Source organism: Micromonospora sp. NPDC005197, assembly GCF_040608295.1.
Classification (GTDB): domain Bacteria; phylum Actinomycetota; class Actinomycetes; order Mycobacteriales; family Micromonosporaceae; genus Micromonospora.
The window spans coordinates 56665-113292 of record NZ_JBEXHY010000006.1; the positions used below are offsets into that span (position 1 = coordinate 56665).

At 72.8% G+C, this 56628-nt stretch carries 51 protein-coding genes, 2 pseudogenes and 1 riboswitch (2 of these 54 cut by a window edge); of the genes and pseudogenes, 23 read left to right on the plus strand and 30 right to left on the minus strand.

Annotated features, from left to right (window positions below; translation table 11 throughout):
* Positions 1–616 carry the 3' portion of a hypothetical protein gene (locus ABZU46_RS04455; protein ID WP_354855059.1) on the plus strand. The gene continues 17 nt to the left of window position 1, outside the view, so the window shows 616 of its 633 coding nt (coding positions 18–633); its start codon lies off the left edge, out of view; it ends in the stop codon at positions 614–616.
* Between the two features lie 40 nt (positions 617–656).
* Here the strand turns inward: ABZU46_RS04455 and ABZU46_RS04460 are convergent, their stop codons facing one another.
* The gene (locus tag ABZU46_RS04460; RefSeq protein ID WP_354855060.1) at positions 657–2693 is read right to left on the minus strand and encodes a glycosyl hydrolase family 28-related protein; all 2037 of its coding nucleotides are present in this window, start codon (positions 2691–2693) and stop codon (positions 657–659) included.
* A gap of 221 nt (positions 2694–2914) precedes the next feature.
* On the opposite strand from ABZU46_RS04460, the gene ABZU46_RS04465 reads away from it, so the two are divergent.
* The 3 genes from ABZU46_RS04465 to ABZU46_RS04475 all read left to right on the plus strand — a co-directional run bounded on the left by ABZU46_RS04465 (position 2915) and on the right by ABZU46_RS04475 (position 5216).
* Complete coding sequence (locus ABZU46_RS04465) at positions 2915–4018, plus strand: NYN domain-containing protein (protein WP_354855061.1); 1104 nt, start codon at positions 2915–2917, stop codon at positions 4016–4018.
* Between the two features lie 347 nt (positions 4019–4365).
* A complete protein-coding gene (locus ABZU46_RS04470) occupies positions 4366–4587 on the plus strand; it encodes a hypothetical protein (RefSeq protein ID WP_030335934.1) in 222 nt (73 codons plus the stop codon).
* A 470-nt stretch (positions 4588–5057) separates the two neighbouring features.
* Complete coding sequence (locus tag ABZU46_RS04475; protein WP_354855062.1) at positions 5058–5216, plus strand: hypothetical protein; 159 nt, start codon at positions 5058–5060, stop codon at positions 5214–5216.
* Between the two features lie 48 nt (positions 5217–5264).
* Here the strand turns inward: ABZU46_RS04475 and ABZU46_RS04480 are convergent, their stop codons facing one another.
* The 4 genes from ABZU46_RS04480 to ABZU46_RS04495 all read right to left on the minus strand — a co-directional run bounded on the left by ABZU46_RS04480 (position 5265) and on the right by ABZU46_RS04495 (position 9121).
* Positions 5265–5813, minus strand: coding sequence for a DUF1062 domain-containing protein (locus tag ABZU46_RS04480; protein ID WP_354855063.1), 549 nt, complete (start codon positions 5811–5813; stop codon positions 5265–5267).
* A gap of 200 nt (positions 5814–6013) precedes the next feature.
* Positions 6014–7075, minus strand: a complete 1062-nt coding sequence (locus ABZU46_RS04485) for a Gfo/Idh/MocA family oxidoreductase (RefSeq protein ID WP_354855064.1) — start codon at positions 7073–7075, stop codon at positions 6014–6016.
* A 100-nt stretch (positions 7076–7175) separates the two neighbouring features.
* Positions 7176–7841, minus strand: a complete 666-nt coding sequence (locus ABZU46_RS04490) for a response regulator transcription factor (protein ID WP_354855065.1) — start codon at positions 7839–7841, stop codon at positions 7176–7178.
* Positions 7829–9121 carry a sensor domain-containing protein gene (locus tag ABZU46_RS04495; protein ID WP_354855066.1) on the minus strand — a complete coding sequence of 431 codons (1293 nt, stop codon included), beginning with the start codon at positions 9119–9121 and terminating at the stop codon, positions 7829–7831. The genes ABZU46_RS04490 and ABZU46_RS04495 overlap by 13 nt, the downstream gene beginning before the upstream one ends.
* A 163-nt stretch (positions 9122–9284) precedes the next feature.
* On the opposite strand from ABZU46_RS04495, the gene ABZU46_RS04500 reads away from it, so the two are divergent.
* The 3 genes from ABZU46_RS04500 to ABZU46_RS04510 all read left to right on the plus strand — a co-directional run bounded on the left by ABZU46_RS04500 (position 9285) and on the right by ABZU46_RS04510 (position 12585).
* Positions 9285–9980 (plus strand): SDR family oxidoreductase, encoded by a 696-nt coding sequence (locus ABZU46_RS04500; RefSeq protein ID WP_354855067.1) that lies wholly within the window; start codon positions 9285–9287, stop codon positions 9978–9980.
* Positions 9974–11608 carry an MFS transporter gene (locus ABZU46_RS04505; protein WP_354855068.1) on the plus strand — a complete coding sequence of 545 codons (1635 nt, stop codon included), beginning with the start codon at positions 9974–9976 and terminating at the stop codon, positions 11606–11608. The genes ABZU46_RS04500 and ABZU46_RS04505 overlap by 7 nt, the downstream gene beginning before the upstream one ends.
* A 209-nt stretch (positions 11609–11817) precedes the next feature.
* Positions 11818–12585, plus strand: a complete 768-nt coding sequence (locus tag ABZU46_RS04510) for a TetR/AcrR family transcriptional regulator (protein ID WP_354855069.1) — start codon at positions 11818–11820, stop codon at positions 12583–12585.
* 15 nt (positions 12586–12600) lie between these two features.
* Here the strand turns inward: ABZU46_RS04510 and ABZU46_RS04515 are convergent, their stop codons facing one another.
* Entirely contained in the window at positions 12601–13119 is a 519-nt protein-coding gene (locus ABZU46_RS04515) for a hypothetical protein (protein ID WP_354855070.1), read from the minus strand.
* Between the two features lie 113 nt (positions 13120–13232).
* Here ABZU46_RS04515 and ABZU46_RS04520 point away from each other — a divergent pair, with 113 nt between their 5' ends.
* Positions 13233–14168, plus strand: coding sequence for an SDR family NAD(P)-dependent oxidoreductase (locus ABZU46_RS04520; protein WP_354855071.1), 936 nt, complete (start codon positions 13233–13235; stop codon positions 14166–14168).
* A 177-nt stretch (positions 14169–14345) separates the two neighbouring features.
* Here ABZU46_RS04520 and ABZU46_RS04525 read toward each other — a convergent pair whose 3' ends face one another.
* The 3 genes from ABZU46_RS04525 to ABZU46_RS04535 all read right to left on the minus strand — a co-directional run bounded on the left by ABZU46_RS04525 (position 14346) and on the right by ABZU46_RS04535 (position 16412).
* A complete protein-coding gene (locus ABZU46_RS04525; protein WP_354855072.1) occupies positions 14346–14741 on the minus strand; it encodes a hypothetical protein in 396 nt (131 codons plus the stop codon).
* On the minus strand, positions 14738–15187 hold the full coding sequence (locus tag ABZU46_RS04530; RefSeq protein WP_354855073.1) for a hypothetical protein: 450 nt from the start codon (positions 15185–15187) through the stop codon (positions 14738–14740). The genes ABZU46_RS04525 and ABZU46_RS04530 overlap by 4 nt, the downstream gene beginning before the upstream one ends.
* A 346-nt stretch (positions 15188–15533) precedes the next feature.
* Positions 15534–16412 (minus strand): alpha/beta hydrolase, encoded by an 879-nt coding sequence (locus tag ABZU46_RS04535; RefSeq protein ID WP_354855074.1) that lies wholly within the window; start codon positions 16410–16412, stop codon positions 15534–15536.
* Positions 16413–16549: 137 nt separating this feature from the next.
* Here ABZU46_RS04535 and ABZU46_RS04540 point away from each other — a divergent pair, with 137 nt between their 5' ends.
* The 3 genes from ABZU46_RS04540 (at position 16550) to ABZU46_RS04550 (ending at position 23146) form a co-directional block, all read left to right on the plus strand.
* Positions 16550–20002, plus strand: a complete 3453-nt coding sequence (locus ABZU46_RS04540; RefSeq protein ID WP_354855075.1) for a BTAD domain-containing putative transcriptional regulator — start codon at positions 16550–16552, stop codon at positions 20000–20002.
* Between the two features lie 131 nt (positions 20003–20133).
* Positions 20134–21705: a Na+/H+ antiporter gene (locus tag ABZU46_RS04545; RefSeq protein WP_354855076.1), complete on the plus strand. Its 1572-nt coding sequence runs from the start codon at positions 20134–20136 to the stop codon at positions 21703–21705.
* Positions 21706–21850: 145 nt separating this feature from the next.
* The gene (locus ABZU46_RS04550) at positions 21851–23146 is read left to right on the plus strand and encodes a hypothetical protein (RefSeq protein WP_354855077.1); all 1296 of its coding nucleotides are present in this window, start codon (positions 21851–21853) and stop codon (positions 23144–23146) included.
* A gap of 9 nt (positions 23147–23155) precedes the next feature.
* Here the strand turns inward: ABZU46_RS04550 and ABZU46_RS04555 are convergent, their stop codons facing one another.
* From ABZU46_RS04555 to ABZU46_RS04570, 4 genes are all read right to left on the minus strand, one after another.
* Entirely contained in the window at positions 23156–23902 is a 747-nt protein-coding gene (locus tag ABZU46_RS04555; protein ID WP_354855078.1) for an amino acid ABC transporter ATP-binding protein, read from the minus strand.
* A complete protein-coding gene (locus tag ABZU46_RS04560; RefSeq protein ID WP_354855079.1) occupies positions 23899–24678 on the minus strand; it encodes an amino acid ABC transporter permease in 780 nt (259 codons plus the stop codon). Before ABZU46_RS04560 ends, ABZU46_RS04555 begins: the two co-directional genes overlap by 4 nt.
* Before the next feature lie 39 nt (positions 24679–24717).
* Positions 24718–25548 carry an ABC transporter substrate-binding protein gene (locus tag ABZU46_RS04565; RefSeq protein ID WP_354855080.1) on the minus strand — a complete coding sequence of 277 codons (831 nt, stop codon included), beginning with the start codon at positions 25546–25548 and terminating at the stop codon, positions 24718–24720.
* A 346-nt stretch (positions 25549–25894) separates the two neighbouring features.
* Positions 25895–26006: riboswitch (SAM riboswitch) on the minus strand.
* Positions 26007–26089: 83 nt separating this feature from the next.
* On the minus strand, positions 26090–28030 hold the full coding sequence (locus ABZU46_RS04570; protein WP_354855081.1) for an amino acid transporter: 1941 nt from the start codon (positions 28028–28030) through the stop codon (positions 26090–26092).
* 229 nt (positions 28031–28259) lie between these two features.
* On the opposite strand from ABZU46_RS04570, the gene corA reads away from it, so the two are divergent.
* Entirely contained in the window at positions 28260–29384 is a 1125-nt protein-coding gene (gene corA / locus ABZU46_RS04575) for a magnesium/cobalt transporter CorA (protein ID WP_354855082.1), read from the plus strand.
* A 16-nt stretch (positions 29385–29400) separates the two neighbouring features.
* On the opposite strand, the gene ABZU46_RS04580 is transcribed toward corA, so the two are convergent.
* A complete protein-coding gene (locus tag ABZU46_RS04580; protein WP_007457747.1) occupies positions 29401–29586 on the minus strand; it encodes a hypothetical protein in 186 nt (61 codons plus the stop codon).
* A gap of 384 nt (positions 29587–29970) precedes the next feature.
* Here ABZU46_RS04580 and ABZU46_RS04585 point away from each other — a divergent pair, with 384 nt between their 5' ends.
* Complete coding sequence (locus tag ABZU46_RS04585) at positions 29971–30177, plus strand: hypothetical protein (protein WP_354855083.1); 207 nt, start codon at positions 29971–29973, stop codon at positions 30175–30177.
* Here ABZU46_RS04585 and ABZU46_RS04590 read toward each other — a convergent pair.
* Positions 30174–30689 (minus strand): 2'-5' RNA ligase family protein, encoded by a 516-nt coding sequence (locus ABZU46_RS04590; protein ID WP_354855084.1) that lies wholly within the window; start codon positions 30687–30689, stop codon positions 30174–30176. The two genes, ABZU46_RS04585 and ABZU46_RS04590, sit on opposite strands and share 4 nt — an antisense overlap.
* A gap of 79 nt (positions 30690–30768) precedes the next feature.
* Here ABZU46_RS04590 and ABZU46_RS04595 point away from each other — a divergent pair, with 79 nt between their 5' ends.
* The 3 genes from ABZU46_RS04595 (at position 30769) to ABZU46_RS04605 (ending at position 33830) form a co-directional block, all read left to right on the plus strand.
* Positions 30769–31278 (plus strand): DUF664 domain-containing protein, encoded by a 510-nt coding sequence (locus ABZU46_RS04595; protein ID WP_354855085.1) that lies wholly within the window; start codon positions 30769–30771, stop codon positions 31276–31278.
* Positions 31279–31362: 84 nt separating this feature from the next.
* A complete protein-coding gene (locus ABZU46_RS04600; RefSeq protein WP_354855086.1) occupies positions 31363–31752 on the plus strand; it encodes an SCP2 sterol-binding domain-containing protein in 390 nt (129 codons plus the stop codon).
* Positions 31749–33830, plus strand: a complete 2082-nt coding sequence (locus tag ABZU46_RS04605) for a glycogen debranching N-terminal domain-containing protein (protein WP_354855087.1) — start codon at positions 31749–31751, stop codon at positions 33828–33830. The genes ABZU46_RS04600 and ABZU46_RS04605 overlap by 4 nt, the downstream gene beginning before the upstream one ends.
* Position 33831: 1 nt before the next feature.
* Here the strand turns inward: ABZU46_RS04605 and ABZU46_RS04610 are convergent, their stop codons facing one another.
* A complete protein-coding gene (locus ABZU46_RS04610; RefSeq protein ID WP_354855088.1) occupies positions 33832–34098 on the minus strand; it encodes a hypothetical protein in 267 nt (88 codons plus the stop codon).
* A 104-nt stretch (positions 34099–34202) separates the two neighbouring features.
* The gene (locus ABZU46_RS04615) at positions 34203–34706 is read right to left on the minus strand and encodes a DinB family protein (protein ID WP_354855089.1); all 504 of its coding nucleotides are present in this window, start codon (positions 34704–34706) and stop codon (positions 34203–34205) included.
* 132 nt (positions 34707–34838) lie between these two features.
* Between ABZU46_RS04615 and ABZU46_RS04620 the strand changes: the two genes are divergently transcribed.
* Positions 34839–35795, plus strand: a complete 957-nt coding sequence (locus tag ABZU46_RS04620) for a DUF72 domain-containing protein (RefSeq protein WP_354855090.1) — start codon at positions 34839–34841, stop codon at positions 35793–35795.
* 56 nt (positions 35796–35851) lie between these two features.
* Here the strand turns inward: ABZU46_RS04620 and ABZU46_RS04625 are convergent, their stop codons facing one another.
* Positions 35852–36226 (minus strand): hypothetical protein, encoded by a 375-nt coding sequence (locus ABZU46_RS04625; RefSeq protein ID WP_354855091.1) that lies wholly within the window; start codon positions 36224–36226, stop codon positions 35852–35854.
* Between the two features lie 156 nt (positions 36227–36382).
* Positions 36383–37039 carry a hypothetical protein gene (locus ABZU46_RS04630; RefSeq protein ID WP_354855092.1) on the minus strand — a complete coding sequence of 219 codons (657 nt, stop codon included), beginning with the start codon at positions 37037–37039 and terminating at the stop codon, positions 36383–36385.
* A gap of 196 nt (positions 37040–37235) precedes the next feature.
* Between ABZU46_RS04630 and ABZU46_RS04635 the strand changes: the two genes are divergently transcribed.
* Entirely contained in the window at positions 37236–37406 is a 171-nt protein-coding gene (locus tag ABZU46_RS04635) for a hypothetical protein (RefSeq protein ID WP_354855093.1), read from the plus strand.
* 33 nt (positions 37407–37439) lie between these two features.
* Here the strand turns inward: ABZU46_RS04635 and ABZU46_RS04640 are convergent, their stop codons facing one another.
* The 3 genes from ABZU46_RS04640 to ABZU46_RS04650 all read right to left on the minus strand — a co-directional run bounded on the left by ABZU46_RS04640 (position 37440) and on the right by ABZU46_RS04650 (position 40491).
* Positions 37440–38303, minus strand: a complete 864-nt coding sequence (locus tag ABZU46_RS04640; RefSeq protein ID WP_354855094.1) for an alpha/beta fold hydrolase — start codon at positions 38301–38303, stop codon at positions 37440–37442.
* A gap of 101 nt (positions 38304–38404) precedes the next feature.
* On the minus strand, positions 38405–39661 hold the full coding sequence (locus ABZU46_RS04645; protein ID WP_354855095.1) for a hypothetical protein: 1257 nt from the start codon (positions 39659–39661) through the stop codon (positions 38405–38407).
* A 149-nt stretch (positions 39662–39810) separates the two neighbouring features.
* Positions 39811–40491 (minus strand): hypothetical protein, encoded by a 681-nt coding sequence (locus tag ABZU46_RS04650; protein WP_354855096.1) that lies wholly within the window; start codon positions 40489–40491, stop codon positions 39811–39813.
* 215 nt (positions 40492–40706) lie between these two features.
* Here ABZU46_RS04650 and ABZU46_RS04655 point away from each other — a divergent pair, with 215 nt between their 5' ends.
* From ABZU46_RS04655 to ABZU46_RS04675, 5 genes and pseudogenes are all read left to right on the plus strand, one after another.
* Positions 40707–42806, plus strand: coding sequence for a hypothetical protein (locus ABZU46_RS04655; RefSeq protein WP_354855097.1), 2100 nt, complete (start codon positions 40707–40709; stop codon positions 42804–42806).
* 216 nt (positions 42807–43022) lie between these two features.
* The gene (locus ABZU46_RS04660) at positions 43023–45080 is read left to right on the plus strand and encodes a DNA topoisomerase IV subunit B (protein WP_354855098.1); all 2058 of its coding nucleotides are present in this window, start codon (positions 43023–43025) and stop codon (positions 45078–45080) included.
* Positions 45081–45192: 112 nt separating this feature from the next.
* Positions 45193–45447, plus strand: a pseudogene (locus tag ABZU46_RS04665) (DNA gyrase subunit A); the annotation flags it as partial.
* Positions 45421–46254, plus strand: a pseudogene (locus ABZU46_RS04670) (LAGLIDADG family homing endonuclease); the annotation flags it as partial. The pseudogenes ABZU46_RS04665 and ABZU46_RS04670, both read left to right, overlap by 27 nt.
* A gap of 144 nt (positions 46255–46398) precedes the next feature.
* A complete protein-coding gene (locus tag ABZU46_RS04675; RefSeq protein ID WP_354855120.1) occupies positions 46399–48981 on the plus strand; it encodes a DNA topoisomerase (ATP-hydrolyzing) in 2583 nt (860 codons plus the stop codon).
* A gap of 113 nt (positions 48982–49094) precedes the next feature.
* Here ABZU46_RS04675 and ABZU46_RS04680 read toward each other — a convergent pair whose 3' ends face one another.
* From ABZU46_RS04680 to pseB, 8 genes are all read right to left on the minus strand, one after another.
* Positions 49095–49730: an alpha-ketoglutarate-dependent dioxygenase AlkB gene (locus ABZU46_RS04680; protein ID WP_354855099.1), complete on the minus strand. Its 636-nt coding sequence runs from the start codon at positions 49728–49730 to the stop codon at positions 49095–49097.
* 34 nt (positions 49731–49764) lie between these two features.
* Complete coding sequence (locus tag ABZU46_RS04685; RefSeq protein ID WP_354855100.1) at positions 49765–50424, minus strand: HAD family hydrolase; 660 nt, start codon at positions 50422–50424, stop codon at positions 49765–49767.
* 53 nt (positions 50425–50477) lie between these two features.
* On the minus strand, positions 50478–51536 hold the full coding sequence (locus tag ABZU46_RS04690) for a spore coat protein (RefSeq protein WP_354855121.1): 1059 nt from the start codon (positions 51534–51536) through the stop codon (positions 50478–50480).
* Complete coding sequence (locus ABZU46_RS04695) at positions 51533–52255, minus strand: glycosyltransferase family protein (RefSeq protein WP_266251487.1); 723 nt, start codon at positions 52253–52255, stop codon at positions 51533–51535. Before ABZU46_RS04695 ends, ABZU46_RS04690 begins: the two co-directional genes overlap by 4 nt.
* 77 nt (positions 52256–52332) lie before the next feature.
* Positions 52333–54162 carry a class I SAM-dependent methyltransferase gene (locus tag ABZU46_RS04700; RefSeq protein WP_354855101.1) on the minus strand — a complete coding sequence of 610 codons (1830 nt, stop codon included), beginning with the start codon at positions 54160–54162 and terminating at the stop codon, positions 52333–52335.
* A complete protein-coding gene (locus ABZU46_RS04705; protein WP_354855102.1) occupies positions 54152–55003 on the minus strand; it encodes a hypothetical protein in 852 nt (283 codons plus the stop codon). The genes ABZU46_RS04700 and ABZU46_RS04705 overlap by 11 nt, the downstream gene beginning before the upstream one ends.
* Positions 55004–55013: 10 nt before the next feature.
* Complete coding sequence (locus tag ABZU46_RS04710; protein ID WP_354855103.1) at positions 55014–56171, minus strand: aminotransferase class I/II-fold pyridoxal phosphate-dependent enzyme; 1158 nt, start codon at positions 56169–56171, stop codon at positions 55014–55016.
* Positions 56168–56628, minus strand: the 3' end of a protein-coding gene (gene pseB / locus ABZU46_RS04715; RefSeq protein ID WP_354855104.1) for a UDP-N-acetylglucosamine 4,6-dehydratase (inverting). The gene runs 523 nt beyond the window's last position; only the last 461 of its 984 coding nucleotides appear in the window; its start codon lies beyond the right edge, outside the window — the gene reads right to left on this strand; the stop codon is at positions 56168–56170. Before pseB ends, ABZU46_RS04710 begins: the two co-directional genes overlap by 4 nt.

Below are 56628 nucleotides of genomic sequence, written 5' to 3' on the forward strand. Positions count from 1 at the left end.
GGCGACGCTGCGCCCCACCAAGCTCGAACTGCTGACGACCTGGCTGCCCGGCCGACCCTGGTGGCAGGGACCGGCCGGCGTCGACGTGGTGAGTCGGGGGGCGTACCGCTTCGACGACCCGGCCGGCGAGGTCGGCATCGAGACCATGCTGGTCGCCGCCGCCGACGGGCCGGTCCACCAGGTCCCGCTCACCTACCGCGCCGCGCCTCTCGACGACGCCGACGAGTGGCTGGTCGGCACGACCGACCACTCGGCGCTCGGCCGCCGGTGGGTGTACGACGGCTGCGCCGACCCGGTCTACGCGGCGGCGCTGACCCACGCCATCCTGGCCGGCGCCGGTCAGGCGGAGCAGTACTTCGAGGTCGACGGCCGGCGCGAGGTGCGACCGCCGACGATGGCGATCGACGTCAGCGGCGACGGCGGGGCCGTGCCGGCGATCGGCGCCGTCCGGCAGGTCGTCGACGAGGACGACACGGTCATCGTCACCGACGCGGTGGAGCTGGTCGTGGTCCGCCGGCCGGCCGCCGGGGCGGTCGGGGCCCGGGGCGCCACCCTGAGCGGCGCCTGGGACGGGCAGCCGACGACGGTGCCGCTGGCGTACGCCCGGAGGCGGTGACGGCGGTGGGCGGCCCGATCGGTCGGGCCGCCCACCGCGTTCACCACTGGGCCGGAGGCGGTGGCGGTGCCACCGGCGGTCGGTCGTCGCAGGTGATGGTGTTGGGCAGCAGCCACGGGGCGAGCCAGCCGCCGTCGTTGCCGCCCAGGTCGGTCAGGGTGAACTCTGAGCCGGCCGGGGTGAAGTGGAACGACCCGCAGTTGTTCACGCCGACCGCTCCCACGTTGCGGGCGTCCACGTTGGCGAACGAGGCCGACCCGGCCGAGCGGGCGCTGAGCACTGAGGTGCCGGTGCCGTCGACCCGGATGTCGCGGAAGCGCACGTTCGTGATCGAGTAGAGGTCCTTCACCGGCCAGTCGCTGACCAGCATGATCGCGTTGTAGGTGCTGTCCAGGTACGCGTCGCCGGTCACCTCGACGTTCGCGTCGATGCTGCGGTCCAGCGCGAACATCCAGATGGCGCCGAGCCCGATGTTCCAGTTCAGCTCGTAGGTGCCGGCGCGGGCGGTGGTGTTGGCGGTGAACCGCAGGTACCCGGCGAACGGCTCCGCGCCGAAGCGGGCGCCGGCGTGCAGCCCGCTGCCCTCGCGGACCGGGTCGGCGACGAGGTTGTGGGAGACGGTGGTGTCGGTGCCGCCGTAGATGGCGATGCCGTTGGCGAGCGTCGGTGACTGCACGGTGTTGTGGTCGAACGTGTTGCGGGCGTTGGCCGTCTTCTCCGACCACATCGCCAGGCCGTCGTCACCCGTGTTGCGGACGAAGGTGTGCGCGACGAGGGAGTCGGTCACGCCGGTGTGGAAGTTGAGCGCGTCGGCGATCTGGTCGACGACGATGGTGTTGGTGACGCGGACGTTGCGCATCGGGCCGTCGAACCACAGGCCCGCCTTCGTGTGCCGCAGGTGCAGCCCGTCGACTGTGGAGTCGCTCATCGCGCCACCGATGGCGTTGACCTGGTCGGTGTCGATGCGCTCGCGTACGTCGCCCTCGATGGCGAAGCCGGACAGGTGGACGTTGCGGCTGCCACCGTCGGCGGCGTCGCGACCGTAGAAGCCGACGCCGGTGTGCACCGAGCCGTCCGGCGCGGGCGTCGACAGCGCGACCTCGCGCCCCTTGAAGACCGTGTACCAGTTGCCGGCGCCCTCGATGGTCACGTCGTCGACGATGATGTGCCGGTTGACCTGGTACGTCCCCGGCGGAACGTAGACCTTCAGGTGGGTGCGCCGGGCGAAGGCGATGGCCTTGTCCAGAGCGTCGGCGGAGTCCCGCCGGCCGGTGGGGTCGGCGCCGAACGCCAGCACGTTCGCGGCGAGCAGCCGTACGCGCGGCGGTGCGACCAATTCGGAGTCGAGCAGGTCGATGACCGTCCACGCGGCGGCGCTGCCGGCCGGCGCGGTGAGCCGGACCGTGTCACCGGCCCGGTAGGTGCGCCCGAGCAGTAGCCGCTGCTCGTCGTAGAAGTGGGTGGGCCGAAACGGCGTGCTGATGCTCGGGTACGGCGTGGTGGCCGACGGCACGCACTGGCACTCGGTGATCCACCAGTCCGGGTGCAGCAGCCCGGCCTGCGGGTCGTTGGTGAACGGGTACTGGTTGTAGAGCCACGAGTACTGCGAGGTCAGCGTCATGGTGCGGACGTGCTTGCCGTTGACGGCCACCCGCAGCGGCGCGGTGATCCCGCCGCCGGAGGGCGCGTCCGGAATGCTGTACCGCACGGTGATCCCGTTGGTCGTGCTGGGCAGGACGAACTCGACGTACTCGCCGGGGGTGAGCCGGACGGCCCGGCGGCCGGACGCCTCGGCGGGCAGCGTGTAGGCGGACCGGTCGGGGCCGATGACCTCGCCGTTGGTCCGAGCGTTCTCGGCCTCCTGTTCGACGAAGTCGACGTCGGCGCCGCGCCCGGCGACCAGCGTCGGATCGAGCGCCGCCCGGGTGACCACCGGCTGTGCGCCGGGTGAACCGGGTGGGCCGGCGGCGGCCACGGTGGGCCCGGCGACCAGCACGGCGAGGCCGGTCGCGAGCGCGACGGCGGTGGCGACCGGGCGGCCCGGGCGTCCCCGTGCCGGCAGGATGCTGCGAAACATCGGTGACCCTCCTGGTGGGGTGGTGGTGGAGGTCCGCCCGGCGTTCCCCCGGACGCCCGACATTGATCGTCATGATGCAGCACCGAACATCGCACTGCAAGACGACAATCGAAGATTGAAAAGAGGCGACTATTAGGCCGCAAGAAATGGACGGTCGGTGAGTTGAGGTGTCGCGCGTCGCGTGCGCCCCCGGCCACCCCGCCGGGCGTAGGCTGAGGCGCGTGGATCAAGAAGACCGGATCGCCCTTTTCCTCGACTACGAGAACCTGGCGTTGGGGGCCCGCGACCACCGTGGCGGCGCGGACTTCGACTTCCGGCCGATCGCCGACGCGCTGGCCGAGCGAGGGCGGGTCGTGGTGCGCCGGGCGTACGCCGACTGGTCGTACTTCGACGAGGACCGCCGCATGCTCACCCGAAGCCACGTCGAGCTCATCGAGATCCCGCAGCGCATGGGCGCGTCCCGCAAGAACGCCGCCGACATCAAGATGGCCGTCGACGCGATCGAGCTGGCGTTCGAACGCGACTACATCTCCACCTTCGTCATCTGCAGCGGCGACAGCGACTTCACCCCCCTGGTCCACAAGCTCCGCGAGCTGAACAAGCGGGTCATCGGTGTCGGGGTCGAGGGGTCCACGTCGGCGCTGCTGCCCCCGGCATGCGACGAGTTCCTCTACTACGACCGGCTGGAGGGTGTGGACATCCCGCCCACCCGCAGCCGGCGCGGTCGCCCGGCCCGGCAGCCCGGCCCCGACCAGCGCCCGCCCGAGCCGGAGCAGCAGCGCGAGCAGGAACACGAGCAGGAGGCCGAGGGTCGGCCGGTGGGTGAGGAGCCCGGCCGGGACGTGGACGCCCTCGCCGTGCAGGTGGCCCAGACGGTGGCCGGGTTGCAGGGCAGCGCGAGCGGCGAGGTGACCGCCTCCCGGCTCAAGCGCACCCTGCTGCGCAAGGACCCGACGTTCAGCGAGTCCGACTACGGCTTCCGCACCTTCGGTGAGCTGCTGCGCCACCTCGCCGAGCACAACGTGATCGACCTGGGCGAGGGGCCCGCGAAGGGCGACCCGGAGGTGTCCCTGCCCGAGCACGGCGACCGGGAGGTCGCCTTCGGCCTGCTCCGGGGCGTGGTGGGCGACCTCGGCAGCGCCGGCAACCCGGTGGCGCTCTCCGGCCTGAAGAACCAACTGCGCCGGGCCCGCCCCGACTTCAGCGAGAAGAAGCTCGGCTACCGCAGCTTCCTGCAGTTCTGCAAGGCCGCCGCCACCAGCGGCGCCGTCGACCTACGGTGGAGCCCGGAGGCGGACGACTACCTGCTCACCGCTCAGGGGTGAGCGACCGCCTCCGGTAGGCCCCGCCGGCCGCCCCGTCATGACTCGGAGTCCCGTTCGACCCGGCCGTGCGGGTGGCGTTCCCGCCACCGTTCACTCCGGGTGACATCCAGGTCACCGCAGCGGGTGGATCGCCCCTCTGGGCAGGACACGTTGGCAGACACCCTCGCCGGCGTATTCAGCGGTATGTGACGCCGGCCTGATTGATCGCTCAGGACGGGGAGAAATCGCCGATGCGGTCCCTCCCCGTCGCCCGCACAGGTGGAACTGTGTCTGAGTTGCGGCTATTACGGCGGTATATGCTCACCTGCGCCGTACCCCCAGCACGAAAATTGCTATACGGTCGGCGAATGAAGGTGGAGGAACACTGGTGGAACGGTGACACGACCCCGCGCGGGCGCCGGGACGTGTATATCCGTACTGACGGGCAAGGTTGGGAGGTCCGCGCCCAGATCGGTGGGGCGTCGGGTCGTGAGCGGGTGCAGCAGTGCCCCAGCCGGGCCTCGGCGGCCATCCTCGCCGACGCCTGGCGCGGCACTCACCCATCCTGGCGCGAGCTGAAGCAGCGCTGATCCGGCACCGGGCCGGGCCGGCAACGCTCCTGGGCTCCCGCCCGGTGCGCTCCCCGGCCCGCCCGGTGCTCGACTCACCCCCGACCGTCAGCGCGTTCCCCGGCAGCTGTCGACGATGTGGTTCGGCTCGTGGGTCACTGCTTCTGGAACATGACCGAGGCGACGTCTGCCACGAATGCCGAGGCCCAATCGAGCTGGGGGCAGTTGTCGCGGCCCCTGCACTCCAGGCACCCACCTGCTCGCGCCGCGCGTCATCCGGAGTCCTCGATCACCTGCTGGTGAGCAGTTCGGGGAGGCTTTCCTGGAACTGGTGAGCATCACGTGATCAAGGCGCCACCGCGCAGCGGAACCTCGGATACCGCACCATCGCCGAACTGGAGTGCCCGGTGGCCGGGTCCGGCGGGTGCTTTCCGTGTTCCCCGGGGCAGGCCGGGTACACGGGGGCGGTCCGCGTCCGATGGAGGTCGCCCATGTCGCAGGGTCCCGACGAGGAGAACCCCAGGCTCGACGAGGAGGTCCGGGAGGCCGAGCGCCGGCTCGCCGACCTCGTCGACTCGACGGAGGACGCGCTGACCGACGACGACGCCCGCGTGCCGGACGACGCCCTCTCTGAGCAGGAGCCGGAGTAGGGCCTGTCCGGCAGACAAAACCGGACAGGCCCGTGGTCCGGGACGGGCTCAGCGCTTGAGTGTGAAGGTGAAGTCGCCGGAGAGCTTGCCGCTCAGGCGAACCGTCGAAACGATCTTCCCCTCCTCGCTCAGCCTGTCGACCTCGGCCCGGGAAAGACCGAAGCCCTCGGCGATCAGTCGCGCGGGCCGGACCGGGATGCGCGCCGCGAAGCGGACCGAGACGTCGACCATCTCGCGGTCCAGGTGCGCCGATCCGTTGGTGTCGAGACGCCAGGCGCCGTCCCAGTCCAGGACGAATCGATTGCGGCCCTGCACGGCCGGATCCTGAAGCAGTTCGGCGATCAGGCGACGGTCGTTGTCGTGCAGCCGGTCGAGCAGCTCAGGTCGGATGGTGCGGACTGTCGTCCGCTCCAGGACCGTGAGCTTCACCGTGTCCCCGCACCCGGTGCAGAGCGCGAGGAGCCAGATGTCGATCAGCTTCTGGTTGGCGTTGACGCGGAATTTGCCGCTCGGCCGGAGGTGCGCGGACGCGCACGCGTGGCAACGGCGGCGAACGATGGGCAGGCAGGTGGGCACGACGGCCCATTGAGAGAGCACAGAAGTACACCGTTTCCAGTGAGAAGTCCGCAGCAAGAAGGAGCGCGGCGCACAGGCGCGACGCGCGAATCAGCGCTCGGGAGGTCTCACAGGGTGTACAACGGGACGTCCTCGCCTCGACGACAGGTTGAGGCAGGACGCTAGCGGCGCAAGCGCCGCCACTCCACTCGTTTTCGCGTACCTCTGAGGGCTCGGCCGTCTCAGGCGGCCGGGACCGGCAGCACCACGCCCTCGGCCGCCGACCGGTGCGCCAGCTCGATCAGCTCGACCGTGGCGACCGAGTCGCGCGGGTCCACCGGCATCGGCGTGCCGTCGCGCAACGCCGCCGCAATCTGGGCGTAGAAGCTCTGGTACGCCCCGGGCCTGGTCGGCGTCGGACGCAGGTCACCGTCGACGCCGAGCAGGCCGTACCGCTCCGGCGGGACCTCGCCCCAGCCGGGCTGGTCCGGTCGGCCGCCGTCGTGCAGCGCGGCTTCCTGCACGTCCAGCCCGTAGGTGGTGTAGCCGGCCCGGTCGCCCAGCACCCGCAGCCGCGGCCCGAGCTGAGCGGTGATCGCCCCCATCCACAGGTGCGAGTGCACGCCGTTGGCGTGGGTCAGCGCCACGAACGCGTCGTCGTCGACCTCGGCGCCCGCGCGGCGGCGGTCGACCTCGGCGTAGACCCGCTCGACCGTGCCGAAGAGCTGCACGGCCTGGTCGATGAGGTGCGCGCCCAGGTCGAACAGCGCGCCACCGGCCTCCTCCGGGCCGGCGAGCTCCCGCCAGCCCGGCTTGATCGCCGGACGGAACCGCTCGAACCGGGACTCGAAGCGCAGCACCCGCCCCAGCTCGCCCCGCTCCACGAGCCCGCGGACGGTCAGGAAGTCCCCGTCCCAGCGGCGGTTCTGGAACACCGTCAGCGGCACTCGGAGACGGTCGGCCTCCTCGACCAGCGCCCGGGCGTCGGCGGCGGTGGGGGCCAGGGGCTTGTCGACGACGACCGGCAGGCCGGCCGCGAGGGCCGCCCGCGCCATCGGCACGTGCTGCCGGTTCGGCGTCGCGACCACGACCAGGTCCAGAGCTTCCGGCGTACGCCACAGCTCGTCGGCGTCGTCGACCAGGCGGGCGTCCGGGAAGTGCTGGTGCGCCTGCTCGCGCCGTTGCGGATCGCGCGTCACGATGGCGTCCAGCCGCAGCCCGGGTGTCGCGGCGATCAGCGGTGCGTGGAACACCCGGCCCGCCAACCCGTATCCCAGCAGACCGACCCGCAGCGCCTCCGCCATGCCGTACTCCCATCTCCTGGCCCGCGCCCTGGACCGGCGGCGGTGCCGGTGCTCGAATCTACGCCGCGCCCGGTCGGGCCCGATCGGGGCCCGGCGCTGGTCAGCCCACCGGGTCGGCGCGCAGATAGGTGAGCACGGCGAGCACCCGGCGGTTGGTGTCGTCGCTGGGTGGCAGGTCCAGCTTCAGCAGGATGTTGCCGACGTGCTTGCCGACGGCGGCCTCGGTGACGTGCAGCCGGGCGGCGATCGAGGCGTTGGAGCGCCCCTCGGCGAGCAGCGCCAGCACCTCCCGTTCCCGGGCGGACAGCGCGGCGAGCGGGTCGCGGGGGCGGTGCAGCAGCTGCCGGACCACGTCCGGGTCGATGGCGGTGCCGCCGCCGGCGACCCGGCGCAGCGTGTCGACGAACTCGGTGACCTCGGCGACCCGGTCCTTGAGCAGGTAGCCCACCCGTTGGCCGTCGCCGCTGTCCAGCAGCGCCGCCGCGTACCCGGTCTGCACGTACTGGCTGAGCACCACGACCGGGAGGTGGGGTCGCTCGCCGCGCAGCGCGACGGCCGCGCGCAGCCCGTCGTCGCGGCGGCCCGGCGGCATCCGGATGTCGGTCAACACCAGGTCCGGTTGGTGTTCACGGACCGCCGTCAGCAGCTCGGGCGCGGAGCCGACAGCCGCGCAGACCGCGAAGTCGAAGCGGGTCAGCAGCGCGACCAGGCCCTCGCGCAGCAGCACCTCGTCCTCGGCGAGCACCACCCGGGTCACCGACGACATGGCAGCTCCACCCGGACCACTGTAGGGCCGCCGGACGGGCTGGACAGCAGCAGCCGGCCGCCCACGGCGGCCACCCGGTCGGCGAGCCCGGTCAGGCCGGTGCCCCGGGCCGGGTCGGCGCCGCCGTGGCCGTCGTCGGTCACCTCGACGACGAGGTCCGCGCCGGCCCGGGTGAGGCGTACGTCGGCGCGGGTCGCGCGGGCGTGCCGGGCCACGTTGCCCAGCGCCTCGGAGACCACGAAGTAGGCGGTGGTCTCCACGATCTCCGGCAGCTCACCGGGCAGGTCGGCGTGCACGGTGACCGGGATGGTGGCGGCATCGGCCAGCTCGCGTACCGCGCCGGCCAGGCCGAGGTCGGTGAGGCTCTGCGGGCGGATGCCGTGCACCAACTGCCGCAGCATCACCATCAGACCTCGGGCCTGGTCGTGCGCCACGGCGAGAGGCCGGGCGGCGGGGGATTCCTCGGGTACGTCCAGCCGGGCCAGGCCCAGCTGCAGGGTGAGGCTGGTCAGCCGGGGCTGCGCGCCGTCGTGCAGGTCGCGCTCGATCCGGCGCCGTTCGGCCTCGTACGCGCCGACCAGCCGGGTGCGGGAGCGGGTGACCTCGCGCAGCGCCGCTGCGTCCACCGGGTGGGCCAGCAGCCAGCGGGCCACCGCCGCCTGAACGGCGGCGAGCAGACCGACGGCGTAGCAGAGCACCGGGATCAGCAGCACCCCCACGATCGCGTACGGGACGGCCTCGCCGGTGCTGTCGATCGGCTGCCAGATCACCACCGGCTGGTTGGCGTCGCCGGCCAGCCAGGGGCTGGAGATCATCCCGAGGTCGAGCAGCACCAGCACCAGGAACACCCAGTACGCGACCGGCACGAACCCGCCCAGCCAGAACAGGTATGCCACCTCCCGCCAGGTCGCGGGGCTGCGGTAGCGGGCGGCCAGGCCCGGCCACGGCGACGAGGGCAGCGGACGGTTGTCGACGAGCCGGACCCGCCACCGCTCGACGGCGGCGACCGCGAAGCTCAGGATCGGGGCCAACGCCACCAGGATGACGCTGCCGGAAATCAGGAACAGCATCAGCGCGATGCTCGGCGGTCGGCCCTGCCGCCGGAGCGCGTTGACGGCGGGCAGCATGGGTCCGCCGATGACGAGCAGGCCGACGCCGAGCACCCCGGCGATCGGCACGGTGGTCACCAGGTAGGCCAGCGCGCGCCAGGGCCAGGCGGAGAGCAGCCAGCGGCGCTGGCGCAGCGCCCCGGCCAGGTGCGAAGGGTGTTCCGGAGTCATGCAGCAGACGCTAATCGGGAGCGACCGGGTGCCCCAGCCGTCCAGATCCACTCTTCGGGTATGGCCAGCACTACCGCCGTAGCGGGTGTGCGGGGTCCGGAAACGGGAAGAACGCGCCATCACGCGATCCGTGTGACCTGTGGCGGCGGCGGCTGGAGAGACATTGGGTGCCAGAACCTTCGTGGTGGTCGGCGGTACCAGCGGGCTGGGCCTCGCGGTGGCCCGGCTGCTGGTCGACGAGCACCGCGTCGTGGTGTTCGGCAACGTACCGGCCGAGGTAGCCGCGACAACCGACGAGCTGGGGTGCGACGGCGCGGTCTGCGACGTCTCCTCCTACGAGCAGGTCCGGGACGCGTTCGCCGAGGTGGTGGGGCGCTACGGCACCGTCGACGGGGTCGCGGCCTGCGCGTCGATGTGGGCGGGCGGCGACCTCGGTGACCTGCCCGTGGAGCACATCCGGCGGGCCGTGGAGATCAACGTCCTGGGTACGACGTACCTGCTGCGGGAGGCGCTGGAGCATCTGCACCGGCAGGGCTACGGGAACGTGGTGTACATCGGCGCGATGGCGCTGGCGGCGCCCCGGCCCGGCATCCCGGTCTACCGGGCGACCAAGAGCTACGGCAGCAGCCTCGTCGAGTCACTGGCCCAGGCCCAACACAGCAACCGAATCAAGGTGATGGAGCTGGATCCCGGGCCGATGCCGACCCGCTTGCAGGAACGCGTCGGCGCGGAGTTCCTCGACGAGGTGTACGCCCTGCCCGAGCAGGTCGCCGCCGAGGTCGTCCGGCTGTTGCTGCTGCAACCCGACGACCTCTACGTCTCCGGCGAGCGCGTGCTGCGCGCGGACGGGCGGTGGTGACGGCGGCAGCCGGACCGGGGGACCGTCCGGCCTCCGCGTGGGCGCCCCTGCGCGGCGCCGTCTACCGCAATCTCTGGCTGGCCCTGCTCGCCGCCAACATCGGCACCTGGATGCAGACCGTCGGCGCGCAGTGGCTGCTGATCCACCACTCCAACGCCTCCACGCTTGTCGCGCTGGTGCAGACCGCCAGCCTGCTGCCGGTGCTGCTGCTGGCGCTGCCCGCCGGGGTGCTGGCCGACAGCTTCGACCGTCGGCGCCTGCTGATCGCCGTCCAGCTGTTCCTGGTGGCGGTGGCGGTGGCGTTGACCCTGCTCACCCTGACCGACCGGATGCCGCCGGCCCTGCTGCTCACCCTCACCTTCGCGTTCGGGGTCGGGCAGGCGCTCACCCTGCCGGCCTGGGCGGCGGTGATTCCGGAGCTGGTGCCGCAGGAGCAACTGCGGTCGGCGTCCGCGCTCGGCTCGATAAGCGTGAACGTGGCGCGGGCGGTCGGGCCCGCGGTGGCCGGCGTGCTGATCGCCCGGGCCGGCGTCGCCCCGGTCTTCGGGCTCAACGCGGTGGCGTTCGCCATCTTCGCGGCCGCGCTGTGGCGCTGGCGGCCGGGAAGCGCCCGCGCCGTCGAGGTGCCCGAGCGGTTCACCGCCGCGCTACGGGCGGGCAGCCGCTACGTACGCCACTCGCCGATCGTGCGCCGGCTGCTGCGCCGCGCGTTGGTCTTCGTGATCCCGGCCAGCGCGCTGTGGGCGCTGCTGCCGCTGGTGGCGGCCCGGCGGCTCGGGCTGGGCTCCGGCGGGTACGGGCTGCTGCTGGCCGCCCTCGGGGTGGGCGCCATCGCGGGCGGGGTGCTGCTGGCCGTGATCCGCGCCCGGCTGTCGGCCAACCAGCTCCTGCTGATCGCCGGCGCGCTGTTCACCATCGCGCTGGCGGTCCTCGGCACCGTACGGGTGGTGCCGCTGGTGCTCCTCGCCCTGTTGCCGGCCGGGATGGCCTGGGTGACGGTGCTGGCCAACGTCAACGCCGAGATACAGCTCTTTTTGCCGAGCTGGGTACGGGCCCGGGGGCTGGCCGTCTACCAGGTGTGTTTCGCCGGCGGGCAGGCCGTCGGCGCCCTCGTGTGGGGTCTGGTGGCCGACGTGGGCGGGCTGGTCCTCGCCTACCTCGCGGCGGCGGCGTTGATGTTCGTCGGGACCGTGACGAGCCGGATCTGGCCGCTTCCGGACCTGCGCTCGGTGAACCGCGAACCGTCGGCCTACTGGCCGCAACTGCACCTCGCGCACGAGCCGGACCCGGGCGTGGGACCGGTGCTGGTGACGGTGCAGTACACCGTCCGGCCGGAGCGGACGGGACCGTTCCTCGCGGCCATGGACGTGGTGCGCGGCGCCCGGCAGCGCACCGGCGCGATGCGTTGGGGGCTGTTCCGGCCGGCCGAGACGACGGACCGGTTCATCGAGGTGTACCTGGTGCCGTCCTGGGGCGAGCACCTGCGCCAGCACGGTGGCCGGTTGACGGGTGAGGACCGCGAGGCCGAGGCGCGGGCCCGGGAGCTGACCGACGGCGAGCCGGAGGTGCGCCACCTCGTGCCGGCCGCCGCCGGGCCGGCGCTGACCGACGACCGCGAAGGACTCTGATCTCCGTACGCCCCATCCCGTGGGCGAATTCTGCCCGCGTCATGTGCAGGACGTGACCCCCGTGCTGCGCCACATCGAGGACGGCGAGCTGGATCCCACCCGGGTGAAGCCGTGACGGGTCGGTGCCGGCGCGGTGGCAGAACGGCCTCGCCGGCACCGCCTCGCGGTCGACGTACGTCGTACGACCGCGTTGTTAGGATGGCCGCACCATGGCGAGTGAGCGCAAGGCGACCGCGGATCCGGCCCGCAGCCTGGCCATTCTCTGGCGCACCCGGGAACCGACCAGCCGCAGCGCCGGGCCGGGCCTCAGCGTCGACCGGATCGTCCGGGCCGCGATCGACATCGCCGACGCCGAGGGCCTGGACGCGTTGACCATGCGCCGGGTCGGTGAGGCGTTGGGTGTCGGCACCATGTCCGTCTACACCTACGTGCCGGGCAAGGCCGAACTCGTCGACGTCATGATCGACACCGTGTACGGCGAGATGCCGCGTTCCGCCGTCGAGGGCGACTGGCGGGCCCGGTTGGAGCGGATCGCCCACGACAACCTGGCGCTCTACCAGCGCCACCCGTGGATGCTGCGGGCCGAGACGACCCGTCCGGTGCTCGGCCCGCACCTGGTGGCCAAGTACGACCACGAACTCGGCGCGGTCGCCGACATCGGGCTCACCGACGTCGAGATGGACGCGGTGCTCACCCTCGTCCTCGGGCACGTGAAGAGTTCCGCGCGCGCCGCGTCCGAGGTGGTCGACCTGGAGCGGGAGACCGGCATGACCGACGGCCAGTGGTGGCAGTCGCACGCGCCCTGGCTGGAGACGTTCCTGACGGCCGACAGCTATCCCACCGCGTCCCGGGTCGGCACCGCGGCCGGCCAGCAGCACGGCGGGGCGTACGGCCCGGAGTACGCCTTCGAGTTCGGCCTGCAACGCGTCCTCGACGGCATCTCCGTGGTGGTCGCCGAGCGGGCGGCCAGCCGGTAGCCCCGCCTTCTGGTGCTATCCGTGCGCCTCCGGCGCTGAGACGGCGGCCCCGAGCCGAGCGAGGGAGCGGGCGGACGGGCTGCCCGGCTCGGCGTGGTAGACGACCAGCGACTGTGTGGTGCCGCTGATCGTGAGCTTCTCGTAGCGCAGCTCCAACTCGCCGACCTGGGGATGGTGAAACACCCGGCGCCCGCCCCCGGCGCGGACGGTGACGTCGTGCCGCGCCCACAACCGCCGGAACAGCTCGCTGCCGGTCGTCAACTCCGCAACCAGCTCGGTGAGCCGTGGATCGTCCACCTCGACCCCCACCTGCGCGCGCAGGCCGGCCACCGCGCTGGCGGCGACCGCCTCCGGCGCCGGATAGAGCGCCGGCACGCTCGGGCCCAGGAAGACCGCACGCAGCAGGTTCACCCCGACCCGGTAGATCGGTGCCAGCGCGGTCGCCATCGGGTTGGCTAAGAGCACGTCCAGGTGCCGGCCGTGCACGAAGGCGGGCGTCCCCGCCCACGAACCCACCAACTGTCGGATGCCCACCGACACCCGCTCCGGGCGCCGTGCCGGGCGGCCAGGAAAACCGGTAACCCGGATATCGCCCGCCGGCCGAGTGACAGTGGGTCACGTAAGCGTGATCGAGAGATGGGACAGAGATGACCGAGCGAATCACGACGCCATTCGGTTTCGCCTCGACCGCCGACGAGGTGCTCGCCGGAGTCGACCTGACCGGCAAGCGGGCCGTCATCACCGGCGGCGCCGCCGGGATCGGCGTCGAGACCGCCCGCTCGCTGGCCGCCGCCGGCGCCGAGGTGGTGCTCGCGGTGCGTCGGGTCGGTGCGGGCGAGCAGGCCGCGGCCGACATCGCGACCAGTATCGGCGCGGACCGGGTCACGGCCCGCGAGCTGGACGTGGCCAACCAGGATTCGGTACGCCGATTCGTCGCCGGCTGGGACGAGCCACTGCACATCCTGGTCAACAACGCGGGGATCATGGCGCTGCCGGAGCTGGAGCGCACCGCCGAGGGCTGGGAGATGCAGTTCGCCACCAACTTCATGGGGCACTACGCGCTGACCGTCGGCCTGCACGACGCCCTCGCCGCGGCCGGTGGCGCCCGGGTCGTGTCGGTGAGCTCCAGCGGCAACCTCTTCTCCCCGGTGGTCTTCGACGACCTGCACTTCGCGTTCCGGCCGTACGACCCCCTGCTGGCGTACGGGCAGTCCAAGAGCGCCGAGGCCCTGCTCGCCGTCGAGGCCGACCGCCGCTGGTCCGGCGAGAACATCCACGCCAACGCGTTGAACCCCGGCGCCATCGCGACCGGGCTGCAAAAGCACACCGGCGGGCTGCGTACCCCGAAGGAGCGGCAGAAGACCCCGCAGCAGGGCGCCGCCACCTCGGTGCTGCTCGCCGCGTCCCCGCTGCTCGACGGCGTGGGTGGCCGCTACTTCGAGGACTGCGCCGAGGCCCCGGTCCGGACCGAGCGGCCCGCCGACTACAGCGGCGTGGCGGCGTACGCGGTCGACGCGGGCAACGCCGAGCGGCTCTGGGAGGTGGCGGCGGACCTCGTCGCCGCCGGTGGCGCCGCCCGCTGACCTCGACGGCCCGGCCCCGGCGGAACCCACCCGGCCGGCCGTCACCGGGGGGAGCGCCGGCCGCCACCGGTGCGCGGACACCACCCGGGCGAGTCCGACCCCGAGTTCCGGGCGGCGGTACGCGACCTCATCGCCCGGCTGCGCTCACCGGACGGCGGATGAGCCGGCGGTGGCCGGTCACTGGTCCTCGGGCAGCTGCTCGGACTCCGCGACCACCGCGCGGATCTTGCGTAGGGTGGCGTCCGGGGCGTGCACCGCGGCACGCCACCGGTCGAGCGTGCGGGTTAGCACCCGGACGTGAAACTGCAACTGGTTGACCTGCTCGCGCAGCAGCCCCAGCTCCGATCGCGCGCTCACCGCCTGGCCCTCCAACTCGGTGATCCGTAGCTGCAGCGGCTGCACGAGCGTCAGGGCGGCCTCCGTCAGCGTGTCGGCGGCGTCGGCCTTGAACTTGCCCCGCTGCGACACGACCGTGGCGATGGCGGCCAGACCTGTCGTCCCGCCGAGGATGCCGAGCAGGCTGAGCAGCACCTGAACCCAGTGCGGCGCTTCGGGTTGCGGTGCCGAGATCACGTGACACCTCCCACGACTCGGTGGTGAGTCGAGCACTGGTGGCCGTAGGCCAGACAGCGTAGGTCGACGGCGATCAGGGCGGCCCGCCAGAAGGCACCCAGTGGCACGGCGCTGATCAACGACGCCGCGACGAGGCCCTGCGGACCGGTCACCGCCACCAGCGCCACCGCGTACATGCCGATGATGGTGCCGAGCACCAGCACGGACGCGAGCTCGATGCCGAGGCCGGTGGAGAGCCGACCAGGCCACAGGATGCCGAGCAGACCGCCCACGCCGACCACGATCAGCGCGACCTCCCAGCCGAGCTGGACGGGTTCCGGCATGGACAGCTGGACCGACGGTGATCGGACGTCCAGCACGAGCAGAAGGAATCCACAGATGGGTGTCGTCACCAGGGCGGCGACCTCGAACGGCTGGCTCTTGGCCCGGGAGCGGGGATGTCCCACGGTGACTCCTTGGTCGAGACCGGAACCGTTGGCCCGCCACCGGCCGCTGTCGTGTCAGGTCGCACGCGCGATCCGGTTCGCGGGTGGCGATGCTTGTGGACGGTCGATGGTCGAGGCGGTCAGCGACTCGCCGTCGTTGGCTGCCGGTAACTGTCTGTGTAGCATCGGTGACCGGCTCTCGTCCACCTGGTGTAAGGTAGCCCTTTCGCAGGTCAGAGCTGGTTTGCGGGGCGTGTGCGCGGCCTACGCGCGAGGGATCGCCGGCACGGCGGCGACCCCTCGCGATCAGTGACGAATAGTGTCGGATATCTTACTTTTCAGCGGGTGTCTTCGTCCGACCCGCGTATCAGCGCAGGAGCAGGTCCCGCAGCGCCCGGACCACCACGGTTGGCGCCTCCTCCGCCATGAAGTGGCCGCAGGTGACCGTCTGGTGCTCCAGGTCCGGGGCCCAGGCCCGCCACACCCCCGCCGCGTCGTAGCCGAGCGCCGCGCCCCAGTCCTGCGCAAGCACGGTCACCGGCATCCGCAGCAGGTTGCCGGCCGCCCGGTCGGCCGCGTCGTGGACGACGTCGATGCCGGCCGACGCCCGGTAGTCGGCGACGATCGAGGTGACCGCGTTGCGGGACGCCCGCAGGTACGTGGCACGTACCTCGGCCGGCAGCGCGTCCGGGTCGCGGGTCCAGACGTCGAGGAAATGGTTGAAGAACGCGTCCGGGCTGGCGCTGATCAGTTCCTCGGGCAGGCCCGGCGGCTGCGCCATGAGGTACAGGTGGAAGGCGACCGCGGCGCTGGCGCCGTGCAGCACGTCCCACATGTCCAGGGTGGGCAGCACGTCGAGCAGGGCGAGCCGGCTGATCGCCGCCGGGTGGTCGAGGCCGGCGCGGAACGCGACCAGGGCACCCCGGTCGTGCCCGGCCAGGGCGAAGCGCCCATGGCCGAGCGCGCCGGCCAGCGCCACGACGTCGGCGGCCATGGTCCGCTTGGCGTACGCCGTGCCGTCGCTGTCCAGGGGCTTGTCGCTGTCGCCGTAGCCACGCAGGTCGGGGCAGATGACCGTGTGGTCGGCGGCCAGGTCGGCCGCCACGTGCCGCCACATGAGGTGGGTCTGCGGGAAACCGTGCAACAGCACGACCGGTGGTCCGGAGCCACCCACGGCGGCGGTGAGCGTCACGCCGTCGGCGACGGTGACGCGCTGGTAGTCGAATCCGTTGATCCTCGGCTGCACGGAAAACCTTCCTGGGAAGCGGGGTCGGCGGGCGGGGCGCCCGTCGCCGTCGTACGTCATCGAGGCTGCCCGGTGGTGATCAGCAGACGGTCAGCGCCGGATCAGTGCGGGCCGGCACGGCCGCCTAGATTGGTGCCATGACCAGGCAACCGACGCCGCCGGTGGGGGTGACGTTCGGCGTACTCGGGCCGGTGACCGCCACCGCCGCGGGCGGCCCGGTCCCGCTGCGGGGACACCGGCAGCGCCTGGTGCTGGCCCGGTTGCTGATCGCCCACGGCCGGGTGGTGCCGGTGGAACGCCTCGTCGACGACCTGTGGGAGGTCCCGCCGGACGGCGCGGTGGGCGCGATCCGCACCTTCGTCGCCGACCTGCGCCGGGCGTTGGAGCCCGACCGGCCGCCCCGGCAGCCACCCCGCCTCCTGGTCACCGAACCCCCGGGGTACGCGCTGCGGGCCGCCCCGGACACGGTGGACGCCGACCGCTTCGAGGCGGCCGTCGGCGAGGCGGGACGGCTGCTGGGCGGGGAACTGCCCGCGCCGGCCCTGACCGCGCTGGACGCGGCGCTCGGGCTGTGGCAGGGTCCCGCGTACGCGGACTGCGCGGGCGCCCTCTGGGCCGTCGCGGAGATCAACCGGTTGAACGAGCTGCGGATGCTCGCCGTCGAGCGGCGCGCCGAGGCGCTGCTCGCGCTGGGTCGTCCGGACGAGGCCGCCGCCGACCTGCCAGCCCACCTCGCCAGCCATCCGCTGCGGGAGGACGCCTGGCGGCTGCTCGCGCTGGCCCGGTACCGCGCCGGCCGGCAGGGCGAGGCGCTGGCCGCGTTGCGCGAGGCCCGCGACGTCCTGGTGGCTGAGCTGGGTCTGGACCCGGGGCCCGAGCTGCGCCGGCTGGAGGCCGACATCCTGGCTCAGGCGCCACACCTGACCCAGGCCCCCGCCGTGGCCGTGGCCGTGGCAGACCGTGCCGGACCCGTTCGGGAGGGTGGGTCCGCAGCGGCGCCGCAGCGACCGTTCGTCGGGCGGGACGCGGAGCTGGAGCGGCTGCGGCACGCGGGCCAGGTCGCCGCCCGGTCCGGCCGGCCCACGCTCGCCCTGCTCAGTGGGGAGCCGGGCGCCGGCAAGACCGCCCTGGCCGAGGCGCTGACCCGGCAGCTCGCCACCGAGGGCTGGACCACTGCCTGGGGCCGCAGTCCCGAGTACGAGGGCGCCCCGGCCGCCTGGCCGTGGACCCAGATCACCGACACGCTCACCGAGCCGTCCGGGTCGGGCGGGCCGGCGGGACCGAGCGAGCTGTCGGGGTCGGGCGAGCCGCTGGACGGCGGTGGGACGGCCGGGACCGGTGGCGCGGGCGACCCCGCCGTGGCCCGGTTCCGTCGGCACCGCGCGGTGGCGTCGTTGGTCTCCGCCGTCGCCGACCGGGGGCCCCTCCTGCTGGTCCTGGACGACCTGCACCGCGCCGACGGCGACACGCTGGATCTGCTCACCGCCCTGCTCGCCGGGCCGCAGCAGGCCACCGGGCCGGTGCTGGTCCTGGGCACCTACCGGGCCACCGAGATCAACCCGGAGCTGACCGCCGCCCTGGCCCGCGCCGCCGGGCTCGAACCGGTGCGCGTATACCTCGGCGGCCTGTCTCCCGAGGCGACCGGCGAGCTGGCCCGCGCCCTCGTCGGAGGGGACCTGGACCCGCCCACCGTCGGGCTGATCCATCACCGCAGCGGCGGCAACCCGTTCTTCGTCCGGGAGCTGGCCCAGTTGTACGCCGGTGCGGGCGGCGCGGCGCTGGCGGCGGTGCCGCCCGGGGTGCGTGATGTCATCCGGCACCGCCTCGCCCAGTTGCCCGCACCGACCCGTACCGTGCTGCGGCAGGCGGCGATGCTCGGCCGGGACGTCGACCCCGCGGTGCTCGGCGCGCTGACCGGCGACCCGGCGGCGCTGCTGGACGCCGTGGACCGCGCGTTGCAGGCCGGGTTCCTGACCGAGCGGGAGCCCGACGGGCGACTGCGGTTCACCCACATCCTGGTCCGCGACACGCTCTACGCGGACCTGTCCGCGGCGCGTCGCGCGGCCTGGCACGCCGCCGTCGCCGAGGCGTTGCGGCGGCGCCAGCCCGTCGACCCCGCCACGCTCGCCCACCACCTGCTGCGTGCCGGCGGCCCGGCAGCCGCCCACCAGGCCGCGGGCTACGCCCGTACCGCCGCCGAACAGGCCGAACGCGCCGGCAACCCGCACGAGGCGGCCCGGCTGTGGGCGCAGGTCATCGACGCGTACGACCGGGCCGGGGGGACCGAGCGGCGCGAGCGGTTGAGCGCGGTGCTGGGTCTGGGGCGGGGGCTGGCGGTGACGGGCCGGTTGGCCGAGGCACGGACGTACCGCGCCGAGGCGATCGCCGACGCCGAGGCGGTCGGTGACCCCCGGCTGACGGCGGAGGTGCTGGCCGGTTTCGACGTGCCCGCCATCTGGACCCGCAACGACGACGACCTGCTCTCCGCGCGGATCGTCGGCGCCGCCGAGAACGCCCTGACCGGCCTCGGCCCGACCGGCTCGGCGCAGCGCAGCCGGCTGCTGAGCACGCTCGCGCTGGAGCTGCGCGGCACCACCGGTGACCGTGGCCGCCGGGCCGCCGCCGAGGCCGAGCGGATCGCCCGGACCGTCGCCGACCCCGGGTTGCTGGCCTTCGCGCTGAATGCGCGGTTCATGCACGCCTTCCACCGCGTCGGGCTGGCCGCCGAGCGGGCCCGGATCGGCGCGGAGCTGATCGACCTGGCCACTGCGCGCCAATTGGTGACCTTCGAGGTGCTGGGTCACCTCATCCTGGTCCAGTCGGGCTGCGCGCGAGCCGACCGGGCCGGCGCGGACGAGCACGCCCGTGCCGCCGACCGCCTCGCCCAGCGGTACGAGTTGCCGCTGGTCGGGGTCTTCACCGGCTGGTACGCCGCGCTGCGCCGGGCGTTGGGCGGCGACCGGGAGGCGGCGGCGACCGCGTACCGGGCGGCCGCCGAACCGCTCCCCGCCGACGCCATGCCGGGTCTGGCCCACGGACTGCTGCCCCTCGCCCTGCTCGGCCTGCGCCTGGCCGAGGCCGTCAGCGCCGACCCGCTGGCGCACGCGCCGACAGGTGCGCGCCGAACGGGCTACGACCAGCCGGTGTCCGGGTCGGCCGGCCAGCGGCCGATCCCCGGGCCGGACGACGAGGACTGGGCGGGCCTGGACTGGGGGCCGCACGAGCCGTGGGTCCGCCCGCTGCTGGTCGCGGCCGAGGGGGACCTCGGCGCCGCCCGAGCGGCCCTGCGGGTCCTCCCGGACGGGCCGCACGACCTGCTGCGGGAGGTGCGGCTGTGCCTCACCGCGCGGGCCGCCCTCGCCGTCGGCGACCGGCCCACCATGGAGCGCGTCGCCGCCGCGCTCCGGCCGGCCGCCGGCGAACTGGCCGCCGGCAGCGGGGTGCTCACCGTCGGCCCGGTGGCCGGGCACCTCGCCGACCTGGCCACCGCCCTGGGCCACGACGAGGAAGCCGCCGTGCACCGTCGTACCGCCCGCCTGCTCACCGCCCGCCTGCTCACCGCGCGCGTCCGCACCGCCGATCCGGCCTGACCCGGCCGGGGGCGCGTCCCCCGCGCTCGGACGCCCGGCGACTTGCCCGTTCCTGTGGAACCGGCAACCGGGGTGCGATCAGATGGAACAACCCGGCGTTCGTCGTCGGCCGGGGATCGAGGGGGTACGCCGTGCAGGTGCTCGTCCTGATCGTGGTGGTGGGCGTCACCGTCCTGGTCGGCACCACCCTCGGCGGCCGGTACCGGGTGGCGCCGCCGGTGCTGCTCATCGGGTTCGGGGTGCTGCTCGGGCTGGTGCCGCCGCTGTCCGAGGTGACCCTGGAGCCGGACCTGGTGCTGCTGATCTTCCTGCCCGCGATCCTCTACCGGGAGAGCCTCACCATCAGCCTGCGCGAGATCCGGGCCAACCTGCCGGTGATCGGGCTGCTCGCCGTGGTGCTCGTGGTGCTCACCATGGTCACGGTGTCCCTGACCGCGCAGGCGCTCGGCGTGCACCCGGCAGCCGCCTGGGTGCTGGGCGCGGTCCTCGCGCCGACCGACGCCGCAGCGGTCACCGGCCTGGCCAAGCGGCTGCCCCGGAAGCTGCTCACCACTCTGCACGCGGAGAGTCTGATCAACGACGGCACCGCCCTGGTGATCTTCGGGGTGACCGTGGGTCTGCTCACCCAGAGCGAGAAGCCGGGGGTGCTGGGCATCGGCGAGGAGTTCGTCGGGGCGGGCGTCGGCGGGGTGGTCGCCGGTCTGCTGGTGGGCGCCGCCGTGGTGCTGATCCGCAAGCGGCTCGACGACCCGCTGCGCGAGGGGGCGCTGAGCGTGCTGACACCGTTCGGCGCGTTCCTGCTCGCCGACTCGGTGCACGCCAGCGGTGTGCTGGCCGTCGTGGTCGCCGGCCTGGTGCTGGCGTACGCCGGTCCGCGGGTGATCCGCGCCCGGTCCCGGGTGCTGGCGTACGCGTTCTGGGACCTGTCCACGTTCCTCATCAACGGCGGGCTGTTCGTGCTGCTCGGCACGCAGATCCCCCGGGCGGTGAAGGACATCTCCAGCACCTCGCCGGGCCGGGCCCTGGCGATCGTGCTGGTGGTCACCCCGGTCGTCGTCGCCACCCGGCTGCTGTTCCTCTACCTGACGGCGGAGTCGGCGAAGCTGCGCCGCCGGATGCTGGACGAGGACCAGTCGGCGTCCAACTGGCGGGTGGGGATCGTGGCCGGCTGGTCCGGTTTCCGGGGCGCAGTGTCGCTCGCCGCCGCGCTGGCCGTCCCGACGATGACGGCCGCCGGTAAACCGGTGGCCGAACGCGACCTGATCATCTTCGTCACCGCGCTGGTCATCGTCGTGATCATGCTTGTGCAGGGCACCACCCTGCCGCTGGTGGTGCGCTGGGCGGGGCTGACCGGCGACCCCGAACGCGTCGACGAGGCCCGGCAGGCCCGCCTGCGCGCCACCCAGGCCGGCCTGGACGCGCTGCCGCAGGTCGCCGCCGAGGTCGGCGTCGAGGGGGAGGCGGTACGTCGACTACAGGCCGAGTACCAGCGGCACCTGGAGGACGTCAACGACAGCGGTGGGCGTACCGCCGAGGAACGCCGGCTGGACCGCCGACTGCGCCTCGGCGTCCTGGCCCACAAGCGGCGGGAGCTGACCCGGCTGCGCGACAACCGGGAGATCGACGACCTGGTGCTCCAGGAGCTTCAGGCCGCCCTGGACAACGAGGAGATCCGGCTGCTGGGGCGGGGACCCAACGAGTGAACACCCGCCGGTGCGGCCCGGTCCGGGCCTGACGGATTGGTGACACCGCCCGCCACGCGTGCGGGACATTCGGCCACGTCGTCGGCGGGTACGGTAAGAACCGGTTCGGCGTCCGTCGATGTGTTCGGTCCGCGAGGGGGTGCCCATGACCACCGGAGGGAGCGAGGCCGACCTGCGGGCGGTCACCGAGCGGGAGTTCCTCGACGAGCTGGTGGCGGTCACCCGCGAACGCGTCGCCACCGAGTTCCTCTACCTGATGGCGCAGGACGACGCCGTCATCGGCGTCCAGTGGGAGCAGCCCGGCGTGGACCACCTCCGCCGCTACCGGGTGCGTGACGCCTGCCCGCACTGCGTCGTCCTCGCGGGGGTGTTGGCGCTGGCGCCGATGCTGCCGCTGGACGTGCTGCGCGCCGGGCGCACCCGAGGGCAGTACGAGACGGTGCTGCGCACCGGCCGGCTGCCCCACCTGGCGTTCGCCCGTCCGGCCGGTCCGCCCGGCGCGAGCTGGCTGGGGGACTGCCACGCGGTCGACGGTGACCCGCACTCCGCCGCCGACTGCCCGAGGCACGCCGTGGCCTCGCCCACCGGCGACCCGCTGGAGCTGCGCCTCGGGTCGCTGCCCCGGGCCGTCCGGGAGCTGTACCCGCACGACGGCGCCGCGACCGCCGACCTGGCGCAGCGGTTGCGGATCGCCCAGGACTGGCGGGCCGACGCGCAGGCGGTGGCGAGCGGCATCCGCGAGGCGGCGGCGACCTGGGCGTTCCTGCGCACCTCCTGCGTGCTGGGCGTGCCGGTGCCCGGCGTCAACGGTCTCGTGCTCACCCTGCCACCGGGCCCGGCCCCGGACGACCGGCCCCTGTCCGAGCTGCACGCCGCGACGGTGCGCGCCGTGCCCACCGGTGGCCCGCTGCCCTACCAGGAGCGGGCCTGCCTGCTGCCGGAGCCGGCGTCGGGAACGCACCGCATGCCGACGTACGCCGGCGCAATGGACCTGACCGCCGCGGCGCCGGTGCGTACGCTGCGGCTGCCGTCGCCCCGCCGGCCGCTGAGCACCACCGGCCGGGGCGTGCTGCTGCTCTACGAGGCCCGGCACGCCATGGGCCGGCACGTCGCGAGCGCTCCGGTGCGCGACGCCGCGTACTGGGATTCCGAAGCGGCGTTGAACGTCTTCGAGTTCACTCTGCTGGAGCGGGTCGCCGGGCGGCACTACCAGGAGGCGGTGGCCGCCTACCTTCAGGCGCTGCGCCGGGAGGGCGACCTGCTCACCCGCCCGCACAAGGTGCTCGACCGGCGCCGGCGCAAGGCGCTCTCGCTGGCGTTCGGCGGGCTGGACGACGAGGAGCTGCACCTGTGGGCGTCGGTCGCGTACCGCAACGCCATCCTGGAGCTGCTCGGCGACCTGAAGGCGTTCGCGGTGCACCTGCGCCTCCAGGCCGGCTGAGCGGTCGTCTCAGAGCACCTGGGCGAGGAAGCGGCGGAGCCGGGGATGCTCGGCGCCCTCGAAGATCCTCTCCGGCGGGCCGGCCTCCAGCACCACACCCCGGTCCATGAAGGCGACGGTGTCGGCGACGTGCCGGGCGAAGCCCATCTCGTGGGTGACCACCACCATCGTCATTCCGGCGGCGGACAGGTCGGCCATCACCCCGAGCACCCCCTTGACCAGTTCCGGGTCGAGCGCCGAGGTGGCCTCGTCGAAGAGCATCACCTCGGGCCGCAGCGCCAGCGCCCGGGCGATCGCCACCCGCTGCTGCTGACCACCGGAGAGCTGCGCCGGCCGGGCATCGGCCTTGCCGGCGAGCCCCACCAGCTCCAACTGGGCGCGGGCGACGGCCACCGCCTCGTCCTCGCCGAGCTTGCGCAGCCGGCGCAGCGCCAGGGTGACGTTGCGCAGCACGCTCATGTGCGGGAAGAGGTTGAACTGCTGGAAGACCATGCCCACCCGCTGGCGCAGCGCGTCCGGATCGTCGCGCAGGACGCTGCGCCCGTCCAGCAGCACGTCGCCGCGGTCGGGCTCGATGAGCCGGTTGAGGGTACGCAGCAGAGTGGACTTGCCCGACCCGGACGGCCCGATCACGCAGGCGGTCCCACCGCGCTGCACGGTCAGGTCGACGCCGCGCAGCACGCGGTTCGGCCCGAAGGCCAGGTGGACGTCGCGCGCCTGGAGGCTGACCGAGGTGGTGGTCGCGGTGGTGGTCATCGCCGGTCTCCTTCCGGGGCCCCGGTCAGCGCCGGGTCGTCCTCGTCCTCGTCGTCGGCGGGTGCGGTGGCCGGCCGGCCGTGGCGCAACCGCCGGTCGATCGCGTTCACGACGTGCGTCAGCGGGACGGTCAACGCCAGGTAGAAGAGTCCGGCGAGCAGCAACGCGGACTCGTTGCCGGTGGTGGCCGCATAGTCCTGCCCGATGCGGAACAGCTCCCGCTGGCTGGCCACCAGGCCGAGGAAGTAGACCAGGCTGGAGTCCTTGATCAGCGCGATGAGCTGGTTGACCCAGGCGGGCAGCACCCGCCGGATGCCCTGCGGGATGATCACCAGCCGCATCGCGTCGGCCCAGGAGAAGCCGAGTGCCCGCGCGCCCTCCAACTGGGCCGCCTCCACCGACTGGATGCCGGAGCGGAAGATCTCCCCGATGTACGCCGCCGCGATCAGCGACAGCGCGAGGATGCCCAGCGGGTACGGGTCCGGTCCCCAGACCTGCATGCCGAGCGGTGCCAGCCCGACGCCGATCAGCAGGATCGTCGCCGCGGCCGGCAGCCCTCGGAAGACGTCGGTGTAGACGCGCGCCGGCCAGCGCAGCCACCGGCTGCGGGAGATGCCGGCCACGGCCAGCAGCAGGCCGAACACCGTGCCGAGCAGGGCGGCGGAGACCGCCAGGATCAGCGTGTTGGGCAGCCCGACGGTCAGCATCTCGGGCAGCGCCTCGCGCATCGCGTCGGCGTCGAAGAAGGTCTCCCACAAGGTGCTCAACGGATCCATCGGTCGCCTCTCCTACCGCCCCGCTCGCTCGTCACCGGTTCAGGACGCGGCCGACGCCGACGCCGACGGCGCGGCGGACGCCGACGGCGCCGCCACGGTGCCGCTGCCCGGGGTGAAGTCCGCCGGGATCGGGCGGCCCGGGTAGTACTGGGCCTGCAACCGGCTCCAGGTGCCGTCGGCGATCACCTCGTCGAGGCCCTTGTTCAGCGCCTCGCGCAGCTTGTCGCTGCCCTTGGCCACGGCGTACGCGGTCGGTGCCGGGCTGAGCTGCTTGGCCGCCACGGTGATCTTGCCGTTGCTGTCGGCGGCCGACTTCTCGCCGATCTCCGCCGGGGCGATCCACGCGTCGGCGGTGCCCGCCTTGAGCTGGTTGAGCGCGCCGTTGTAGTCCGGCACCCGCACCGGGTCGAGCTGCTTGCCGGTGGCGTAGTCGTCCTGGACGGTGCCCTGCACCACCACGACCCGCTTGCCGGCGAGCTGGTCGAACCCGGTGATCGGCGAGCCGGCCGGCACGTCCAGCCCGAAGTAGCCGAAGTCGTAGCCGTTGCCGAAGTCGACTGTCTTCTTCCGCGCCTCGGTGATCGTGATCGAGGAGCTGCCGACGTCGAACTTGTGGTTGTTGACCTGGGAGAGCAGCGCGGAGAAGTCGGTGCCGACGAACTCGACCTTCAGGCCGAGCTTGCCGGCGACCGCGGTCAGCAGGTCGTTGTCGAAGCCGGTGAACTTACCGTCCTTGAGGTACACGTTCGGTGGGGCGTCGGTCAGCGTGCCGGCACGCAGCACGCCGGCCTGCGCCAGGCCGTACGGGTTGCCAGCGGTGTCGTTCGAGGCGTCGTCGGTGCCGCAGGCGGTCAGCGCGCCGGCAACCACAAGGGCCGCCCCAACGGCAACGGCACGGCTCAAGCCAGAAGAAAATCGCACGGGTGTCTCCAAAAGGGTGCGTCGACCCGGTCGATCGTGAAGTTGTTGCCCCGACACGCCGGTCGGGCGGGCAACAACGTCATGATCGACGCGAGGGTGGGTGGGCGTGGTGCGCCCGGGGGAGGGGAGGGAGGGGAGGGGTTAGCGCGTGGGGTGGTGGTTACACGCCGCGCTGCACATTCGCATCAGGTCCACGTGGCGACGCCGGGTCAGGGGCGGCGTGAGCCGACCGGCCGGTGGCGTGGGGCTGAGGATGCGCATACGGTCTCCCGGGTCTGTTGCTGACCTGGGTGCCAGGCCACGCTTGCGCCGGCGTCCTGCCGGTGCCTGGTCTTCACCCGGGGCACCCCACCGCGGAGGAGGGTTGCCGGCCAGCGAGCCGGGGCTTCGCGCTGGCACTCATGACCTGCGGCGAGGCTAGCAGCTCCCACCGGTGGATCGTCCAGCCGTTATGACCACGCTCACCACCGGCGACGGTTCGACCGGCAGGTCAACCGGTGTGCACGTGCGGCCGGCGGCGCGGGTCGGGCTCCTGGCGACGCAGGATCTCCCGGGTGACCGAGGCGATGGCGCCCTGCCCGAACGCCAGGTAGCGCAGGAGGTTGCGACCCGGGCCACCCTCGCTCCATTCGAAGTAGATGTGTGGGCGTCGCCTGCTCCGGTCGCGGATCTCCAACAGCAGGGCGGCGAGCGCGGTGGGCACCGAGGAGCCGGTCAGGCTGAGCACCGGGTAGCTGTCGTGCGCCACGCTGCCGCGCACCGGCAGCTCGGTCTCGAAGTCCGACGGGTCGGTGACGTGGACCTCGACGAAGATGACGTCGCTGTCGTCGGGGAAGTCGTTGTCCGCCATGGTCTGTGCCAGCTTGGCGCGGTATTCGGCCGGGTCGCGGCGGTCCGGCTCGTGCGCGATGAGGCGGATCCGACGGGTGGCACGCTCGTCGATCATCCGGGCGGCGACCGGATCCAGCTCGACGTGGTCGACTCGCACCTCGTAGGCCCGTACGAGCCGGGACAGCACCGACACCAGGATCATCCCGCCGATGAAACAGGCGGCGATCTTGACGCCGTCGGGGCGTTCCACGACGTTCGCCAGGGTGGTGTAGACGAAGATCAGCGCGATGGCCCCGAAGGCGTACATCCGCCCCCGCTGCCGCCGTCGTCGCGCCGCGAGGGTCACGGCCGTCGCCGCCGAGGTGATCAACACCAGGACCCCGGTGGCGTACGCGCCGCCCTGCGCGTCCACGCTGGCGGAGAAGATCACCGTGATCAGGAATGCCACCGAGGTGAAGACCAGCACCAGCGGCCGGACCGCCCGCGCCCAGGTAGGGGCCATACCGTAGCGCGGCAGATACCGGGGTACGAGATTGAGCAGCCCGGCCATCGCCGACGCGCCCGCGAACCACAGGATCCCGATCGTGGACAGGTCGTAGACGGTGCCGAAAACGCCGCCGAGGTGCTGGTGCGCCAGGTAGGCCAGCGCCCGGCCGTTCGCCGGCCCGCCCGGTTTGAACGCCTCCGGCGGGATCAGCACGGTGGTGGTCACACTGCTGGTGATCAGGAAGACGCTCATCGTCGCGGCGGCGGTGGTGAGCAGCCGCCGCGCCCCCCGGATCCGGCCCAGCGGCCGGTCCTCCGAGTCCTCGCGATCCCCCCGGATGTGCGGCATCACGGCCACCCCGGTCTCGAAACCGGACAGGCCCAACGCCAGCTTCGGGAACACCAGCAGGGACAGCCCGACCACCAGCAGGGGATCGCCGTGTCCGGTGCTCAGCGCGGTGGTCCAGTCCCCGACCGCGCTCGGGTGGGTCACCACCCGCCACAGCGCGTCGGCGATCACCACCGCGTTCAGCGCCAGGTAGACCGCGACCAGGACGACGGCGATCCCGATGGCCTCGCCGAATCCCTTGAGGAACACCGCGCCCAGCAATGCCACCAGCAGCAGCGTGATGGCCACCTCGTGTCCCTTGAGCCCGCTCGGCCAGAACGGGTTCTCGTCGAGGTGGGCGGTCGCGTCCGCCGCCGAGAGGGTGATGGTGATGATGAAGTCGGTGGCCGCGAAACCGAGCAGCACCAGCACCAACAGCTTGCCCGGCCAGTAGCTCAGCAGGCGTACGAGCATCGCGATCGAGCCCTCACCGTGCGGGCTCTCCACCGCCACCCGCCGGTACACCGGCAGCGCGCCCAGCAGCGTCACCAGCACCAGCACCAGCGTCGCCACCGGCGACAGCGCCCCGGCCGCGAGCGCCGCGATGCCCGGCTGGTAGCCCAGCGTCGAGAAGTAGTCGACACCGGTCAGGCACATCACCTTCCACCACGGGTGGTGCCGATCCTCAGGCGGGCGGCCGCCCGGGCCGGAATGCCGCGCGGCCCGCTCCGTACCGCCGTCGAGCAGCCAACCGCGCAGCCGCCCGGCGCGCCTGTTGCCCTGCACCGGCGCTTCCCCCGTCCTCCGCCCATGGTCACCGCGAGTATCCGCCCGGCCACACGCGCCCGTCCCCAGGTACGCCGAACCCGCCCGTACCGGGTGGGGACGGCCGGCGAGTCGGAGGGTTTCGGGCCGGGGGCAGGGGGGATGCAGCGCCTCCGGCGCGCCTCGCACCGAATCGTCCGGTCGGGCCGGGAGGCCGCCGGATCGGATGCCACCGGGGAAGGAGCGGGTCATGGTCGGCGGCCGTCGCTTCCGCCCGGGTGGTGGCTTCGGCCGTCAGCTCGACGAGCACGAGACCCGCGTCGGCGTGCCGCCGCCGGAGCCGCCCCCGCCCGCCGGTGGCATGGTGGACAGTGCCGTCTACATCCGGGGACACCGGATCGCGTCGCCGGCCGGCCTCGCCGAGACGTACTCCTGCCTACAGGAGCAGGACGACGCGATGGCCTGGATCGGGTTGTACCGGCCCGACATCGACCAGATCTCCTCGCTGGCGCGCGAGTTCCGCCTGCACGACCTGGCGGTGGAGGACGCGATCAACGCCCACCAGCGACCCAAGCTGGAGCGGTACGGGCACACGCTGTTCGTGGTGTTGCGTGCCGCCCGCTACGACGACCTGCGGGAGGAGGTCGAGTTCTCCGAACTGCACCTGTTCATCGGGCCCGGTTTCGTGGTGACGGTCCGCCACGGCGAGGTCCCCGACCTGGCGGCGGTCCGGCGACGGATGGAGGCCGACGCGCCGATGCTCGCCCAGGGGCCCGAGGCGGTCCTGTACGCGATCCTCGACCAGGTCGTCGACGGGTACGCGCCGGTGGTCGCCGGGTTGGAGAACGACATCGACGAGATCGAGACCCAGGTCTTCGGGGGTGACCCGAACGCCAGCCGGCGCATCTACGGGCTCAGCCGGGAGGTCATCGAGTTCCAGCGGGCCGCCCGGCCGCTGCTCACCATGCTCGACGCGTTGGCCACCGGCGCCGGCAGCTACGGCACGGACGAGGAGCTGCTCCGCTACCTGCGTGACGTGACCGACCACCTCACCCAGGTTGTCGAGCGGGTGGACGGGTTCCGGCACCTGCTGCAGAACATCCTCACCGTCAACGCCACACTCGTCTCGCAGCAGCAGAACGAGGAGATGCGCAGCCTGACCGCGGCCAGCTACGCGCAGAACGAGGAGTTGAAGAAGGTCTCCTCGTGGGCCGCGATCCTGTTCGCCCCCACGCTCATCGGCACCGTGTACGGCATGAACTTCGTCCACATGCCGGAGCTGAACTGGCGCTTCGGCTACCTGTTCGCGCTGCTGCTGATGCTGCTGGTCTGCGGAACCCTCTATCTGGTCTTCAAGCGCCGCGGCTGGCTCTAGCAGCGGGGCGCGAGGCTCACTCGATGCCGCGCAGGATGTGCCGCTCGTCCTCGCTGTCGTCGTCACCGGCGCCGATGCGACCGAGCAGCACGGCGGCGGCCCAGATGGTCAGGGGCGTGGCCGCCCCGGTCATCCCGCCACCGGTCCGGTCGTGGCTGGTCTGGCTCCGCTCCGTGCGCGGTGGCCTGCGCTGAGCCTGCATGGGCCCTGCCTCTCCTCGTCGAAGCCGCCGCGGGCGGCCCGCTCGCGCGGGTCACCACCGGTACGGCATCCACGTCGAACCATCCCACGCCCGGCCGCATCCGCACCCCCTGTTTTCGGTTTCCCGACTGTCGCCCGCCAAACCGGACATCTCGCCTCGATGGTGCACCGACCGGCCGAATGGGTAGCGAGGTACAGGTGAGCGGATCTCTCGACACCGCCGTCCGGGTCGCCACCGGACGTGAAGCCCTGCCCCGCTACCTCGTCGCGGCGACGCTCGCCCGCGGCGCGGACGCCGGCGCGACCGTGGGAGTGGTGTTGCTGGCCACCGTGTCGCAGGTCGGGGCGACCCGGCCGGCGCTGCTCGGCGTACGCGCCGGACGCCGTGCGGACGCAGGTGTTCGTGTCGACGGCGGCCCTGAAGGTGGCCGCCGGCTCGCTCGGGACCGGGCTGGCCGGTGCGCTCGCCCCGCTGGGTCCGCGCCTGCTGGTGGCCGGGGCATCCATCGCGCTCGCCGCAGCGGTGGCGGCGAGCGTGTCCGCGCGGCGGCGCGTCGACCGCCAGGACGGCTGGGACGTTGACAAACCCTAGGCCAGCGGATGGGTGATGCCGCGGGCGTGGTCGGTGAGGGCGGCGCCGACCACGGTCGCCGCCAGCGGCAGCACCTCCAGGCAGCGGCGCACCGCGGCGGCCATCAGCGTGTTCGGCACCCGCATGGACAGCGTGCAGTGCGGCACCCAGCGCCCCGGCTGGTAGTGCTCGACCAGGGTGATCCCGGCGGCGGCGAGCCGGCCGTGCACCAACCGGTGGTGCGCGAGCAACTCCGGGGTGGGCGCCGGGCCGAGCCAGAGCACCCGTCCGACGAACTGCCCCGCGTACTGGAAGTCCAGTCGTAGTGGGGCCGCCACGACCGTTCCGCGCAGCGCCTCGGCGACCTGTTCGGGGTCGAAGCGGGGCGCGACCGCGAGCGACACGTGCGGGCGGTGGCGCTGCTCCAGCAGCGAGCGCATGCTCTGCACGCCCTCGGCCTCCAACGCGTCCCACAACACCCGGATCCGCCGGGTGGCGTCCGGGTCCAGATACAGCTCCAGCGCCGCGACCACGTGATCACCGTAGCGGCCGAGGTCTGGCTGTCGGTGTCGGGCGGTACCGTGATCGGAAACCGACCAGGAGGCGTGCCCCGTGGACGTGAGTGACCTGCTGACCGAGACGTACGACCGGCTGCCCGACCTCGTCCGCGCGGCGGTCGACGGCCTCACCCCGGAGCAGCTGCGTCGGGCGCCCGGCGAGGGCGCCAACCCGGTCGGGTGGCTGGTCTGGCACCTCACCCGCGTCCAGGACCACCACGTCGCCGACCTGCTCGACGCCGAGCAGATCTGGGTCAACGGGGACTGGGCGGGGCGGTTCGGGCTCACCGCCGACCCGCACAACACCGGCTACGGCCACACGCCCGCGCAGGTGGCGGAGGTGCGCCCGGAGAGCGCGCAGGCGCTGATCGACTACTACGAGGCGGTTTCGGCGCGTACCGGATCGTTCCTGGCGGGGCTGCGCCCGGCGGACCTGGACCGCGTGGTGGACGAGTCGTGGGACCCGCCGGTCACTCTCGGCGTGCGGCTGGTCAGCATCGCCGACGACGACCTGCAACACGCCGGGCAGGCCGCCTACGTCCGCGGCCTCGTCGAGGCCGTCTGACCCGCGTCCCCCGGTTCACCCGGTTCGGGTGACTCCCGCTCACCCCGCGCCGGGTGATTCTGCGGGGATGCGGGAGGTGACCTGATGGGTACGACGGCGGCGCGGTTCCTGCAGGACCTGGACGCCGGCCGGCGCCCCGACCTGTCCGAGACCACCGCCGGGACGCTGCGGCTGGACATGCGCGGCGACGGCTGTACCGATCACTGGTACCTGACCGTCGCTGACCAGCACGTCCAGGTGACCCGGTCGGCCGACGACGCCGACCTGCTGGTCCGCGCCGATCGGGCGGTCTTCGACGAGTTGGCCAGCGGTCAGCTGCACCTCGCCGAGGCGTTGCTGCGCAACGAGCTGACCGTGCGGGGCGACATGGCACTGCTGTTGCTGCTGCGGCGGATCTTCCCCGGCCCGGCCGACGCCCGGCATCCCCGTGCGCTGGGCCGGGCGGCCCTCGCGAGACAGGAGGGGTCGCGATGAGGCAGGAGCAGGTGCACGTGATCGCCGGCAACGTGTTCGCGATCAGCGACGCCCAGGGCGACATGGAGGTCGACCCGCAGGCGCCGGTCGGGCTCTTCTCGTTCGACACCCGCTTCCTGTCGCGGTGGGTGCTCAGCGTCGACGGGGAACGCCTCAACGCGCTCTCCCGCGACGACATGACGTACTTCGAGACCCGGTTCGTCCTGGTGCCCGGTGCGGCGAGCCACTACGTGGACGCCGACGTGTCGATCATCCGGCACCGCTCGGTGCACGACTGCTTCCACGAGCAGATCACCGTGCTCAACCATTCGCCGAAGCCCGCCGACTTCACCGTGCGGATGGAGGTGGGCGCTGACTTCACCGACATCGCCGAGATCGCCGACGTCGCACGGCCCCGACCGCGGGCCGTCCACGTCGCGGTCGACGCCCACCGTGCGGCACTCGTGCTGCGCTACGAGCGGGAGCGGTTCGGCCGCGTCACCACGGTGCACAGCACCGCCCCCGCCGAGGTCGACGAGGAGGGGCTCACGTTCCGGATCAGCGTTCCGCCCGAGGGGAAGTGGGAGACCACCCTGCACGTCAGCATGACGATGCGGGGCGAGGGTGACCGGGACATGCGCGCCGATCTGGAGTCGCACCAGCAGGTCCTGCGGCGGGGAATGGGTGACGACCTGACCGCGTGGTTGGCCCGGGCCCCGCAGTTGGTGGCCGAACGGGCGGGCCTGGAGGAGACGTACCAGGGCGCTCTGGCCGCCCTGGCGGCGCTGCGGTACCAGCCGCTGGCGTACACCGACCGGGTGCCGGTCGGCGGCCTGCCGTGGGCGATGGGAATGTGCGGGCGGGACAGCATCATCACCTGCCTGCAGAGCCTGGCGTTCACCCCCGAACTGGCCCGCGCGACGCTGCGGATGCTGGCGCTGCTGCAGGGTGGCCAACTCGACGACGAGCACGACGAGGAGCCGGGCAAGATCCTGGTCCAGTTGCGCTACGGCGAGTTGGCCGCGTTCGGGGAGCGGCCCAACGCGCTGTACTACGGCGCGGCCGACACCACCCCGCTGTTCGTGGTCCTGCTCGACGAGTACGAGCGCTGGTCCGGCGACGCGGAGCTGGTCCGCGAGCTGCGCCACCCGGCCCGGCGGGCGCTGGACTGGATCGACGAGTACGGCGACATGACCGGCGACGGTTACGTGCGCTACCAGCGCCGCAACGAGCGGCACGGCGCGGTGAACCAGTCCTGGAAGGACTCCCGGGACGCGATCGTCGACGCGCACGGGCGGTTGCCCGCGTTTCCCCGCGCCACCTGCGAGTTGCAGGGCTACGCGTACGACGCGAAGCGGCGCGGCGCCCGGCTGGCCCGCGAGTTCTGGGGCGAGCCCGAGTACGCCGACCGGCTCGATCGGGAGGCGACGGCGCTCAAGGAGCGGTTCAACCGGGACTTCTGGTTGCCGCACCGGGAGTACTACGCGTTGGCGCTGGACCCGTACGGCGAGCAGGTCGACGCCCTGACGTCCAACATCGGGCACCTGCTGTGGAGCGGGATCGTCGCGGACGATCGCGCCGAGGCGGTCGCCGAGCACCTGCTCGGGCCGCGGCTGTTCAGCGGCTGGGGGGTGCGGACGTTCGCCACCGGCCAGCGCCCGTACAACCCGGTGGGCTCGCACCTCGGGGCGGTGTGGCCGTCGGACAACGCCCTGATCGCCGCCGGTCTGCGGCACTACCGTTTCGACACGCACGCGGCCCGGATCGCGGCCGGCATCTTCGACATGGCGCAGACGCTCGGCGGAGCGGTGCCGGAGCTGATCGCCGGCTACGAGCGGAGCCTGACCAAGTATCCGGTCCAGTTGCCCTCGGCCGGTCGTCCCCAGTCGTGGTCCTCGGGCGCGCTGCTGATGTTGCTGGGCACCCTGTTGGGCCTGCGGCCCACCGGCGAGAACCTGCTGGTGAATCCCGCCCTGCCGAGCGGCTTCGGCGGTATCGAGCTGCTCGACATCCCCGGCCGTTGGGGGCACACCGACGCGTACGCCGGTGATCGCTCCACCCAGGCGGAGGCCCGCCCGCGGACCCGGCGGCGACCGTGACTCAGCGGCCGTCGCTCCGGGCTGTCGCACCGCCGGCGTCCTGATCGAGGGACGGGGACACGTGGGCCGGGGGAGGCCGCCGGCGGTGCGCCTGGGCGCGACGGAAATCCTGCACGGCGAGGCTCAGGCCGGCCAGCTCGTCGGGGCGCGGCGCGGCACGCACCGCCGTCAGGAGCAGCACGACCGGACGCGTGTCGGTCGACGGATCGACGGGGAAACCGCCGAGCAGCCGCTCGGCGGTTTCCTGGTTCATCCGGTCCGCGTTCATCTCGTGTCCCTCAGCGCCCACCCCCCGGGCGATGTCACATCGGCGCCCGGAGCGGGAACCGGTGGTGACAGCACGAGGCGAAGCGCCCGAGGGCGGGCCGGGGCTCAGCCCATGGTCTTCGACTCGTCGATCGCCTCACGCAGGATGTCGGCGTGCCCCGCGTGCTGCGACGTCTCGGCGATGAGGTGCAGCAGCACCCGGCGGACCGTCCAGCTCGCACCCGGCTCGAACCAGGGCGCCTGCGGCAGCGGGTGGGCCGCGTCCAGATCGAGGGTGGCGATCAGCTCGTCGGTGTGGGCGGCCACCGCCTGGAACCGCTCGACCAGCCCGGCCAGGGTCTCGCCCGGCGCCATCCGGAACTGACCGACCCAGTCGATCTCCTCGCGCTGCATGGCCTCCGCGCCACCCACGGCGAACAGCATCCACCGCTCCTCGGTGCCGGCGACGTGCTTGATGAGCCCGCCCGGGCAGAGCTCGCTCACGGTGCTGCGGGCGGCGGCCTGCTCGTCGGTCAGCCCGTCGACGGTCTGCAGGAGGAAGCCCCGGTGCCGGCGCAGCGTCTGCAGCAGGTCGGCCCGTTCCCCGGTGAGCTGCGCGGTGCTGGTCATGGTGTTGCCCTTCGGTCGAGGTCCGTCGGGCGCCAGCCTAGGACCGGGCACCGACACTTCGGGGTCGGACACGACGGGAGCGCCGGCCGCCAGCGGTTGCCGATCGGGGCGCGGGACTGTCCACTGAATGACATGGGTGTGATCAAGGTGGGCACGTCGTCCTGGGCGGACCAGACGTTGCTGCGCTCCGGCTGGTATCCGCGCTCGGCCAACACGCCGGCCGGCCGGCTGGCCTACTACGCGGGACGGTTCCCGCTGGTCGAAGTGGACACGTCCTACTACGCCGTTCCGGTGCCGGAGACGACACAGGGCTGGGTCGACGCGACACCCGACGACTTCACCTTCAACGTCAAGGCGTTCAGCCTCTTCACCGGGCATCCCACGCCGGTCGCCGTGCTGCCCCGGGATCTGCGGCCGGCCGGCGGCCCGAGCCGGGTCCGCCGTCGCGATCTGCCCGAGCAGGCGTACGACGAGCTGTGGGCCCGCTTCCAGGCGGCGCTGGACCCGATCGCGGCCGCCGGCAAGCTCGGCGCGGTGCTGTTGCAGTTTCCGCCCTGGTTGGCGCGCGGCGCCGCCGCCGAGCGTCGCATCGTGGAGCTGGCGCAGCGGTGCCGGCCGTGGCGGGTGGCGGTGGAGCTGCGGCACGCCTCCTGGTTCGACGGCGCCGGCGCGGCGGCGACCCTGGACCTGCTGCGCGCGCACGACCTGTCCCTGGTCTGCGTCGACATGCCACAGGGGCACCCGTCGTCGGTGCCGCCGATCCTGACGCGGACGGCGGAGCCCGCGATCGTCCGCTTCCACGGCCACAGCGACGCGTGGGGCGACGGCGACAAGCAGGACAAGTTCCGCTACGCGTACGACGAGTCGGAGCTGCGGGACTGGGCCGCGCGGCTGGCGGAGCTGGCCGGCGACGTCGACGACCTGCATGTGCTGTTCAACAACTGCTGCGCCGGGCAGGCCCAGCGCGACGCCACCCGGCTGGCGCAGTTGCTCGCCGAGACCATGCTCGCCGATCCGCGGGTGCCGCCCGGGCCGCGTGGACCGGCCGACGGTCAGACCGTCGCGGCGCGGGCCACGTCGAGCGGCTGACGGACCGCTGCCCGCGTGCACCCCGTTTGGAGCGGGCACGCGGGCAGCGCCGTTGATCAGGAGCGTCGACCCCGGGTGCGCAGCGCGTCCTGGGACCGCTCGTTGACGTCCGCGTCGTCGGGGAAGCTCCGACCGCTGGGCGCCGGATCCGGTGGCGCTCCCGGCCCGGCCGTCGTCGTGCGGGTGGGTTCGACCGAACCGAAGCCGTGCCGTCCGGCCGGACCGCTCCGGCCGGCCGGGGCGCCCGCGCGCCGCTCACCGCGCCGTCCCTCGGGCACCGCTGTCTCCTCGCTGCCCTCGTCCATCGGCGAGTCGTCGTCCGCGCCCCAGGGCGCGTCGGCGTCGAAACCGTCGTCGGCGCGCCACGGTTTGACCGCCTCCGGGACCGGCCGGTCACCGCCGCCTCTGCTGCGTCTCTCGTCTGCCGCCATGGCCACCTCGCTCGTCGGTCCGCCGCTGCCGGCGGACGGATTGCCCGTCCCCGGGCCGGTCCTGCCCGCTCGGCACGCCATAGCGCGTGGCGGGCGCGTGGGGTCGGCCGGCGCCCCGCCGTCGACGGTCCGGTGGGAAGCCGGCCGGCCCGACGCTCAGCGTCCGGCCATGGCCATCTGCCGCTTTCCCATGCCCATGCCCATCTTGCCCATGCCCATCTTGCCCATGCCCATCTTGGCCATGCCCATCGGCGCGCTGCGCATTCCGCTGGTGCGGCTGAGGATCCCGCGCAGCACCTGACCTGGCTTCTGCTGCTCACTCATGTACGCCGTGACCACGACCAGTGATCCCGTCAGCGCCGGAATCGCCCACTGGAGCAGCTTCATCTGCCGCTGCGAGGAGGCGACGCTGGCCGGCGTCTGGTGGCTGGGTTCCGTGGCGCCGTTCACCGGCGGGCCGCCCGCCTTCTCCAACCGCATGCCGACCAACCGGCTGTAGCCCGTGACCGCGAGCGCGCCGATCGTCAACGCCGTCTTGATGGCGCTGGCCCGGCCGACCCCGCGCTGGGCCACCACCCGTGGGCTCTCCGTGACCAGTTCCCCGACCGCACCGGCCAGGTGCGCGCCGATCGCGGCCGCGTTGACCGGAGTCCACTTCGACCAACCGGCCGAGGCGACCGGAAGTCGCTGGGTCGAGTCGTTGATTTTCGCCGCTGCGCCGTTGACGCCGAAGGCACCCATGAGGGAGCCGCCGAACCAGGCCGCCAGACCCAGATCGTGCATCGAGCGCAGTGCGGTGTGTCGTTCGGACATGTGATCCCCTTCCGCCGTGTCGGGCGAAGCGGCTTACCCGCCGCCCGGGCGGCTAACCCCGTCGCCCGCCGGTCGATCCCGCGTCGCGCCGACACGACGGGGACGTACGGGCGTCGCGGTCGGAGACCGCCGCCGGGAGGAGTTGTCCGCGCGGTGGCGGGTAGATCCGTCCGACGCCGACGGAGAGGGGAACGCGATGTCGCAGCCGGATGAGGTCCGCGAGAAGACCCCCAAGACCGACGCGGTGCTCATGCACCCGAACAACGATCCGCACCGGAACACCGCGGAGGTCGCGCCGCGCAAGGACCACGCGCAGATCCAGGTGGAACGCGACGACGAGCTGGTGCCGCTGGACCCGGAGGAGTGAGCGGGGCGGGCCGCCCCGAGCAGCCGGTACGGCTCAGCGGGGCGGCAGGTCCGCGGCGAAACGGGCGATCCGCCCGGCCAGCGGCGCGCCGGCGCGGACCCAGGTGAAGTGGTCCAGCGGCGCCCCGGCGTCCGCCACCGTGTACCGCTCGCGGGTCACCGGTGCCGCGGTGAGCTTCGCGCAGAGGTGGTCCATGGTCTCGTGCGGGGTGTACTGGTCGTCGTCCACGCTGATCGCCAGCACCGGTGTGCGCACCGCGCGTACCGCCGCTTCGGTGTCCGTGCCGTCGAGCCGGGGAAAACGGCCGGTCCGCGCGGTGTGTGCCCAGTCGCGGATCACGCCGCGCGCCTGCCGGCCGCCGAAGCCCCAGCCCGGCCAGACGCCGAGCAGCGCCGCGGTGGCGGCGATGCCCTGGGTGTACGGCAGCACGCCGAGCCCTCGGCGACCCGGATAGGTGCGCCAGTACGGGACGCCCACCGCGATCAGCGCCAGAGCGTCCACCGCGTCGCCGCCGTGGCGGGCGAGGTGCAGCAGGGCGGCCTGCCCGCCGAGGGAGTGACCGAGCAGCACCCGGGTACGCCCGTCCAGCCGCGGCTTGAGCGCCGCCAGGACAGAGCCGACGTCGCTGGCCAGCTCGGCGTAGCCGTGCCGGTCGGCGCGGCTCGGGGCGGGCGTGCTCGCTCCGGTCCCCCGCAGATCCGCGACGACCACGGCCAGGCCGGCGGAGCGCAGCGCGGCGGCGAACGGCTGGTAGTAGCGGGCGCGGACCCCCATCGCGGGCCAGATCACCACCACGGGCGCGCCGGGCGGGCCGGCCGGCTCGGGATAGACCTGCATGCCGAGCCGAGCGCCGTCGACGTCGACGAACTCCTGCGCGTACTCCGGATCCCCGTTCACCGGCCCAGCCTACGGCCCGACGTTACCGGCGGGTAGCCGAGGCGGTCCGGACGCGGCGGAGGCCCCGCCGGGTGGCGGGGCCTCCGGTGGCGCGCGACCGGTCAGGAGACGGAGATCGTCCCGTCACCGGCGCGGACACACGACACCGCGCGGGCGGCGGTCACGGCCGCGCCGGCGAGGCACCGGCCGAGCACCTGGTGCCCGGTGGCGTTCGGGTGCCACGACTCCTGGCAGGTCTGGAAGTAGCTGACGCACGTGTTGGCGATCCGCTGAATGGCGATCTTGTCCTTGCCGGCGAGGCTGGTCACGAAGGTGCCGGTCGCGCCGTCCTGCAGCCGGATGGGCGTGGCCAGCGCGCCGGTCGGGCTGGACGTCGACTCGCACAGCCGCGCGCCGTCGAAGGCCCGCTGCACGTTGAGGTAGACCAGGTCGTCGGCGGGGAACTCGGCGGCCAGGGTGTCCCGAGTGGACTTCACGATGCCACCCAGGCCCTGCGAGAAGCGGTGCCCGGGGGCGAGGCTGGCCCGGTGGATCGGGCAACCGGCGGCGTACCGCTCCGCGCCGAGGTCACGGAACTTGTCCCGGGTGTCGTCCCGGCCGTCCTCCTCGTAGTACACCGGGTTCAGGTCCAGCGGCAGCGGGTTGGTGTAGTCCTGGAACACCACCCGGTGCTGGCCGTCCGCGTCCACCTGGTCGAGGGTGGTCAGGATCTGGCGTACGGCGGCGGTGGTCTCCGCGGTCGCGGCGCTGAGCTGTGCGGCGGTGGCCAGGTCGGCGTCGCTGCACGGCTTCTGCTCCACCGGCCCGTTCAGGTACGCCCAGAACTCCCACCAGCCCGTCCAGGCGTCGGCGATGAAGCGGTTGGCGCACGTCTCCGCGACGCTGCCGAAGGTGAACGAGCTGTTGTTGGAACCCAGGCCGATCAGCACGAGGTCGATGTCCTGCGTCTGCGCGACGGCGCGCAGCTGGTCGAGCTGGGCGGCCACGGTTCGGCCGTTGGCCCGCGCGCCGGAGGCGGTGGCGATGTCGTGCGGCTGGCCGCCCGAGCAGGCCAGGTTGAACCGGTTCTGGATACCCGGCAGGTTCGCCTGGTTGAGCGAGGCGTTCGCCGACCGGTGGCAGAAGTACGCGTTGTTGTTCGGCGCCGTCCAGCCGGGGAAGCCCTGGGCGACCCCGTTGGCGTCGACCACCGGGGTGTACGCCCCGGCGCCCTCGCCGCTGATGAAGCTGTCGCCGAGCGCCACGGCGGCGGTGGGCAGCGCGGCGGTCGCGGGGGCGGGCAGCGCGACGGCGGTCGACAGCGCTGCCGTGACGATCGTGAGTGCCGCGGCGAGCGCGGTACGGCGGAACCTGGGCATGGGGCTCCCATCCAGCGAAAGATGAAAGATTCTCTGAGAGCGCGATCAGATCACCCCTGTGCGACGGGCGTCAATGGCCCGTAACGGAACCGTTCGATGAAAGACACACACGTCTGGTGCGCGCGGCCGTCGGTTGGTCGGTCGGGCTGCTAGCGGCGGCGCAGCGCGGCGGCGCCGACCGTGTTCAGACCCACACCCCAGATCAGCAGTACGCACACCCACTGCACCCACCGCAGCACGCTCATCTCGCCGGAGAGCAGGTTGCGCACGCTGCCGAACGGGGTGAGCCACGGCTGCGCCGGGCGCAGGGCTTCCACGGCCCCCAGCAGCGCGAACAGGGCCAGCGGCAGGACGATCGTGGCGAGGAACGCGACCACCGGCGACCGCAGCAGCAGGCCCAGCCCGGTGCCCACGAAGCCGGCGACGATCTGCACCAGCACGCTGCCCACCGCGACCGTTCCGGCGAGCCGCCAGGGCTCGTCCGCCACGTCGGCGGGAGTGAGGGCCAGCGTCGCGGCGCAGATCAGCACTCCCACGACGCCGATCACCGTGGCCGGCAGCACCACCGCGAGCACCGTCGGGACGACGTGGACGGTGCCGGACGCCCGACGCAGGTCGCGCACGAGCAGGATGCCGAAGAGTGGCGTGAGGACCGACATCACGCTCTGCACCGTGCCCGAGAGAGCGGCGAACGTCCGGTCGGTGGGCGCCGCGGCAGCGACCAGCGCCACGGCGCAGAACAGCCCCACCACCAGGGTGCCCACGAGCAACCACCGCCGGGCCCGCGTGCCGAGGGACCGTCGCAGGGCGTCGCGTGTCGGCTCGTCCACCACGATCACCTTCCGACGGCTGGTCGGGTAGGTGAGCCTACCGTCGACGGTATCCGTGCGTGGTCCCGTGATCACCGCTGTGCCGTATACGGCACCTCGCTCCATTTGTGCTCACCGGATGTGACAGACGTGGACAGTGGCCGATATCGCTCTCTAGAGTTCCCCCGTCTGGCTGTCTTACATCCACGGGGGTTGCGGTGGCCACTGGCCGCTCCATGCATGCTGTCCACATCCAGAGACCGTCCACTCATCACCGACCATCCACGCACCGCCTGCTCGCCGCCGGGATCGCGGCGTCCATCGGCGTCACTCTGCTCGCCGCGCCTGCCTCGGCCGCGTCGGCGACGGTGACGGAGGGCACCGCCCCGCGCGGCACGGCCGGCCGGGAGGCCGTCCAGGCAACCACCACGGCCACGCGTACCGGCCAGCGGGTGGAGGTCGTCTCCGCTCGCACCGAGCTGACCCAGGTCTTCGCCAAGCCGGGCGGAGGCTTCGTGGCCGAGACCGCCGCCGTTCCGCAGCGGATCCGTCAGGGCGACGGATCCTGGTCCGACGTCGACCTGTCGCTGCGGCGCGACGCCACCGGCTTGCGGCCGGCGGTCTCCCCGGCCAATGTGCTGTTCTCGGCCGGTGGGCGCGGTCCCGCGGCCACGTTGACCACCGGGAAGAGCACGATGACGTTGGGCTGGCCGGGCGGGCTGCCCGCGCCGACCGTGTCCGCGGACGCGGCCACCTACCCCGAGGTGCTGCCCGGTGTGGACCTGGTGCTGACGGCCACCCACACCGGCTTCACCCACGTTCTCGTGGTGAAGGCCCCGCAGGCCGCGACGAACCCGGCGCTGCGGGAAATCCGCTTCGACCTCGGCGGTGACGCGCGGGTCCGGCGGGAGGCCGACGGCTCGCTGCGGGCGCTCGCCGGTGGTGCCGAGGTGGCACGGGCCGCGACGGCGGAGATGTGGGACTCGACCGGCTCCGTCGGCGCGCCTCGTGCGGCGGCAGCCTCCTCGCCGTCCGGTCCCGGCGTCGCCGCCCGTACCGCCCCCGTGTCGACCGCCGTCGACGAGGCCGGTGACCTCGTGCTGCGCCCGTCGGCAGGCCTGCTCGATCCGGCGAAGGCGACCTTCCCGGTCTACATCGACCCGGCCTGGTCCGCCAGCCCTTCCCGCTGGGCGTACGCCACCAGCAACAACTCCACCAACAGCGACACCACGGCCGCCCGGGTCGGTAAGGACGCCGACTCCGGAGTCACCTACCGCTCCTACTTCGAGTTCCCGATCAGCGCCCTCAGCGGCAAGATCATCAGGTCGGCGTACGTGCAGGTGGTGGCGACCCACACCTGGTCCTGCTTCGACACCCCGACCTACCTCTACCAGTCCGGCGCGATCACGAGCACCCCCCGCACCGCCTGGGCGCCCGCGCTGACCACGCTGCGCGCCTCCGCGAGCTCACACGTCCGCGCAACGGGCTGCATCGACTCGCCGCAGCCGCCGATGAACGTGCGCTTCGCCGGCAGCGTCGCCGCCGGCCTCAGCAGCGCGGCGGCCGCTCACCAGACCTCGATCACCTACGGCCTCTGCGCGTGCAGCGACTCGTCCGGGACCGGCGAGAGCACGGTGGACCGGTGGAAGAAGTTCGATCCGAGCACGGCACGCCTGGTGGTCGACTACGACACCGCGCCCAGCCAGCCCACCGCACTCCAGGCCGGCGGTGCGGCCTGCGTCACGGGCGGCCGCGTCACCCTGGGCACCGCGCCGACCCTCTCCGCCGTCTTCCCCGACGCGGATGCCGGCCAGGTCCTCCAGACGGCGTACGAGCTGTTGGAGATCCCCGCCTCGGGCACCTACGACAGCACCACGCCGCGGATGACCGCGCCGACGGGCTCGACCGTCACGGCCGGCGCCCGGTCCACCACGGCTGCGGTGACCGGCACGGCCAATGGAAAGTCGTACGCCTTCCGGACGCGCAGCGATGACGGCTACCTGCTCAGCCCGTGGTCGGCGTGGTGCGAGTTCTCCATCGACAACCAGCCGCCCACGGTGAGCGTCGACGCGGTCACCAGTCCCGCCCCGCCCGGCCAGCTCTACACCTACAAGCTGCGCTCGCCGGACCTGGACGTGGTCAGCTTCCGCTACGGCTGGAGCAGCCCGCCCACCGAGGAGGCGGAGGCGGGCACCAGCCTCGGCTGGACCGGCAAGACCGTCTCGGTGACCCTGGCCACGCCGGCCTACGGCACCAACACGCTGTACGTCGCCGCGGTGGACAGCGTCGGGAACGTCGGCTACGGCTCGCTTGTTATCCAGGTGCCGACGCCGTAGGGCGGCCGACCACCAACCGGTCACGGCGCGGCTGAGGCGTCGAAACCGGACAACACCACACCGCGTCGAGGCCCGCATCCGCAACGAGGATGCGGGCCTCGACTGCGGGGTGCCGTCGTCGTGTCGCATCTGCCGGTTAGGCTCGCTGCGGCGCGCGCCGGCCGACCGACAGTTCGGACGCGGCACCACACCGCCGAGACCGGGGAGTACGACCAGTTGACCGCAGAGCCTGACACCCTGTACGGGGCCGATGACCTCACCCACCTTGAGGGGCTGGACGCCGTCCGCAAGCGGCCCGGCATGTACATCGGTTCCACCGACAGCCGTGGCGTGGGTCACCTCGTCAACGAGATCCTCGACAACTCCACCGACGAGGGTGTCGCCGGTCACGCCACCACCGTCGAGGTGATCCTGCACGCCGACGGCTCGGTGCAGGTCGACGACGACGGCCGCGGCATCCCCACCGACGTGCACGCCAAGTCCGGCATCTCCGGCGTCGAGCTGGTGCTGACCCGGCTGCACGCGGGCGGCAAGTTCGGCGGCTCCGGCTACAAGACCTCCGGCGGCCTGCACGGCGTCGGCGCCTCGGCGGTCAACGCGCTGTCCCGCCGCTTCGACGTGACCGTCCGCCGAGCCGGCAAGGTCCACGCGATGTCGTTCCGGCACGGCGTTCCGGGGATCTTCGACGGCGACGGGCCGGACGCGCCCTTCACCGCCGGCCCCGGCCTGCAGGTGGTCGGCGCGATGAAGCGCGGCCAGCGCACCGGCACCTCGATCCGCTGGTGGCACGACGCCCGCTACTTCGAGACCGGCGCGGCGCTCGACGTCGACGCCGTGCGGATGAAGCTGCGTAACACCGCGTTCCTGGTCCCCGGCGTGACGTACCTGCTGCGCGACCTGACCGGCGAGGCCCCCGCCGAGGAGCGGTTCCACTACCCCAACGGGCTCAGCGACATGGTCGAGTTCCTCGCACCGGCCGGCGACCGGCCGGTCTCCGGCATGCTCCTGGTCAACGGCGAGGGGACGTACCGGGAGAACGCCGCCGACGCCAACGGCGTCATGCAGTCCAACGTGCAGCGTCGCGCCGAGGTCGAGGTGGCGTTCCGGTGGGGCACCGGCTACGAGCGCACCGTCGAATGCTTCACCAACACCATTCGCAACGCCCACGGCGGCACCCACCGCAAGGGCTTCGAGCGGGCCCTCGTCCGCACCCTCGCCGACGCCGTCCGCAACACCCGCGGCCTGCTCAAGGCCAAGGAGGAGCCGCCCACCCTGGACGACGTCCTGGAGGGGATGACCGCCGTGGTGCACGTGCGGATCCCCGAGCCGCAGTTCACCTCGCAGACCAAGGACGAGCTGTCCACGACCGGCATCACCAAGGTCATCCAGACCCTGGTCGACGCGCACGTCAAGGCCTGGCTGGAGGACCGGCGCACCAAGGCCGAGGCGCGCGTCGTCCTGCAGAAGATCGTCGACGCGGCGCGGGTGCGGCTCACCCAGAAGCAGCAGAAGGACGCCGCCCGGCGCAAGACCGCCCTGGAGGGCGCGTCCATGCCGCCGAAGCTGGTCGACTGCCGCGCCACCGGGATCGACCGCAGCGAGCTGTTCATCGTGGAAGGCGACAGCGCCCTCGGCACGAGCCGCATGGCCCGCTCCTCGGAGTACCAGGCGCTGCTGCCGATCCGGGGCAAGATCCTCAACGTGCAGAAGGCCAACCTCCAGCAGGTTCTGGACAATGCCGAGTGCGCCGCCATCGTCCAGGTGCTCGGGGCCGGCTCGGGGCGGACGTTCGACCTCGCCGCGCTGCGCTACGGCCGGGTGCTGATCATGGCCGACGCCGACGTGGACGGCGCGCACATCCGTACGCTGCTGATCACCCTCTTCGCCCGGTACATGCGGCCGTTGATCGAGGCCGGTCGGCTCTACGCCGCCATGCCGCCCCTGCACAAGATCACCACCAAGGGGCGCAACCCGCAGACCGTCTACACCTACACCCAGGCCGAGATGGAGGCGACGGTTCGCAAGCTGGAGAAGGCCGGCAAGCAGATCGTCACGCCCATCCCACGCTTCAAGGGCCTCGGTGAGATGGACGCCGACGAGCTGTGGGACACCACGATGAACCCCGCCACCCGCGCCGTCCGCCGGATCACCCTGGACGACGTGGACGCCGCCGAGCGCATCCTCGAACTGCTGATGGGGGAGAAGGTCGAGCCGCGCCGCAACTGGCTCATCGACTCGGCCGACCGCGTCGACCGCGATGCGATCGACGCATGAGCGAGCGGCAGCGAGCGAATATTCGGAACAGTGCGACGGTGCCTCAGGGCGTCGCGCAGCGAAGCGGAGCGACGGCATGAGCGCCGCTGCCGTCCGAGGGGAAAGCTGAGTCATGGCACGCCGTAAGGAAAACAAGGTCGACCTCTCCTCGTTCGACCAGGCCGGCGCGCGGGTCTTCGACAACCCGCTGGTCACCGAGGTCTCCGACTCCTACCTGGAGTACGCGTTCTCGGTCATCCACTCCCGCGCCCTGCCCGACGCGCGCGACGGCCTCAAGCCCGTGCACCGGCGCATCCTCTGGTCGATGTACGAGCAGGGCTACCGCCCCGACCGAGGGCATGTGAAGTCCGCACGCATCGTCGGCGACTGCTTCGTCGCCGGCACACTGGTCTCCACGCCCGATGGCCTGCGGCCAATCGAGGAGATCGAGGTCGGAGACCTCGTGCTGGACGGCGAGGGCGCGTCGGTCCCGGTTACCACCGTCTTTCGTAATCCGAATTCTGACCTCGTTCGCGTCACCTGGAGCAATGGGCACACGATGCTCGTCACCCCGGGCCAACGTTTCCGGGTGGTCGCGGATGACCTCTCCGTGCAGTGGGTCGAGGCTCGGGACCTTGCGGGACGCCTTGCGCTGGCCTATGGGAGCCGCCGTACCGAGGTGTCGCCGCATCCTGGCGACGTCTACGACTACGTGCGCGGGCTGCTGGTAGCCGAGGGTTTCCCGGTCGACCGGAACCGCACAGCGGACGGCCGGGTCCGCATCCACATGTGTGACATCGAGCCGCTTGATGTCGCTCATGGCTGGGCTATCGCCAGTGGATTGAACGTCTCCCGCGGAAAGCGTGAGGCTGCCAACCCCCGTCATCGCGACCAGCACATTTTGACTTTCAGCCGTAACCAAGGGCTGTTGGAGGTTACTGAGCCGCTCAGCCGTGACAAGCACGTGCCGCGCGACATCCTGGGCAACCGATCGGCGTGGGCGCCGTTCCTCGCTGGCTTCTTCGATGGCGACGGCTACGTCCGCAAGCGGTTCCGAGAGATGGTTTTCGTCAGCACCAGCAAGCTACTGGTGCGGCAGATATACGCCATGCTCGCCGACCTAGGTCTACACGGGCACTACTGGACCAGCGGTCGTCATTCTGATGGACACCCGCTTCACGGGCTCTCCGTATCCGGACGTGACGCCGCTGATCTCGCCCGGATGTTCCTGCCGTGGGTGCGAATCGGCTACAAGCACGATGGCCTGCAACGGGTTGCGAACATCGACTATCGGTATAGCGGCAAACAAGGCAATGACCGGTTGCCGTACGGCCCGGTGATGGCGGAGCTCACCGCAGCGCATCAGGGTGGCGGATGGTTTCGGGATCAGGCCGGACAGGCGTTTCGTGCCTCGCTCTCGGCAAGCGGCGGCCCGAAGGTGCGGTATGGCAAGGACCGCAACGGCAATCCGCTCGCCGAGCGGTCGTTCCAGTTGGAGCGGGCGGCCCGGGACGGCTGGGTCCAGAAACTCCACCGGCTCGGCTCGCCGCTCGCCGCTCGGCTGGATGCGCTGGTCGGTAGTGCTTTTCTGCGGGTCACCTCGGTCGAGGTGGTGCCGCCCGACGTCACGTACGACATCCAGGTGGGCAGTGACGAACACGCCTTCGTTGCTGAGGGCTACGTGGTGCACAACTGCATGGGTAAGTACCACCCCCACGGTGACACGGCGATCTACGACGCGATGGTCCGCCTCGCGCAGGACTTCTCGCTCAACGTGCCGCTCATCGACGGCCACGGCAACTTTGGATCCCAAGACGACGGTCCGGCTGCCTCAAGATATACAGAAGCGCGGATGTCCCGCGAGGCGATGCTGCTCGTCGGGGAGCTGGGCGAGGACACCGTCGACGTCGAGCCCAACTACGACGGGTCGTTGACGCAGCCCACCGTGCTGCCGGCCGCCTTCCCCAATCTGCTGGTCAACGGCGCGTCCGGGATCGCGGTCGGGATGGCCACCAACATGATCCCGCACAACCTCGCCGAGGTCGTCTCGGCGGCCCGCTGGCTGATCAACCACCCGGACGCCACCCTGGACAAACTCATGGAGTTCGTTCCCGGCCCCGACCTGCCTACCGGAGGCGTGCTGCTCGGCCTGGACGAGGTGCGCCGCGCGTACGAGACGGGGCGCGGCGTGGTGCGGATGCGCGGCAAGGTGGAGATCGGCCCGATCGAGGGCAGCCGGGGCCGCCAGGCGATCACCGTCGTCGAGTTGCCCTACGGCGTCGGCGCGGAGAAGGTCATCGCGGCGATCACCAATGAGGTCACCAAGACCAAGCGGCTGACCGGCATCGCGGACGTCAAGGACCTCACCGACCGGGAGAGCGGCACCCGGTTGGTCGTCGAGTGCAAGGTGGGGGTCAACCCGCAGGCGCTGCTCGCCGACCTCTACCGGTTGACCCCGCTGGAGCAGTCCTTCGGTGTCAACAACCTGGTGCTGGTCGACGGCCAGCCCCGTACCCTCGGGTTGAAGGCGCTGCTGGAGGTCTTCCTGGCCCACCGGTACGACGTGGTCACCCGGCGCAGCTCGTACCGCCGCCGTAAGCGCGAGGAGCGGCTGCACCTGGTCGACGGCCTGCTGATCGCTCTGCTGGACATCGACCGGGTGGTCCGGTTGATCCGCGGCAGCGACGACGCGCAGGCTGCCAAGGACGGGCTGATGAGTCAGTTCGGCCTCTCCGACATCCAGGCGACCTACATCCTGGACACTCCGCTGCGCCGCCTGACCAAGTACGACCGGATCGAGCTGGAGGCGGAGCAGGAGCGGCTGCGCGCCGAGATCACCGAGCTGTCCACGATCCTGGACGACGAGCGGGTGCTCAAGAAGCTGGTCTCCGACGAGCTGGCGGCCGTGGTCAAGCAGTTCGGCACCGAACGGCGGACGACGCTCGTCGACGGCGACCTCAAGGAGGTGCTCGCGGCGTCCGCGCCGGCCGGCCCGCTGGAGGTTGCCGACGACCCGTGCCAGGTCATCCTCTCCGCGACCGGGCTGGTCGCCCGGACCGCGGCCGAGTCGGAGGAGAGCGCCGAGGGGCGCCGGCGCAACGGCCGGGTCAAGCACGACACCGTACGCGCGATCGTGCACTCCACCGCCCGTGGTCGGGTGCTGCTGGTCACCAGCGCGGGTCGCGCCTTCAAGATCGACGTACTGCCGCTGCCGGTGCTGCCCGAGCAGGCCGGCACGGTGTCGCTGCGCGGCGGCATGTCCGCCGCCGAGCTGGTGCCGCTGGAGGCGGGGGAGACCGTGGTCGGTCTGGCGCCGCTCGGCGGTGCGGCGGACACCTCACCCGGGCTGGCGCTGGGCACCCGACAGGGCGTGGTGAAGGTGTGCGCGCCGGAGTGGCCGGTGCGGTCCGACGAGTTCGACGTGATCGGCCTGCGCGACGGTGACGAGGTGGTCGGGGCGACCTGGCTGACCGACGGCGCCGAGACGCTCACCTTCGTCACCTCGGAGGCGTCGTTGCTGCGTTTCGCCGCCGGGCTGGTGCGCCCGCAGGGCCTCAAGGGCGGCGGGATGGCCGGCATCAACCTGCCGGCCGGGGCCCGGGTGGTGTTCTTCGGCGCGGTACGCACCGACGACGCGGGGCACGGCGAGCCGATGGTCGTCACGTCCACCGGGGCGACGGTCAAGGTGACGCCGTTCAAGGCGTACCCCGCGAAGGGCCGGGCGACCGGCGGCGTCCGCGCGCACCGCTTCCTCAAGGACGAGACCGACGTCGCCGTCGCCTGGGTGGGGCCGCGCCCGGTCGGCGCGACCGGCACCGGCGAACCGGTGGAGCTGCCGGCAGCCGACCCCCGCCGCGACGGCAGCGGCTTCGCCGTGATGCTGGGCCCAACGGTGGTAGGCCACCTCATCGAACGCGACTAACCCCACCCCCAACTCGTTGATCATGAAGTTATTGCCGCGACACGCCGATGGCGGTGGCAATAACTTCATGATCAACCCGGGGGTGGGGTGGGGTGGGGTGGGGTGGGGTGGGGTTAGGCGACGTTGAACGGGCGGAACTGGACGCTCACCCTCGGGCCTACCGGGCGGGTGGTCTTGGGGATGGCGTGTTCCCAGGTGCGCTGGCAGGAGCCGCCCATCACGATCAGGTCGCCGTGGCCCACCGGGAACCGCAGGCTGTCGCCACCGCCGCGCGGGCGCAGCAGCAGCGGCCGAGGTGACCCGAACGAGACGATCGCGACGACGGTGTCGCTGTGCGCGGAGCGGCCGATGGTGTCGCCGTGCCAGGCGACGCTGTCCCGGCCGGAGCGGTAGAGACACATGCCGGCGGTGACGAACGGCTCGCCCAGCTCGGGCGTGTAGTGCCGGGTCAGCGCCGTCCGCGCCGAGGTGAGCACGGGGTGCGGCAGTTGCCGGTCGACGCCGTACCAGCAGAGCAGGCGGGGCACGTCGACCTCGCTGTCGTACATGGTGCGTCGCTCCGCGCGCCACGGCACCTCGGCGAGCAGGGTGTCGAGGACCGCGTCGGAGCCGCGCACCCAGCCGGGGAGGTGGTCGACCCAGGCGCCCCGGCTGAGCTGGTGCCGCCGGAGCTGGCCGGGCAGGGGCCCCAGGGTCGGCTCCGTGTCGGTCAGGTCGAGCATCGACGGCTGGTAGGCGGCCTGCGTCATGCAGCCACCCTAGCAGCACTTTCGTACACCCGTGCTAGGCCGCTGCTGCCGCGTTGTGCTTGGCCACCAGGTCCGGAAGGTCGTCCAGCGCGTCGATGCGGAACAGGCACTGCTCGGCCACGGCCGGCATGTCGAGGATGTGCCCCCACGGGCCGCGCCGGATCAGGCACGTCTTCATGCCGGCCTCGACGGCCGGGCGTACGTCGTTGTCGGGCCGGTCGCCGACGTACAGGATCGACGACGCGTCGCCACCGCCCGCCCGGACGACCCGGTCGAAGAAGGCCGGTAACGGTTTCGCCACGCCCCAACCGGTCGAGGTGCCGATCATGTCCACGGAAAGGTCGAGGGCGTGCAGGAGCGCCTCGGCGTGGGCGGGTTGGTTGCCGGCCAGGCCGACGAACAGGCCCTGCTCCTTGAGCGCGGTCAGGCAGCCGCGCGCGTCGGGGTAGAGATCCTCCTCGCCGAACCACTCGGGTTCGCCGGCGGCGGCGCGACGTTCCAGCTCGGCGGTGAGGTCGAAGTCGGGCCGGAAGGCCCGAAACGTGTCCTGGTAGTCCTGGCCACGGGCGATCACGGCACCGAGGACCGCCGAGAGCGTGTGCCGTGGAACGCCGAACCAGTCCGCCCAGCCCGCGAACTCGCGGGACTCGTCGAGAATCGTCCCGCCGACGTCGAAGAAGACCGCTCTGATCACGTGCGTCCCCCGTTCGCCTGGTCGACGGATCATAAGCGGGAGAACGCGCGTCGTCAGTCCGCGACGGCGGCCGGGCGTACAGCGTCGAACACCGCGTCCACGACCCGCGCCCGGCCCCGGCCGTCCACCGTGGACCAGGCCCGCGCGGCCAGCGTCGCGCGGCGCTGCGGCGAGCTGAGCAGCCCGTTGAGGGTCCGCGCCGCCGTCGCCCGGGCGGCCCGCCCGGGCACCCCGGCGCCGGTCAGCTCCGGAAGTTCGCCGAGGCCGGCGGCCAGACCGTGCTGGACCACCCGGGCGTACGACTCGCGTTGGTTGTCGACCACGCAGACCAGCGCGGCGGGCGCGCCGAGGCAGCACAGTTCCCAGGTGGAGGTGCCAGCGGCGCTGACCACCAGGTCGGCCCCGGTGATCAGGGCCGGCAGCGAGCCGGTGGGCGGGACGGGACGGACGATCTGCCCCCGCCCGGGGGTGATCGTCTCCAGCTCGGCCTCGATCTCGGGTCGGCCGACGACGACCGTGAGGTCCATCGGGTGTCCGGTGGCCAGCAGCACCCGGGTCAGCACCGGGGCCGCGCCGACCGCGTCGGTGCCGCCGAAGAAGGCCAGCACCCGGGGCCTGCTGACCGCCGTGGCGGGCCGGGGCGTCGCCGGACGGGCGGTCACGACCGAGTCGCGCAGCAGGGCGTACCCGCTGCCGGCGAGCAACCGCCCGGGCAGCGCCGGGAGCTGGGCCCCGAAGTTCTGGTCGAGGTAGAGGTCGGCGTCCTGGCCCCGGCTGTCCCCGTCGATGACGGCGAGGGTGAACACCCCGGCCGCGCGCAGGGCACCCGCGCCGGCCGGGTCCAACTCGTAGGAGTCGACGACCATCACGTCGAGGTCGTGTCGTCGGGCCGCCTCGACCAGCTCGGCCGGCGACTCGGGGCCGGGGTGCAGTCCGATGCCGCGCGCGGCCAGTTCGGCGGTGGCCCAGCCGAGCCGTTCCACAGTGCCGAACACCGCGACGTGGGCGCCCCGGGCCAGGAACTCCTCGGCGAGCGCCAGGCAGCGGACGAGGTGCCCGACGCCGCGCCGCGGCCCGGCGTCGCAGCGCAGTCCGACCCGTAGCGTGCTCAGGACTCCTCCAGCCGCTTCTGGCGTACGTCGGCGTTGAGCGCGCGCAGCCGCGGCTGCCCGTCGAGCCAGTCGGCGAGCTTGGCCAGCGGCACGCTGACGTCGCCGAAGTGGTCGGCGACGGCGCTCACCAGCGCCCAGTCCTGCTCGGTGTCGAGGGTCAGCCGCAGCGCCGAACGGTCCGGGGTGAGGGTCACCCCGAGCACCCGGAACAGATCCGGATGGGTGTACGCGTACGAGGTGACGTGCACCCGGTGGTGACCGGTGGCGAGCCGGTCGAGGGTCCGCAGGGTCTCCGCGCGGATGATCTCGACGTCCAGCCCGCGGGGCAGGGTCCGGGCGATCGACGTGCTCGCGTAGTCCAGGCCGGGCACGGCCCGGTACACCGAGGCGACCAGCGTGATGATCTCCGGGTCGAGCAGCGGACAGTCGGCGGTGAACCGCATGACCGCGTCGCCGGGGTGTGCGGCGAGCGCGCCCACGAACCGGCCCAGCACGTCGTCGACCGGCCCGCGGTGACACGGCACGCCGAGCCGCCGGCACTCGTCGACCACCGCGTCGTCGACGGTGTCCGTGCTGGTCGCGACCACCAGGTCGGCGAGGACGCCGCTGTCGCGGGCGGCGCGGACGACGCGGCCCAGCACGGACCGCCCGGCGAGCGGGCGGAGCACCTTGCCGGGTAGCCGCGACGAGCCCATCCGGGCCTGCACGATCCCGACGATCCGGGGCCCGACGGCCGCTCCCGTGTCGGCCGTCGGGTCCGGTCGGCTCGCCGTCACGGACGCGTTGTCGTCGCCGGTCACTGCTGCTCCTCCTGCCTCGGCGCGAGCGCCGCCCGCGCTCGCCGCTTGGCGGCACGCGCACCCCGCTTGGCCAGCCGGGCCGGGGTGATGGCGAGCCGGCCGACGCGGTAACTGATGGACCCGCTGAGCAGGCCGATCTTCGCCTCGGCCCGGCGCAGCGCCCGCTCCCGGGAGGTGAGCAGCTCGTCGGTCCATCGGGTCAGGGCGGCGAGCCGGCTGATCTCCTCGCGTTGCCGCAGCCACGCCTCCCGCAGCTGCTGGTAGCTGCGCGCGCCGACCGGCGGGTCGGTCGGCTCGACGGCCTGCAGCTCGGCGGCGAGGGTCGCGCGGCCGTTGGCGTCCAGGCCGTGCAGCGTGGCCGCGATCGCCGCCTCGGCCTGCACCGCCTCGGCCACGGTCGCCCGGTCCAGGTCGTGGCCGGCGAGCCCGCCGAGCACCACGGTCAGGCCCGCGACGTCGAGAGTGGACGACCACGGGTGGGCGTACCCGCCGGTGAGCAGGGCCGCCGCGAAGCGCCACAGGCCGCGGGCCAGCACCACGTCGCCGGGCAGCGTGTCGGTGGCCCGCCAGCTCGGGTCGAGCACCGCGTACCGTTCCCCGCTGACCACCATGTTGTCGGTGCTGGCCAGCGCCGCCGCGCCGGCGAGTCGGCCGTCGGCGTCGGCCTGGCCGGCGAGCCAGCCCGCGTACCCGTGCAGCAGCGTGCGCAGCGTCGCCAGGTCGCGGCGCAGCGCGGCGTCGAGCAGCAGGGTGTGCAGCAGCCGCCCGGTCGGCACCGGCCCGGACAGTGCGGCCGGGTCCCGGTACGCGGCTTCGCGGCTGGCGAACGGCGCGGCCGGCGTGCTCGTTCCGGCGCCGGTGCCGGCGCTGTGGCTCCACCGCCAGCCCGACGGGCCGTCGAGCACCTCCAGCACACCGATCCCGGGCTGGCCGGACTGCCCGGTCTGCGCCAGCGCCACCGGCAGGTCCCCGTCGACGGTGGCGTCCGTGGGCCCACCCGGTCGACGGGCCAGCATCAGCCAGGCCGGCGCGAGATCGGCGGCACGCCCGGCGTGCAGGGCGTCCACCGCCAGCCGGGCCGGGTCCTGGAGCACGGTCGCGGTGCCGAAGGCCCCGGCGCAGGCGCCGTGCAGCACCGCGTCGAACAGCCCGCAGCCCGCGCCCCGGTCGAGCTGGTCGGCGTCGAGCAGCGCCGTCGCGGTCGCGCCGTCGGGGTACGCGGCCCAGCAGGCAACCGAGCGCAGCCCGGCGCCGGTGAGCCGCTCGCGCAGTTGGTCCCGGTTGGCGGGGTGCGCCTGGTCCAGCACGCCACCGATCACCCAGGCGGAGTCGTCGCGGGCGGCGTACCAGGGGGTGGTGGCCACCAGCCGGTGCAGCCCGAGCGGGTTGTCCAGGCGCAGCAGCAGCGCGCCGCCGGGGCGTACCGCCGCGACCAGCCGTGCCAGCACACCGTCCCAGCCCAGCCGGGTGCCCTCCACCGACTCCACCGGGTCCAGTCCGGCGGCGGCGATCACCACGTCGTACGTCTCGTCGTCGGGCAGCCCGGCCGGGCCGCCCACGACCACGCGGGCGGCCCGCTGAGCCAGCGCCACCGCGTCCGGGTGGCTGCGCAGCAGGCAGGTCACCTCGGCGTGGGCGAGCCGGACGAGCAGCGCCGGGTCGTGCGGGCCGGCCAGCAGGACCCGGGCGCCGGGCGGCACGATCCGGGCGGCCAGCGCGGCGAGGGGCCCTCCGTCGGCCAACCGCTCCTTCGGCAGGTCGGACCAGGCCAGCATCTCGCCGCCCGGCAGGGTGATCCGGCCGGCGGGTGCCGTCTCAGTCGTCACTGTCGTCCTCTTCTTCTTCCGGAAGGTTCGCCCAGCCGAGCAGCTCCCGCAGCTCGGGCGGTGTGCAGCGGTGGTCGGTGCCCAGCTCCGCGCGGGCGATCGAGACGGCGGTGGGCAGGTCGACAGTCGCGCCGTGCAGTTCCGGCCACTGCCGCCGGATGCGGGCGGTGCCGCCGAAGGTCGGGTCCTCGTTGGACAGGATCATCGGGTCGCCGTAGACCGCCGGTTCGCAGCCGGCCGCGATGCCGTAGAAGATCGCGCTGGTCAGCCGGTTGGATGCTACCCGCCGGTGCCGGCGCAGCTCGGTCAGCTGCTTGTCGAGGAACTCCGGGTCGGTGTCCTTCCACCAGTGCCCCCGGTAGCCGTGGCAGATCACCCGGAACCCGGCGCGTTCGTAGAGCCGGCGGACGTGGCGCATGCCGTACTCGTGCCAGTAGAGGCAGACCGTGACCAGGCCGGGCTCGGTGTCGCGGATGCGGGCGATCAGCTCCCGGTGGTCGCCCTTGACGTGCTGGCCCTCCCAGCCGTGGAACGGGTACCAGATGGTGCCCTCCCGCTCCTGCGCCGGCGGGTTCTCCGGCCGCATGGCCAGCAGGTAGGTGAACGGGGCGCCGATCACGACGACGTTGCGCCGCCCCACCGACCAGGCCCGGCGGCGGGTCTGCTCGGACCAGAGCAGGCTCGGGGTGCCCTCGGCGTACGGGTGGCCCGGCGCCAGGCCGTCGCCGATGTTCCAGCCGTGCTGCACGTACCCGTTGATTCGCGGGGGATGCCGGTCGCCGAGGCCGGCGTAGCGGGCCAGCACGTGGGCGTGGCCGTAGAAGTGGTTCGCGTGGTGCATCAGGTTCCCATCAGGCGGCGGTACGCACCGAGCCGGCCCGCAGGGCCACGGCCAGCGCGTCGATGACGCGGTCCTGGTCGGCGTCGCTGAGTCCCGGGTACAGCGGCAGCGACAGCTGCTGGGTGTAGAACGACTCGGCCACCGGGCACGATCCGCGCCGGTAGCCCAGGTCGGCGAAGGCGGGGTGCCAGTGCACGGGCAGGTAGTTGACCTGCACGCCGATCCCGGCGGCCCGCATCCGGTCGTACACCTCGCGGCGACGCCCGTCGAGCACCCGGATCGGGTAGAGGTGCCAGGCCGGGTCGGCCCACGACTTGCGGGTCGGCAGCAGCACGCCGTCCAGGTCGGCCAGCGCCTCGTCGTAGCGGGCGACCAGTGCGCTCCGGCGGGCCTTGAACGCGGCGAGCCGGCGGAGCTGGCTGCGGCCCAGGGCGCACAGCACGTCCGGCAGGCGGTAGTTCAGCCCGAACTCGTGCACCTCCTGGTGCCAGCCACCCTCGTCGGCGAAGCGCAGCTCGGCGCGGTCGCGGACGACGCCCACGCCGCGGAACCGGCGGGCCCGCTCCAGGATGCGCGGATCCAGCGCGGCGACCGCGCCGCCCTCGGCGGTGGTCAGGTTCTTCGTGGGGAAGAACGAGAACGTGGTCAGGTCGGCGAGCGAGCCCACCGGACGGCCGTGGTACGCCCCGCCGATCGAGTGCGCCGCGTCGGCGAGCAGCACCGCGTCCGAGCCGTCGACCGACGTGCGCAGGGCGTCGTAGTCGGCCGGGTGGCCGGCGTAGTCGACAGCGGAGACGACCTTGGTACGCGAGGTGACCGCCGCGGCGGCCGCGGCCGGGTCCAGGCAGAACGTCTCGTCCTCGACGTCGGCGAACACGATCGTCGCGCCGAGGGCGACGGCGCTGCTGGCGGTCGCCACGAACGTCATCGGCGGGACCACCACCTCGTCGCCCGGTCCCACCCCGGCGGCCGCGTACGCCACGTGCAGCGCCGCGGTGCCGTTGGAGACGCTGGCGACGCCGACCCCGCCGGTCCACCTGGCGAGGTCGGCCTCGAACGCGTCGACCTGCGGCCCGGTGGTGAGCCAGTCGCCGCGCAGCACGTCGGCGACGGCCGCGATGTCGTCCTCGCTGATCGACTGTCGGCCGTACGGAAGCATCGCTGTCATGCGGTGAGGCCGAGCATCTCGCGTAGCTGCTGCACGCTGAGCCACTCGTCGTTGGTGTCCGACTGGTAGGCGAAGCCGTCCGGCACGGGCTCGCAGTCGACCGGCGGCTGGTAGCCCCAGCCGGCGATGGTCGGCTGGACGATGTAGCGGTCCTTGGCGCGCAGCGTCCGCCGGCTGTCGTCCGGGGCGATCATCTCCTCGTGCAGCTTCTCGCCGGGCCGGATGCCGATCTCGTGGGTGGTGGCGTCCGGCGCGACGGCCTCGACCAGGTCGAGGATGCGCATGCTGGGAATGCGCGGCACGAACAGCTCGCCGCCCTGCATCTGGTCGAACGAGTCCATGACGAACTGGACGGCCTGCTCCAGGGTGATCCAGAACCGGGTCATCCGCTTGTCGGTGATCGGCAGGCTCTTGCCCTCGGCGGCCAGCCGGTGGAACAGCGGGACGACCGAACCGC

Excerpts from the sequence above, each read along its gene's own strand:
- ABZU46_RS04460 (WP_354855060.1), bottom strand. The coding sequence starts at position 2,693 with ATGTTTCGCAGCATCCTGCCGGCACGGGGACGCCCGGGCCGCCCGGTC.
- ABZU46_RS04470 (WP_030335934.1), top strand. The coding sequence starts at position 4,366 with ATGAAGGTGGAGGAACACTGGTGGAACGGTGACACGACCCCGCGCGGG.
- ABZU46_RS04475 (WP_354855062.1), top strand. The coding sequence starts at position 5,058 with ATGTCGCAGGGTCCCGACGAGGAGAACCCCAGGCTCGACGAGGAGGTC.
- ABZU46_RS04485 (WP_354855064.1), bottom strand. The coding sequence starts at position 7,075 with ATGGCGGAGGCGCTGCGGGTCGGTCTGCTGGGATACGGGTTGGCGGGC.
- ABZU46_RS04490 (WP_354855065.1), bottom strand. The coding sequence starts at position 7,841 with ATGTCGTCGGTGACCCGGGTGGTGCTCGCCGAGGACGAGGTGCTGCTG.
- ABZU46_RS04495 (WP_354855066.1), bottom strand. The coding sequence starts at position 9,121 with ATGACTCCGGAACACCCTTCGCACCTGGCCGGGGCGCTGCGCCAGCGC.
- ABZU46_RS04510 (WP_354855069.1), top strand. The coding sequence starts at position 11,818 with ATGGCGAGTGAGCGCAAGGCGACCGCGGATCCGGCCCGCAGCCTGGCC.
- ABZU46_RS04520 (WP_354855071.1), top strand. The coding sequence starts at position 13,233 with ATGACCGAGCGAATCACGACGCCATTCGGTTTCGCCTCGACCGCCGAC.
- ABZU46_RS04540 (WP_354855075.1), top strand. The coding sequence starts at position 16,550 with ATGACCAGGCAACCGACGCCGCCGGTGGGGGTGACGTTCGGCGTACTC.
- ABZU46_RS04550 (WP_354855077.1), top strand. The coding sequence starts at position 21,851 with ATGACCACCGGAGGGAGCGAGGCCGACCTGCGGGCGGTCACCGAGCGG.
- ABZU46_RS04555 (WP_354855078.1), bottom strand. The coding sequence starts at position 23,902 with ATGACCACCACCGCGACCACCACCTCGGTCAGCCTCCAGGCGCGCGAC.
- ABZU46_RS04560 (WP_354855079.1), bottom strand. The coding sequence starts at position 24,678 with ATGGATCCGTTGAGCACCTTGTGGGAGACCTTCTTCGACGCCGACGCG.
- corA (WP_354855082.1), top strand. The coding sequence starts at position 28,260 with ATGGTCGGCGGCCGTCGCTTCCGCCCGGGTGGTGGCTTCGGCCGTCAG.
- ABZU46_RS04580 (WP_007457747.1), bottom strand. The coding sequence starts at position 29,586 with ATGCAGGCTCAGCGCAGGCCACCGCGCACGGAGCGGAGCCAGACCAGC.
- ABZU46_RS04600 (WP_354855086.1), top strand. The coding sequence starts at position 31,363 with ATGGGTACGACGGCGGCGCGGTTCCTGCAGGACCTGGACGCCGGCCGG.
- ABZU46_RS04605 (WP_354855087.1), top strand. The coding sequence starts at position 31,749 with ATGAGGCAGGAGCAGGTGCACGTGATCGCCGGCAACGTGTTCGCGATC.
- ABZU46_RS04610 (WP_354855088.1), bottom strand. The coding sequence starts at position 34,098 with ATGAACGCGGACCGGATGAACCAGGAAACCGCCGAGCGGCTGCTCGGC.
- ABZU46_RS04615 (WP_354855089.1), bottom strand. The coding sequence starts at position 34,706 with ATGACCAGCACCGCGCAGCTCACCGGGGAACGGGCCGACCTGCTGCAG.
- ABZU46_RS04620 (WP_354855090.1), top strand. The coding sequence starts at position 34,839 with ATGGGTGTGATCAAGGTGGGCACGTCGTCCTGGGCGGACCAGACGTTG.
- ABZU46_RS04625 (WP_354855091.1), bottom strand. The coding sequence starts at position 36,226 with ATGGCGGCAGACGAGAGACGCAGCAGAGGCGGCGGTGACCGGCCGGTC.
- ABZU46_RS04630 (WP_354855092.1), bottom strand. The coding sequence starts at position 37,039 with ATGTCCGAACGACACACCGCACTGCGCTCGATGCACGATCTGGGTCTG.
- ABZU46_RS04635 (WP_354855093.1), top strand. The coding sequence starts at position 37,236 with ATGTCGCAGCCGGATGAGGTCCGCGAGAAGACCCCCAAGACCGACGCG.
- ABZU46_RS04645 (WP_354855095.1), bottom strand. The coding sequence starts at position 39,661 with ATGCCCAGGTTCCGCCGTACCGCGCTCGCCGCGGCACTCACGATCGTC.
- ABZU46_RS04655 (WP_354855097.1), top strand. The coding sequence starts at position 40,707 with ATGCATGCTGTCCACATCCAGAGACCGTCCACTCATCACCGACCATCC.
- ABZU46_RS04675 (WP_354855120.1), top strand. The coding sequence starts at position 46,399 with ATGGCGGAGCTCACCGCAGCGCATCAGGGTGGCGGATGGTTTCGGGAT.
- ABZU46_RS04680 (WP_354855099.1), bottom strand. The coding sequence starts at position 49,730 with ATGACGCAGGCCGCCTACCAGCCGTCGATGCTCGACCTGACCGACACG.
- ABZU46_RS04705 (WP_354855102.1), bottom strand. The coding sequence starts at position 55,003 with ATGCACCACGCGAACCACTTCTACGGCCACGCCCACGTGCTGGCCCGC.
- ABZU46_RS04710 (WP_354855103.1), bottom strand. The coding sequence starts at position 56,171 with ATGACAGCGATGCTTCCGTACGGCCGACAGTCGATCAGCGAGGACGAC.